General features: G+C 64.4%; 52 protein-coding genes (2 of these 52 only partly in view). 14 read left to right on the plus strand and 38 right to left on the minus strand.

What is annotated here, in order from left to right; all coding sequences use genetic code 11:
• Positions 1-688 carry the 3' portion of an SDR family NAD(P)-dependent oxidoreductase gene (locus tag EDE08_RS26635; protein ID WP_131871717.1) on the plus strand. Its footprint begins 44 nt before the window's first position, so only the last 688 of its 732 coding nucleotides appear in the window; its start codon lies off the left edge, out of view; its stop codon occupies positions 686-688.
• A gap of 189 nt (positions 689-877) precedes the next feature.
• Here the strand turns inward: EDE08_RS26635 and EDE08_RS26640 are convergent, their stop codons facing one another.
• Genes EDE08_RS26640 through phnG form a run of 9 tightly spaced genes read right to left on the minus strand, consistent with a single transcriptional unit; the run spans position 878 to position 7,874 of the window.
• Positions 878-1,489, minus strand: coding sequence for a pyridoxamine 5'-phosphate oxidase family protein (locus tag EDE08_RS26640; RefSeq protein ID WP_131871718.1), 612 nt, complete (start codon positions 1,487-1,489; stop codon positions 878-880).
• A gap of 27 nt (positions 1,490-1,516) precedes the next feature.
• Positions 1,517-2,113 carry a phosphonate metabolism protein/1,5-bisphosphokinase (PRPP-forming) PhnN gene (gene phnN, locus EDE08_RS26645; protein ID WP_131871719.1) on the minus strand — a complete coding sequence of 199 codons (597 nt, stop codon included), beginning with the start codon at positions 2,111-2,113 and terminating at the stop codon, positions 1,517-1,519.
• A complete protein-coding gene (locus tag EDE08_RS26650; RefSeq protein WP_131871720.1) occupies positions 2,110-3,267 on the minus strand; it encodes an alpha-D-ribose 1-methylphosphonate 5-triphosphate diphosphatase in 1,158 nt (385 codons plus the stop codon). The genes phnN and EDE08_RS26650 overlap by 4 nt, the downstream gene beginning before the upstream one ends.
• Before the next feature lie 11 nt (positions 3,268-3,278).
• Positions 3,279-3,977: a phosphonate C-P lyase system protein PhnL gene (phnL, locus tag EDE08_RS26655; RefSeq protein WP_165936194.1), complete on the minus strand. Its 699-nt coding sequence runs from the start codon at positions 3,975-3,977 to the stop codon at positions 3,279-3,281.
• An 8-nt stretch (positions 3,978-3,985) separates the two neighbouring features.
• Positions 3,986-4,798, minus strand: coding sequence for a phosphonate C-P lyase system protein PhnK (gene phnK / locus EDE08_RS26660; protein ID WP_165936195.1), 813 nt, complete (start codon positions 4,796-4,798; stop codon positions 3,986-3,988).
• Positions 4,791-5,681, minus strand: coding sequence for an alpha-D-ribose 1-methylphosphonate 5-phosphate C-P-lyase PhnJ (locus tag EDE08_RS26665; RefSeq protein WP_131871722.1), 891 nt, complete (start codon positions 5,679-5,681; stop codon positions 4,791-4,793). The genes phnK and EDE08_RS26665 overlap by 8 nt, the downstream gene beginning before the upstream one ends.
• Complete coding sequence (locus tag EDE08_RS26670; RefSeq protein WP_131871723.1) at positions 5,678-6,781, minus strand: carbon-phosphorus lyase complex subunit; 1,104 nt, start codon at positions 6,779-6,781, stop codon at positions 5,678-5,680. Before EDE08_RS26670 ends, EDE08_RS26665 begins: the two co-directional genes overlap by 4 nt.
• Before the next feature lie 3 nt (positions 6,782-6,784).
• Positions 6,785-7,393 (minus strand): phosphonate C-P lyase system protein PhnH, encoded by a 609-nt coding sequence (gene phnH / locus EDE08_RS26675; RefSeq protein WP_165936196.1) that lies wholly within the window; start codon positions 7,391-7,393, stop codon positions 6,785-6,787.
• Positions 7,394-7,397: 4 nt separating this feature from the next.
• On the minus strand, positions 7,398-7,874 hold the full coding sequence (gene phnG / locus EDE08_RS26680) for a phosphonate C-P lyase system protein PhnG (RefSeq protein ID WP_165936215.1): 477 nt from the start codon (positions 7,872-7,874) through the stop codon (positions 7,398-7,400).
• Positions 7,875-7,980: 106 nt separating this feature from the next.
• Here phnG and phnF point away from each other — a divergent pair, with 106 nt between their 5' ends.
• Positions 7,981-8,709, plus strand: coding sequence for a phosphonate metabolism transcriptional regulator PhnF (gene phnF / locus EDE08_RS26685; protein WP_131871725.1), 729 nt, complete (start codon positions 7,981-7,983; stop codon positions 8,707-8,709).
• Positions 8,710-8,841: 132 nt separating this feature from the next.
• On the opposite strand, the gene phnE (EDE08_RS26695) is transcribed toward phnF, so the two are convergent.
• The 4 genes from phnE (EDE08_RS26695) to phnC all read right to left on the minus strand — a co-directional run bounded on the left by phnE (EDE08_RS26695) (position 8,842) and on the right by phnC (position 12,447).
• Entirely contained in the window at positions 8,842-9,690 is an 849-nt protein-coding gene (gene phnE, locus EDE08_RS26695) for a phosphonate ABC transporter, permease protein PhnE (protein WP_131871726.1), read from the minus strand.
• Positions 9,687-10,571, minus strand: a complete 885-nt coding sequence (phnE, locus tag EDE08_RS26700; RefSeq protein ID WP_131871727.1) for a phosphonate ABC transporter, permease protein PhnE — start codon at positions 10,569-10,571, stop codon at positions 9,687-9,689. Before phnE (EDE08_RS26700) ends, phnE (EDE08_RS26695) begins: the two co-directional genes overlap by 4 nt.
• 73 nt (positions 10,572-10,644) lie before the next feature.
• Entirely contained in the window at positions 10,645-11,574 is a 930-nt protein-coding gene (gene phnD / locus EDE08_RS26705; protein ID WP_131871728.1) for a phosphonate ABC transporter substrate-binding protein, read from the minus strand.
• Positions 11,575-11,637: 63 nt separating this feature from the next.
• Positions 11,638-12,447, minus strand: a complete 810-nt coding sequence (gene phnC / locus EDE08_RS26710) for a phosphonate ABC transporter ATP-binding protein (RefSeq protein ID WP_131871729.1) — start codon at positions 12,445-12,447, stop codon at positions 11,638-11,640.
• 173 nt (positions 12,448-12,620) lie between these two features.
• Here phnC and EDE08_RS26715 point away from each other — a divergent pair, with 173 nt between their 5' ends.
• From EDE08_RS26715 to EDE08_RS26725, 3 genes are read left to right on the plus strand one after another with little or no spacing between them, the layout of a single operon-like run.
• Positions 12,621-13,289, plus strand: coding sequence for a transferase hexapeptide repeat family protein (locus tag EDE08_RS26715; protein ID WP_165936197.1), 669 nt, complete (start codon positions 12,621-12,623; stop codon positions 13,287-13,289).
• Positions 13,286-14,479, plus strand: coding sequence for an alpha-D-ribose 1-methylphosphonate 5-triphosphate diphosphatase (locus EDE08_RS26720; RefSeq protein WP_245524894.1), 1,194 nt, complete (start codon positions 13,286-13,288; stop codon positions 14,477-14,479). Before EDE08_RS26715 ends, EDE08_RS26720 begins: the two co-directional genes overlap by 4 nt.
• Before the next feature lie 18 nt (positions 14,480-14,497).
• Positions 14,498-15,196, plus strand: coding sequence for a DUF1045 domain-containing protein (locus tag EDE08_RS26725; RefSeq protein ID WP_131871732.1), 699 nt, complete (start codon positions 14,498-14,500; stop codon positions 15,194-15,196).
• An 11-nt stretch (positions 15,197-15,207) separates the two neighbouring features.
• On the opposite strand, the gene EDE08_RS26730 is transcribed toward EDE08_RS26725, so the two are convergent.
• From EDE08_RS26730 to EDE08_RS26760, 7 genes are all read right to left on the minus strand, one after another.
• Positions 15,208-15,795, minus strand: coding sequence for a hypothetical protein (locus EDE08_RS26730; protein ID WP_131871733.1), 588 nt, complete (start codon positions 15,793-15,795; stop codon positions 15,208-15,210).
• An 83-nt stretch (positions 15,796-15,878) separates the two neighbouring features.
• On the minus strand, positions 15,879-17,279 hold the full coding sequence (locus tag EDE08_RS26735) for a selenium-binding protein SBP56-related protein (RefSeq protein WP_131871734.1): 1,401 nt from the start codon (positions 17,277-17,279) through the stop codon (positions 15,879-15,881).
• A gap of 371 nt (positions 17,280-17,650) precedes the next feature.
• Positions 17,651-18,592, minus strand: coding sequence for a dihydrodipicolinate synthase family protein (locus EDE08_RS26740; RefSeq protein WP_131871735.1), 942 nt, complete (start codon positions 18,590-18,592; stop codon positions 17,651-17,653).
• A gap of 125 nt (positions 18,593-18,717) precedes the next feature.
• A complete protein-coding gene (locus tag EDE08_RS26745; RefSeq protein WP_131871736.1) occupies positions 18,718-20,799 on the minus strand; it encodes a methyl-accepting chemotaxis protein in 2,082 nt (693 codons plus the stop codon).
• A 113-nt stretch (positions 20,800-20,912) separates the two neighbouring features.
• Positions 20,913-21,683, minus strand: coding sequence for an enoyl-CoA hydratase (locus tag EDE08_RS26750; RefSeq protein WP_131871737.1), 771 nt, complete (start codon positions 21,681-21,683; stop codon positions 20,913-20,915).
• Positions 21,680-22,147 carry a MarR family winged helix-turn-helix transcriptional regulator gene (locus EDE08_RS26755; RefSeq protein WP_131871738.1) on the minus strand — a complete coding sequence of 156 codons (468 nt, stop codon included), beginning with the start codon at positions 22,145-22,147 and terminating at the stop codon, positions 21,680-21,682. The genes EDE08_RS26750 and EDE08_RS26755 overlap by 4 nt, the downstream gene beginning before the upstream one ends.
• A 44-nt stretch (positions 22,148-22,191) precedes the next feature.
• The gene (locus EDE08_RS26760; protein WP_131871739.1) at positions 22,192-22,851 is read right to left on the minus strand and encodes a TetR/AcrR family transcriptional regulator; all 660 of its coding nucleotides are present in this window, start codon (positions 22,849-22,851) and stop codon (positions 22,192-22,194) included.
• 91 nt (positions 22,852-22,942) lie between these two features.
• Here EDE08_RS26760 and EDE08_RS26765 point away from each other — a divergent pair, with 91 nt between their 5' ends.
• The gene (locus EDE08_RS26765) at positions 22,943-24,190 is read left to right on the plus strand and encodes an HlyD family secretion protein (protein WP_165936199.1); all 1,248 of its coding nucleotides are present in this window, start codon (positions 22,943-22,945) and stop codon (positions 24,188-24,190) included.
• On the plus strand, positions 24,138-25,751 hold the full coding sequence (locus tag EDE08_RS26770; protein ID WP_207913102.1) for a DHA2 family efflux MFS transporter permease subunit: 1,614 nt from the start codon (positions 24,138-24,140) through the stop codon (positions 25,749-25,751). The genes EDE08_RS26765 and EDE08_RS26770 overlap by 53 nt, the downstream gene beginning before the upstream one ends.
• 115 nt (positions 25,752-25,866) lie before the next feature.
• Here EDE08_RS26770 and EDE08_RS26775 read toward each other — a convergent pair whose 3' ends face one another.
• From EDE08_RS26775 to EDE08_RS26815, 9 genes are all read right to left on the minus strand, one after another.
• Complete coding sequence (locus EDE08_RS26775; RefSeq protein WP_165936200.1) at positions 25,867-27,528, minus strand: tannase/feruloyl esterase family alpha/beta hydrolase; 1,662 nt, start codon at positions 27,526-27,528, stop codon at positions 25,867-25,869.
• A gap of 92 nt (positions 27,529-27,620) precedes the next feature.
• Complete coding sequence (locus tag EDE08_RS26780; protein WP_131871742.1) at positions 27,621-29,075, minus strand: GntP family permease; 1,455 nt, start codon at positions 29,073-29,075, stop codon at positions 27,621-27,623.
• Between the two features lie 3 nt (positions 29,076-29,078).
• Entirely contained in the window at positions 29,079-30,098 is a 1,020-nt protein-coding gene (locus EDE08_RS26785; protein ID WP_165936201.1) for a patatin-like phospholipase family protein, read from the minus strand.
• Between the two features lie 205 nt (positions 30,099-30,303).
• Positions 30,304-31,548, minus strand: coding sequence for a phosphoglycerate dehydrogenase (gene serA / locus EDE08_RS26790; RefSeq protein WP_165936202.1), 1,245 nt, complete (start codon positions 31,546-31,548; stop codon positions 30,304-30,306).
• Between the two features lie 132 nt (positions 31,549-31,680).
• Positions 31,681-32,913 carry a rhodanese-like domain-containing protein gene (locus EDE08_RS26795; RefSeq protein WP_131871745.1) on the minus strand — a complete coding sequence of 411 codons (1,233 nt, stop codon included), beginning with the start codon at positions 32,911-32,913 and terminating at the stop codon, positions 31,681-31,683.
• A 96-nt stretch (positions 32,914-33,009) separates the two neighbouring features.
• Positions 33,010-34,299, minus strand: a complete 1,290-nt coding sequence (locus tag EDE08_RS26800) for a DUF1963 domain-containing protein (RefSeq protein WP_131871746.1) — start codon at positions 34,297-34,299, stop codon at positions 33,010-33,012.
• A 154-nt stretch (positions 34,300-34,453) separates the two neighbouring features.
• Positions 34,454-35,644, minus strand: coding sequence for a PepSY-associated TM helix domain-containing protein (locus EDE08_RS26805; protein WP_131871747.1), 1,191 nt, complete (start codon positions 35,642-35,644; stop codon positions 34,454-34,456).
• Between the two features lie 2 nt (positions 35,645-35,646).
• On the minus strand, positions 35,647-37,977 hold the full coding sequence (locus EDE08_RS26810) for a TonB-dependent siderophore receptor (protein ID WP_131871748.1): 2,331 nt from the start codon (positions 37,975-37,977) through the stop codon (positions 35,647-35,649).
• A gap of 211 nt (positions 37,978-38,188) precedes the next feature.
• Positions 38,189-39,073 (minus strand): dihydrodipicolinate synthase family protein, encoded by an 885-nt coding sequence (locus tag EDE08_RS26815; protein ID WP_165936203.1) that lies wholly within the window; start codon positions 39,071-39,073, stop codon positions 38,189-38,191.
• A 165-nt stretch (positions 39,074-39,238) separates the two neighbouring features.
• Between EDE08_RS26815 and EDE08_RS26820 the strand changes: the two genes are divergently transcribed.
• Positions 39,239-40,651, plus strand: coding sequence for an FAD-binding oxidoreductase (locus EDE08_RS26820; RefSeq protein WP_131871750.1), 1,413 nt, complete (start codon positions 39,239-39,241; stop codon positions 40,649-40,651).
• Between the two features lie 7 nt (positions 40,652-40,658).
• On the plus strand, positions 40,659-41,324 hold the full coding sequence (locus tag EDE08_RS26825) for a GntR family transcriptional regulator (protein WP_131871751.1): 666 nt from the start codon (positions 40,659-40,661) through the stop codon (positions 41,322-41,324).
• A gap of 6 nt (positions 41,325-41,330) precedes the next feature.
• On the opposite strand, the gene EDE08_RS38620 is transcribed toward EDE08_RS26825, so the two are convergent.
• The gene (locus EDE08_RS38620; RefSeq protein ID WP_165936182.1) at positions 41,331-41,468 is read right to left on the minus strand and encodes a hypothetical protein; all 138 of its coding nucleotides are present in this window, start codon (positions 41,466-41,468) and stop codon (positions 41,331-41,333) included.
• A 255-nt stretch (positions 41,469-41,723) separates the two neighbouring features.
• On the opposite strand from EDE08_RS38620, the gene EDE08_RS26830 reads away from it, so the two are divergent.
• Both EDE08_RS26830 and EDE08_RS26835 read left to right on the plus strand, forming a co-directional pair.
• A complete protein-coding gene (locus tag EDE08_RS26830; RefSeq protein ID WP_131871752.1) occupies positions 41,724-43,745 on the plus strand; it encodes a YgiQ family radical SAM protein in 2,022 nt (673 codons plus the stop codon).
• A gap of 862 nt (positions 43,746-44,607) precedes the next feature.
• Complete coding sequence (locus EDE08_RS26835; RefSeq protein WP_131871753.1) at positions 44,608-44,898, plus strand: DUF1330 domain-containing protein; 291 nt, start codon at positions 44,608-44,610, stop codon at positions 44,896-44,898.
• A 342-nt stretch (positions 44,899-45,240) separates the two neighbouring features.
• Here EDE08_RS26835 and EDE08_RS26840 read toward each other — a convergent pair whose 3' ends face one another.
• Entirely contained in the window at positions 45,241-45,948 is a 708-nt protein-coding gene (locus EDE08_RS26840) for an EF-hand domain-containing protein (protein ID WP_131871877.1), read from the minus strand.
• An 867-nt stretch (positions 45,949-46,815) separates the two neighbouring features.
• On the opposite strand from EDE08_RS26840, the gene EDE08_RS26845 reads away from it, so the two are divergent.
• Positions 46,816-47,109, plus strand: a complete 294-nt coding sequence (locus EDE08_RS26845) for a hypothetical protein (RefSeq protein WP_131871754.1) — start codon at positions 46,816-46,818, stop codon at positions 47,107-47,109.
• 366 nt (positions 47,110-47,475) lie between these two features.
• Here the strand turns inward: EDE08_RS26845 and EDE08_RS26850 are convergent, their stop codons facing one another.
• Both EDE08_RS26850 and EDE08_RS26855 read right to left on the minus strand, forming a co-directional pair.
• Entirely contained in the window at positions 47,476-47,823 is a 348-nt protein-coding gene (locus tag EDE08_RS26850; protein WP_131871755.1) for a hypothetical protein, read from the minus strand.
• A 207-nt stretch (positions 47,824-48,030) separates the two neighbouring features.
• The gene (locus EDE08_RS26855) at positions 48,031-49,335 is read right to left on the minus strand and encodes an adenylate/guanylate cyclase domain-containing protein (protein WP_131871756.1); all 1,305 of its coding nucleotides are present in this window, start codon (positions 49,333-49,335) and stop codon (positions 48,031-48,033) included.
• A gap of 290 nt (positions 49,336-49,625) precedes the next feature.
• Here EDE08_RS26855 and EDE08_RS26860 point away from each other — a divergent pair, with 290 nt between their 5' ends.
• Both EDE08_RS26860 and EDE08_RS26865 read left to right on the plus strand, forming a co-directional pair.
• Positions 49,626-50,159 carry a P-loop NTPase family protein gene (locus EDE08_RS26860; RefSeq protein WP_131871757.1) on the plus strand — a complete coding sequence of 178 codons (534 nt, stop codon included), beginning with the start codon at positions 49,626-49,628 and terminating at the stop codon, positions 50,157-50,159.
• Between the two features lie 429 nt (positions 50,160-50,588).
• A complete protein-coding gene (locus EDE08_RS26865) occupies positions 50,589-51,533 on the plus strand; it encodes a transglycosylase SLT domain-containing protein (protein ID WP_245524895.1) in 945 nt (314 codons plus the stop codon).
• A gap of 127 nt (positions 51,534-51,660) precedes the next feature.
• Here EDE08_RS26865 and EDE08_RS26870 read toward each other — a convergent pair whose 3' ends face one another.
• The 5 genes from EDE08_RS26870 to EDE08_RS26890 form a co-directional block, all read right to left on the minus strand.
• Positions 51,661-51,954 (minus strand): DUF718 domain-containing protein, encoded by a 294-nt coding sequence (locus EDE08_RS26870; RefSeq protein ID WP_131871759.1) that lies wholly within the window; start codon positions 51,952-51,954, stop codon positions 51,661-51,663.
• 280 nt (positions 51,955-52,234) lie between these two features.
• Positions 52,235-53,602, minus strand: coding sequence for an alpha/beta hydrolase family protein (locus EDE08_RS26875; protein ID WP_131871760.1), 1,368 nt, complete (start codon positions 53,600-53,602; stop codon positions 52,235-52,237).
• Between the two features lie 316 nt (positions 53,603-53,918).
• Complete coding sequence (locus tag EDE08_RS26880) at positions 53,919-54,842, minus strand: acetamidase/formamidase family protein (protein ID WP_131871761.1); 924 nt, start codon at positions 54,840-54,842, stop codon at positions 53,919-53,921.
• Positions 54,843-54,915: 73 nt separating this feature from the next.
• Positions 54,916-55,767 (minus strand): ABC transporter permease, encoded by an 852-nt coding sequence (locus tag EDE08_RS26885; protein WP_131871762.1) that lies wholly within the window; start codon positions 55,765-55,767, stop codon positions 54,916-54,918.
• On the minus strand, positions 55,764-56,501 hold the 3' portion of the coding sequence (locus tag EDE08_RS26890) for an ABC transporter ATP-binding protein (RefSeq protein ID WP_131871763.1). The gene runs 90 nt beyond the window's last position; the window shows 738 of its 828 coding nt (coding positions 91-828); the start codon falls outside the window, past its right edge; the stop codon is at positions 55,764-55,766. The genes EDE08_RS26885 and EDE08_RS26890 overlap by 4 nt, the downstream gene beginning before the upstream one ends.

Raw genomic sequence — 56,501 nt, forward strand, 5'->3', positions numbered from 1 at the left:
GTCGCGCGGGATCGGCGCCGCGGTCTGTCGCGCGCTGGCCGAAGCAGGTGCTGCCGTGGCGATCAATTGCCGCGAGCAGATCGGGCAGGCCGAGCAGCTGGCTGGCGAGATCGGCAGGCAAGGCGGCCGTGCCATCGTCGTCGCCGCCGACGTCTCGCAAGCCGAGGCCGTGGCCGGAATGGTCGAGCGCGTGACGGCCGGGCTCGGGCCGGTCGACATCCTCGTCAACAATGCCGGCATCGCCATCACGCGCGGCATCGACGATCTCACCGAAGACGATTTCGACCGCACCATCCTGGTCAACCTGAAATCCGCCTTCCTGTGCACGCAGGCCGTGCTGCCGTCGATGCGCGCGAGGAAGTGGGGCCGCATCGTCAACATCTCCTCGGGAGCTGCGCGCGGCGCCGGCTCGATCGGCCCGCACTACAATGCGTCCAAGGCCGGCATGGAAGGTCTCACACGAGGCTATGCCGCGCGGCTGGTGAAGGAGGGCGTTACCGTCAACGCAGTGGCGCCGTCGCTGATCGAGACCGACATGATGAGCGGTCAGCCTCAGCTCGTCAGCCGTATCCCGCTCGGCCGCTTCGGCACGGCGGAGGAGGTGGCGAGAGCGGTGATGCTGCTGGTCGACAACGCCTACATGACCGGGCAGACCGTGGCGCTCAGCGGCGGGATGGCGTTTAACTAGGGGTAGCCGTCGCCGCGGGCTCTCTTTCCTTCTCCCCTTGTGGGAGAAGGTGGCGCGAAGCGCCGGATGAGGGGTATCTATCCACAAAGCAAAATCGCGAGAGATGTGCTTGCGGAGAGACACCCCTCACCCGTCTCGCCGCTATCGCGGCGAGCCACCCTCTCCCACAAGGGGAGAGCGTCAGAAGAATCACCACATCGTCGCGGCCGCGCGTTCGGGCCAGATGCGGTCGTACTCCGCGCCGCCGACCTTGTTCTCGCTCATCTCGGCGAGGATCTGGCCGGGCGTCGGCAGCGTTCTTGGATCGACGCGCTTGTCGGGATTCCAGAGGTCGGAACGCACGATGGCGCGGGCACACTGGAAGTAGATTTCATCGACGTTCATCACCATGACGCTGCGCGGCGCCTTGCCTTCGACCTTGAACGAGGCCAGCAGCTCCGGATCGATCGAGAGATGCGCGCGACCATTGGCGCGGACGGCGTTGCCGGAGCCGGGAATCAGGAACATCAGCGACACCCTGGGATCGCGCACGATGTTGCGCAGGGAATCGACCCGGTTGTTGCCGCGGCGGTCCGGCAACATCAGCGTCTTGGGATCATGGATGCGGACGAAGCCGGGGAGATCGCCGCGTGGCGAGCAATCGATGCCTTCGGGCCCGATGGTGGCGAGCGCGGCAAACGGCGCCTTCTCGATGAAGATCCGATAGAGCGGCGTGACGTGGTCGGCGACTTTCACGGTCGAGGCGTCATTGGTGGCGCCGTAGATGGCTTCCAGCTGTTCGACCGTTGCGACCACCGTCATTCCATTCTCTCCTCGTTGCATCGGCAGCTATTCCTGCCAGCCTTCGTTCCTGATCACGCGCACGAGCTGGCGGCCGTGATAGTCCGCGCTGCCGGCGTTGAGGATGGCGACGTCGGCCCGCTCCGACGCGTCGCCAACATCGCGCGACAGCCGCTCGGCGATGTTTCCGTCGCTGTGCCGCGCCCGCGCGGCAAGCCGCTGCGCCAATACGTCCGGCGGCGCCGTGATTGCGACGACCACGACGTTGACATAGGCTCGGCGCAGCGCGGCGATCACCGTGCGCGAGACGTTGGCAACGACGGCTCGGCCGGCCCGGATGTCGTCGTTGATCTCGAGCGGCAGGGCATAGGAGTGCCCATGCGCCTCCCAATGCACGGCAAAATCGCCGTGCTCTCGCACGCGGCGGAATTCTTCCTGGCTCACCGCAATGTTGTCCTCGTCGGCCGAGGACTCCCGCGTCACGACCCGGCGCGGGAAGATGATGTCGGGATCATCGGCGCAGGCCGCTTGCGCCAGCCGCAGCAAGGTGTCCTTGCCTGCGCCGCTGGGACCGACCACGAGCACAAGCCGCCCGGGACCGATCGCACCCGCCTCGTCCTGCGCCGTGGTCACGGTCTCGCTCATGCGACGCGGTTCCCTTCGCGCCAGACGCTGCGGACGACGGGAACGCTGCCGGCAACGTGCACGCGGATCAGGTCGGCGCGCTTGCCGGTCGCGATCTCGCCGCGGTCGGTGAGGCCGACCGCCTCGGCGGGCGCTTTCGTCACGGTGCGAACTGCCGCCGGGAGGCTGATGGCCGGCACATGCTCCGGCAGTTGCAGCGCGCCCATCAGGAGGCTCGAGGGGATGTAGTCCGACGACAGGATATCGAGCAGGCCTTCGCGGGCGAGATCGACCGCAGCGATGTTGCCGGAGTGCGAGCCGCCACGCACGACGTTCGGCGCGCCCATGAGAATGTCGATGCCGGCCTGGTGCAGGCCGCGCGCGGCCTCCAGCGTGGTCGGGAACTCCGCCACCGAGACGCGATCGCGCACCGCGTCCGCGACGTTCTCCTCGGTGGTGTCGTCGTGGCTCGCCAGCGGGATCTTGTATCGATGCGCCAGGGCCACGATCTCGCGCATGTTGTTCGCCGCATACTGCTTCTGATACTCGAAGCGCTTTGCGAACAGCTCGTCGAGCTCGGCATCGGTCTTGCCGCCGCCCTTGCCGCGATAGTAGTCGCGCAGCTTGATCTCGTCGCGGAACTGACGCTGGCCGGGCGTGTGATCCATCAGCGACATCAGCTTGACGTCGGGGCGGTCGATCAGCTCCCTGGCCTCCTCGACCACGCTCGGCATCGGGATCTCGCAGCGCAGGTGCAGGAAGTGGTCGGCGCGCAGCAGGCTTGCCTCACGCGCGGTGGTGATCGCGGCGGCGAGCACTCCGGCGCGGCCGTCGACTTCCTCGGCGCCGTCCTCGCGCCAGACCCGGAGCGAATCGAACACGGTGGTGATGCCCGAGGTCGCAAGCTGGCCGTCATAGGAGATGACGGCCGCGACCGGATTCCAGAACACCTTCGGCCGCGGCACGTAATGCGCTTCGAGGTGGTCGGTGTGGAGCTCGATCAGGCCGGGCATGATCAGGTCGCCCCCGGCGTCCTCGGCACCCGCAGGCGCCCTGTCCTCGCCGATCTCGGCGATGCGCCCGTCGGCAAGAGCGAGCCAGCCCTGTTCGATCACCCGTTCGGCCAGCACGATCCTGGCGTTGGCAATGATGGCGTCCTTCGGCTTGGGGTTCATTTCCTCTTCCTTCAGGCCGCGGCAGCGAAGCTGGCGACGTCGACGATGCGGTCCGCAATCAGATGACGGATTTCGTCGTCATGGACAATAGCGACCATGGCGACGCCCTGACGCTTCTTTTCAGCGACCAGTTCGACCACGACGGCGCGATTGGCGGCATCGAGGGAGGCAGTCGGCTCGTCCAGCAGCAGGATCGGCAGGTCCGAGATGAAGCCGCGCGCGATGTTGACGCGCTGCTGCTCGCCGCCGGAGAATGTGGCGGGCGGCAGCTGCCAGAGCCGCTCGGGGATGTTGAGACGATGCAGCAGCTCGCCGGCGCGCGCCTGTGCGTCGGCGCGTGCCATGCCGTTCACGATCAGCGGCTCGGCAACGACGTCGATGGTGGCAACGCGCGGCACTGCCCGCAAAAACTGGCTGACATAGCCGATCGTGGAGCGGCGGATGTTGAGCACCTGCCGCGGCTCGGCGGCGGCGAGATCGACCAACGCGCCGCGATGGCGGATGCCGATGCGGCCGCTATCGCAACGGTAGTTGCCGAAGATCATCTTCAGGATCGACGATTTGCCGGCGCCCGACGGCCCCGACAGCACGACGCACTCGCCCGGATTGACGTGGAACGTCACGCCGCGCACGACCGGCAGCTCGATGCCGCCTTGCAAGTGCATCGTAAAGGTCTTTTGGGCATCGGCAACGTCGATCATGGCGGTCATCGAAAAGCTCATGGCGGGAGAATCGAGGAGACGAGGAGTTGGGTATAGGGCTCGCGGGGGTCGTCGAGCACCTGGTCGGTGAGACCGGTCTCGATGACGCGGCCGCCCTTCATCACCATCACGCGATGTGACAGGAGGCGCGCGACCGCGAGATCGTGGGTGACGATGATGACGGCGAGATGCAGCTCGGCGACGAGACTGCGCACGAGATCGAGCAGGCGCGCCTGCACCGACACGTCGAGGCCGCCGGTCGGCTCGTCCATGAACACCAGCCGCGGCTCGGTGACGAGGTTGCGGGCGATCTGAAGACGCTGGCGCATGCCGCCGGAATAGGTGCGCGGGGCATCGTCGATGCGCGCGACGTCGATCTCGACGCGGGTGAGCCAGTCCGACGCGGTCTCGCGGATGCGGCCGTAGTGGTTCCAGCCCACGGCCATCAGCCGCTCACCGACATTGGCACCGGCCGAGACCGCCATGCGGAGGCCCTGCGCGGGGTCCTGGTGCACGAAACCCCAATCGGTGCGGAACAGGAAACGTCGCTCGGCTTCACCGAGCGTCGTGAGATCGCGCGTGACGCCGTCGCGCATCCGGTAGGACACATGGCCGGCGCTCGGTGCCAGCTGGCCCGACAGCATCTGCAGCAGCGTCGACTTGCCCGAGCCCGACTCGCCGACGATCGCCAGCACCTCGCCGGGATAGAGCGCGAAGGAGACGTCGCGGCAGGCGGCGATGCGACCGAAGGACTTGCTGAGGGACTGCGCCACCAGCAGCGGCTGGTCGTTTTCGAGCGTATCGCGATCGGCCAAGCCTTGATCAACCATGTGAGCCCGCCTTCTCCCTGTACGGCGCAGCGCTGAGGCTGCCGTGATGGCCAGCGGCCTGGCGGCCCTCGCAATAATCGGTGTCTGAACAGACGAACATCCGCCCGCCCTGGTCGTCGGTGACGATCTCGTCGAGATAGGAGTCTTCCGCGCCACAGAGCGCGCAGGGCGCGTTGAAGCGGTAAGGCTCGAACGGATGATCCTCGAAATCGAGCGAAACCACCTGCGTATAGGGCGGGATTGCGTAGATGCGCTTCTCGCGGCCGGCGCCGAACAATTGCAGCGCAGGACAATTGTCCATCTTGGGATTGTCGAACTTCGGCGTCGGGGACGGATCCATCACGTAGCGCGCGTTCACCTTCACCGGATAGGCGTAGGCGGTCGCGATATGGCCGAAGCGGGCGATGTCCTCGTAGAGCTTGACGTGCATCAGACCGTACTCGGCGAGCGCGTGCATGCGCCGCGTCTCGGTCTCGCGCGGTTCGAGGAAGCGTAGCGGCTCGGGGATCGGCACCTGATAGACCAGCACCTGGTTTTCATTCAGCGCCGTCTCCGGGATGCGGTGGCGGGTCTGGATCACCGTCGCCTCCGCCGTCGCGGTCGTCGTCGCAACGCCGGCGGTCTTGGCGAAGAACTTTCGGATCGAGATCGCGTTGGTGGTATCGTCCGAGCCCTGGTCGATCACCTTCAGCACGTCCTGGGGACCGAGGATCGCGGCGGTGACCTGCACGCCGCCGGTGCCCCAGCCATAGGGCATCGGCATTTCGCGGCTGGCGAACGGCACCTGGTAGCCGGGAATGGCGATCGCCTTCAGGATCGCACGGCGGATCATCCGCTTGGTCTGCTCGTCGAGATAGGCGAAGTTGTAGGCGGGCGCGTTCATTCCGCGGCTTCCTTCATGGCATCGGGCGCATTGGCATCCACGAACTCCTGCCGCAGCTTGCGGAGCAGGCCGAGCTCGGACTGGAAGTCGACGTAGTGCGGCAGCTTCAGATGCTCGACGAAGCCTGTCGCCTGGACGTTGTCCGAATGCGACATCACGAACTCCTCGTCCTGGGCGGGAGCGAGTGCCTCCTCGCCGAGCTCGCGGGCCCGCAGTGCGCGATCGACCAGCGCCATCGACATGGTCTTGCGCTCGCTCTGGCCGAAGGCAAGGCCATAGCCACGGGTGAAGCACGGCGCTTCGGTCGCAGAACCCTTGAACTGATTGACCATCTGGCACTCGGTCAGCTCGATCGAACCGAGCGGCACGGCGAAGCCGGCGTCTTCCGCGATGAATTCGACCTCGACTTCGCCGAAGCGGATCTCGCCGGCGAAGGGATGGTTGCGGCCATAGCCGCGCTGGGTAGAATAGCCCATCGCCAGCAGGAAGCCTTCGTCGCCACGCGCCAGATTTTGCAGGCGCAGGTCGCGATCCGCCGGGAAGTTCAGCGGCTCGCGGGTGAGATCGCCGACCGGCGCGCCGTCCTCGGCCTGGGGCGAGGATTCGATCAGCCCATCGCGGCCGAGAATGTCGGTCACGCGCGGCGTAGGCGCGGTGGGCGCCTCAGCCGTCGCTGGCGCGTCGGGAACGAAGCCTTCGGCGAGCGAGGGGTCGAGCAGGCGATGGGTGTAGTCGAAGGTCGGCCCGAGGATCTGCCCGCCGGGAATGTCCTTGAAGGTGGAGGACACCCGCCGCTGCACCCGCATCGCGCCGGTGTCGACCGGCTCGCTGGCGCCGAAGCGCGGCAGCGTGGCGCGGAAAGCGCGGACCAGGAAGATCGCCTCGATCAGATCGCCGCGCGCCTGCTTGATCGCCAGCGCCGCGAGCTCGCGATCGTAGAGCGAGCCTTCGCTCATGACGCGGTCGACGGCGAGGCCGAGCTGCTCCGAGATCTGGTCGATCGTGACCTCCGGAACGCTCTGGTCGCCCCGCCGCTTATGCGCGAGCAGGCGATGGGCGTTCTCGATGGCGCGTTCGCCGCCCTTGACTGCGACATACATGGTTCAGCTTCCCTTGCTCACGACGCGCGTAGTGCGCGGGATCGCAACCACGGCGTCATCGGCGACCAGCACCACGTCGACGCCGCGCGGAAACAGCGCCTCGTTGATCCGCAGGCGCTCGAACAGGTCGAAAGGCTTGATCGACGCCTGCAGCGTCGCGACACCGTCGATGCCGGGGCCATGCAGCTCGAAGCCGCGCCCGGAGGCCAGGCCGTCGACCTGAATGATCACCGTGGTCGAACGATCCGGGTATTCGCTCGTCCCGAGCGCAAAACGGTCGAGCGGCGGAAGCGCCGTGCCGTCGCTGATCAGCGCGAAGCTCGCGATCGAGCAATCCTGCACCACCGGCGCGCCGGTATGAAATTTCAGCCACTTCACCAGGTCGGAGCTCTCGGCCATCCGCACATCGAGCCAGAGCGGCGTGTCGTGGTCGAACAGCGTGAGCGCGATCGCGGCGGTGCCGCGCATCATCGTATCAGGCGCTCCCGCCATCGGCACGATGCGCTGGACCGAGCCCGGCCGCGCCATGGCGTCCATGACCGAGCGAAAGGTCGATTGCGCCGACAGCACCTTGTCGGCAAAACCCGGCGGCAATTCCGCAATCGTGGTCATGATCTCAGCCCTCACCGCGCACCATGGTGTAGAAATCAACCTTCGTCGCGGCGGTCTCGGCCGCCGCCTGCTTGCGCCGAATCATAAGCTGCTCTCGCAAGGGCACGATGACACCCCGCTCCACCGCGCCGCCGTAATCACGGGACTGGACCAGCGCATCGCACAACGCGATCAGCCGCGCCTTGTCACCATCACGGCCGAGCGTGTAGCCGAACCCGACCTCGCCGCTCGCAAGCCGCACCGCGGCACGCGACACCGTCGCCTCGCCGAGATTGAACGGAGCGCCGTCGCCGCCGACCCGGCCGCGCAGCATGACGAGGCCGTTTTCGGGCGCGCGCAGATCCTGATGGGCCGGAAGGGCCGAGTCCAAGGCCAAGTTGCGGAGGCGAGCGGCGATCTCGCCCGCCTCCGCTTGCGCCAGCACCGCCATCGCGGCCCTGCGCTGGGCTTGCTGATTGTTGTGCTGCGTCACCTGATCCACCAAACTTGCCGCATCGAAGTTGTCTATGATAATAGACAACTTCATACGGATACGCCATGACTGTTTCGTGACAATGATGTGATTTCTGGAGTAGGTTTCCCGCGACATGAGCATGCAGGACACAGCCTCCTCGGGCGTCGCGCTATGGCGCCTCGTTGCCGACGGCATCGAGCGCGGCATCGCCGATGGCCGCTTTGCGGCCGGCGACAAGCTGCCGGGCGAGATGGAGATCGCCGAAACCTACCGCGTCAACCGCCACACCGTGCGGCGCGCGCTGGCCGCCCTCGCCGAGCGCGGCCTGGTGCGGGCCGAGCGCGGCAGCGGAACCTATGTCGAGGCGCAGAAGCTCGCCTATCCGCTGCGCTCGCGCACGCGTTTTTCCGAGATTGTCGGTGCGGGCGGCCGCGAACCGCATGGGCGGCTGATCGATGCGACCGACGATGTCGCGACGCGCGAACTCGCGCGGGAGTTGGGACTGAAGACCGGCGCGCCTTTGATACGGATCGAGGCGATCCGCCTCGCCGACCGCACGCCGATCTGCGTGTCCACCACCTGGCTGTCGGCGGAGCGGTTTCCGGACGCCGGCGCCGTGTTCGCGGCGACGCGCTCGATGACCAAGCTTCTCGCGCATTACGGCGTGCGCGACTATCGCCGCGGTGCGACCCGGATCACGGCCGGCATCGTCGATGCGACCGATGCCTCACGGCTGGATCTGGCGCTGGGCCGGCCGATCCTGGTGGTCGATGCGACCGACCACGATCTCGAGGGCAGGCCGCTGCTGACGAAGCACTCGCGCTTCGCCGCGGAACGGGTGGAATTTGTGGTGGAGTCGTAGCTCTTCCCTCTCCCCTTGTGGGAGAGTGCCGTAGGGTGGGCAAAGGCGCACTTGCGCCGTGCGCACCATCTATCCTGTTCTCGGTAGAAATGGTGGGCACGCTGCGCTTTGCCCACCCTACGGCATCGACGTTCAGGCCACAGCCCGCCTGCCGATGATCGCAAAGCGCAGCTTGCCCGAGATGAAATCGATCGCGGCCACCGCAATCAGGATCATCAGGATCAGGAACGAGACCTTCTGCCATTCCAGCACGCGGATCTGCTCGGCGAGCTGGAGGCCGATGCCGCCGGCGCCGACGATGCCTATGATGGTGGCCGAGCGCGTGTTGGATTCGATGTAGTAGAGCACCTGGCCGGCGATGACGGGGAGCACCTGCGGCATCAGGCCGAAGCGGATCTCGTGCAGGGCACTGCCGCCGGAGGCGCGGATGCCCTCGACTTCCTTCTGGTCGGCGGTCTCGATCGCTTCCGAGAACAACTTTCCGAACGCGCCGAAATCCGACACCGCGATCGCCAGCACCCCGGCAAACGGCCCGAGACCCACGACATTGATCCAGACCAGCGCCCAGATCAGCGTGTCGACGCCGCGTATCGAATCGAGGAAGCGCCGGACCGGGAAGCGGAAGAGACCCGACGGCACGATGTTGCGCGCCGCAAGCAGGCTCACCGGCAGCGCGAACAGTGCGGCGAGCGTGGTACCGAGCAGCGCGATCGACAACGTCTCGCCGAGCGCCTTGAGATACAGCGGCAGCGATGAGCCGGGATCTGGCGGGATCATCATCATCGTGATCCAGCCGAGCTGGCTGACGCCGGCAAGGAGACGCGACAGCGAAAAGTCGAGGTCGACCAGCCCGAAAACCAGAATCGCGAGCGCGGCGGCGATCATCGCCGGCGTCGCGAGACGCGCGGACGCCGGCCGGCTGAAGACATCGGGATAGCGCGCGCGAAGCTGTGTCGTATCGATCTCGGGATGGCGGCTCATGTCCGTGCCTCCTTGCCGAACAGGCGGCTACGCAACCAGCCGGTGCCGATGTCGATGAGGAAGACCGTGACGATAATGGTCAGGAGGATCGCGCTGACGTCGGAATAGTAGAACTTGCGGATCGCAACAATCAGCTCCATCCCGATGCCGCCGGCCCCGACAAAGCCCATCACCGAGGCTTCTCGCACGTTGATCTCGAAGCGCAGCAGCGCGTAGCTGACATAGCCCGCGATCACCTGGGGCAGCACGGCAAAACGCATGCAGGACAGCCAGCTTGCCCCGGTCGAGCGCACGCCTTCGACCGGCCTCATGTCGGCATTCTCGACGATCTCGGAGAACTGTTTGCCGAGCGCGCCGGTCGAATGGATGGCAATCGCCAGCACGCCCGCCATCGGTCCCAGACCGAAGGCGATGACGAAGATCAACGCGAACACGATGCTCGGCACGGTACGAGCGAATTCGAGCAGACGGCGCACCACGAACAGCAACCAGCGCGCCGGCGCGGTGTTTTCGGCGGCGAAGAAGTTCAGCGCGACCGCAAAGATCGCTCCGATCAGCGTGCCGACATAGCTGATCAGCAGCGTCTCGCCCAGGAGCTTCAGCCATTTGTGCCAGCCCCAGAACCATTCGCCGATGTCGGTCCAGACGCGCTGGCCATTGTCGAGCGTGAAGATGCGATCGAAGTAGCTGACGAAATTGCCGAAATGGGCGAAGAAGGTGCGCAGGTTCACTTCGGCGCCGATCGCAGCGACGAGCAGCGCGGCGATGAACAGCACGGCGCCAAGCAGCAGGCGCAATCGCTTGCGCGCGACCGCCTTACGGTAAGCCGCATTCAGCGCAGCCAATTGTTGCTCGGGAAGGATCGAGACGGCGATGGTCATTCGGTCGGAGGCGAGCCAGTCATGGAAAGAGCCGGGTCGATTGACCCGGCTCGAGGTGCGTTGTCCCGAACGATCAGGACGCCTTCTTGCGCAGATGGTCGACGAACTTAATCAGCTCGATCGTCTTGTTGTAGTCTTCGTTCGTGACCGGATCCCAGGGCTTGTTCTTGCCGTCGGAGAGCTTCTTGAAGGCTTCGGGGTCCTTCTGTGCTGCTTCCAGGAACGCCTTCCTGATCGCGGCCTTCATGTCGTCCGGAAGGTCGCTGAGATAGGCGACGGGCGAGTTGATGATCATGTCCGACTTCACGATGACGCGGAAGTCCTCCTTCTTCATCGGCGTACCGTCGGCGCTCTTCACCATGCCTTTGTTGAGCATGCGGGTCAGGTTGGAATCGTCATCGGCATTCCACCAGTTGGCGGCGACGTCCACGGTACCTTGCGCGAGCGCCAGCACCGCATTCTCATGGCTGCCGGTGAATACGACCTTGGAGAAGTAGGCCTCGGGATCGACGCCCATCTGGTTCAGCTTGAATCGGGGCATGTTGTTGCCCGACGTCGAGTTCGGGTCGACGAGCCCGAGGTTCTTGCCCTTGAGGTCCTCGACCTTCTGGTAAGGCGATTTCGCCAGCACATAGAAAACCGAGTAGTAGCCCTTTGAGCCGTCAGCATTGACCTCGATCGCGAAAGCATCGGTCTTGACACCGGTCAGCCGGGCGCGGGCGAAGGCTGCAGGGCCGTAATAGCCGATCTGGATATTCCCGGCGCGCTGGCCTTCGATCACGGCGGCGTAGTCGTTGGCGACGCGCAGCGTGACCTTCGTGCCGAGCTCCTTCGACAGATAGTTGATGAAGGGCGTAAAGCGCTCGGTGACGCCGGAGGCGTTCTCGGCGGGAACCACGGCGAGAGTGATCTCCGGGTACTTCTTCCGCCAGTCTTCGGCGGAGGCGGAGGTGGTGAAGGCCAGGGCCGCGGCACCGGCAAGAATCAATCGACGAGTAATCATGATACCCCTCTTCTTCAGCTGGAGTTCGTTTGACGCGAAACGTTGAGTGTGTGCTTCCGCCGCTCAGGCGGCGGCAGCGCTGCCGAGCGCAGGAACCTCCTCGGGCGCGGCGGCCGGCGCAGCGCCCATGGCCTCGTTGGCCTCGAGATCGTAGAGCTCGCGCGCGACCTGGTCGGTCAGTGCCGACGGCGCGCCGTCGAACACCACGCGGCCCGCGGCCATGCCGATCAGGCGGTCGCAATAGCTGCGGGCGAGATCGAGCGAATGCAGGTTGCAGAGCACGGTGATGCCGAAATGCTTGTTGATGCGCAGCAGCGCATCCATCACGATCTTGGTGTTGCGCGGGTCGAGCGAGGCGATCGGCTCGTCGGCCAGAATAATATCGGGCTGCTGCACCAATGCGCGGGCGATCGCCACGCGCTGCTGCTGGCCGCCCGAGAGCTGATCGGCGCGCTGGGCGGCGAGCGAGGCGATGTCGAACTGTTCCAATGCGGACATCGCCAGCGCCTTGTCCTGCTCGGGCCAGGCCTGCAGCAGCGAGCGCCAGGCCGGCATCGTCGCGAGGCGTCCCATCAGCACATTGGTGAGCACGTCGAGCCGGCCGACCAGGTTGAACTGCTGGAAAATCATGGCCGAACGGGCCCGCCACTGCCGCAGCTCCTTGCCGCGCAACGCGGTGACGTCGAGGCCGTCGAACAGGATGCGGCCCTGCGACGGTGCCGCAAGGCGGTTGATCGTCCGCAACAATGTCGACTTGCCGGCGCCGGATCGCCCGATTACACCGACGAAGCCGCCGGGGGAAACCTCAAACGAAGCGTCGTCCACCGCGGCTTTCGCGCCGAAGCGACACGTCAGACCATCGACCACCAGCATGCGGGACTCCAGAGTAGCTGGAGCCAATCGCTAACGTCCATGCTTAACACTTGTGTGACACGGCCGTTGCAGCGCAGCGATCCTGCACACGCCATCCCCCGTCATCTCCACGTCATGACATTGTCATGAATCCACTCGAAGAGGAACGCCCGCCCTCGCAGCTCGGATGCAACATGGCCGTCAAAGCTCTTTCGGTTCAGCCGACCATCGACCCCTCGGCCAAACTGCATGAGACCCGGCTCGGCGCCTATACCGAGGTTGGCGCGCGCACGATCCTGCATGAAGTGGCGATGGGCGATTACTCCTATGTCGTCAACGATTCGCAGATCACCTACACCACCATCGGAAAGTTCTGCTCGATCGCGGCGATGACGCGCATCAATCCCGGCAACCATCCGATGCACCGCACGACACAGGCGCACTTCACCTACCGCTCCAGCGCCTATTTCGACGGTGAGAGCGACGATGCCGAGTTCTTCGACTGGCGGCGCCAGCATCATATCCATATCGGCCACGACGTCTGGGTCGGCCATGGCGCGATCGTGTTGCCGGGTCGCAACATCGGCACTGGCGCGGTGATCGCCGCCGGCGCCATCGTCACCAAGGACGTGCCGGCCTACACCATCGTCGCCGGCAATCCGGCCCGTATCGTGCGGCGACGGTTCTCGGAGGAGATCGCCGGGCGCCTTGCGAAGCTCGCCTGGTGGGACTGGGATCACAACAAATTGCGCGAGGCGCTGCCCGATTTCCGCAAGCTCGGGATTGAAGATTTTCTTTCGACATACGAAGCACGGGCGAGCTCTCTCACCAATCTTCCCAGCAAACGAAGCGCGATCGCGTGACAGACATATTCCTCGAAGGCGGCCGGGCCCTGATCGGCGCCGAGTTCGTCGAAACCTCAATCCTCGTATCGGGAACGGATATTGCGCGGGTCGATGCTTCGCGCGGACGGGCGCGGCTGGCGATCGATGCCCGCGACCTGCTGGTGCTGCCCGGCATCGTCGATCTGCATGGCGATGCCTTCGAGCGACAGATGATGCCGCGCGCCGGCGTCGATTTTCCGATCGACGTCGCGCTCGCCGACAGCGACCGCCAAGCGATCAGCAACGGCATCACCACCGTCTTTCACGCCACGACCTGTTCCTGGGAGCCGGGCCTGCGCAGCGCCGACAATGCGCGCGGCCTGATGGAGGCGATCGAGCGGCAGCGCCCGCAATTCGCCGCTGACACCCGCTTCCATCTGCGGCACGAGACCTACAATCTCGACGCCGAGGCCGAGATCGCCCAGTGGCTCGCCGAGGGCCGCGTCGACCTGTTTGCTTTCAATGACCACATGGACGGCACCGTCGCCGACATGGCCAAGCCGCGCAAGCGCAACCGCATGGTGGAGCGCACCGGACTTTCAGCTGAGGAATTCGACCGGCTGGTTGAGCACGTGGTTTCTCGCGCCGACGAGGTGCCCGCTTCGATGTCGCGCCTCGCCGCTTCTGCGCGCGCGGCCGGCGTGCGGATGCTCTCCCACGATGACGCAACGCCGGCGATGCGCCGGGAGTTTCGCGAACTCGGCGCTGACATCGCGGAGTTTCCGATCAACGAGGAGACGGCGCGGGCGGCAGCGAGCCACGGCGATGCCATCGTCTACGGCGCGCCGAACGTCGTGCGCGGCGGCAGTCACACCGGCTGGACCAGGGCATCCGACATGATCGCCAAGGGGCTCTGCTCGGTGCTGGCGTCGGACTATTATTATCCCGCACAGCTGCTCGCCGCGTTCCGCCTCGCCGCCGATGGCGTGGTGCCGCTGGCACAGGCCTGGGATCTGGTCTCCGCCGGCCCGGCGCGCGCGACCGGCCTTGCCGATCGCGGCATGCTCGCGGAAGGACGCCGCGCCGACATTCTCCTCGTCGACGACAGCGTGAAGCTGCGGCCGCGGCTGATCGCAGTGATCTCGGGCGGCAAACTCGTGCACCTCACCGACGCGACAAGGCTGCTCACTGCCGTAGCGGCGCCGCGCGAGGCTGTCGTCGCGGCTTAAATTGGCTATGCTGAGGTGATGACAGGTTTCCCCCGCTACGCGATCTATTTTGCCGCCGGCGCCGACGGCGCCCTCTCCCGCTTCGGCGCCGAGCTGCTCGGCTATGACGCCCGCACGGGCGACGAGGTGCCGTTCCCGCGCGAGGCGCTGCAGATTGCTCCGGACTGGCACGACCTCACCACCGATCCCCGCAAATACGGCTTTCACGCCACGCTGAAGGCGCCGATGGCGCTGGCATCGGGCAGGACCGAGGCCGAACTCATGGCGGCCTGCGCGACGTTCGCCGGCCAATCGCGGACAATTCCCTTGATCCGCCCCGTCGTCGATACCATCAGCGGCTTCATCGCCGTCATTCCTCCCGAGCCGGTCGACGCTCTCCAGCAGCTTGCCGCCGATTGCGTCCGTGAATTCGACTCCTTTCGCGCGGCCCTCACCGCGGAGGATCGTGCGCGGCGCAAGCCCGAAAAACTCACCGAGCGGCAGCGCGATTATCTCGACCGCTGGGGCTACCCTTACGTGATGGAGGAATTCCGCTTCCACATGACGCTCACGGGACGGCTGGATGCAGAGCGCCGCGGGCCGATTCTGGAGATGTTACGGGCCCGGTTTGCGTCGCTTCATCTCGGCGCGCTGACGATCGACCGCCTCGCATTGTTCAAGCAGGACGAGGCGAAGGCCCGCTTTCGCATCATCGGCGAGTGGGCGTTGACGCGGTAGGCGCCGCACTCTCAGCTCCCGAGATTGAAGGCGAGCGCCACGGCTCCGACCAGGACGAGGCTGGTCGCCCAGACCGCATCCAGATTGAACCAGCTTCGCGAGACGAACTTCAATCCCAGATAGCGGTAGACCAGCCAGGCCAGACATCCACCGGCGCTGACCATCGCGATAACGTGCACCAGCGACACCAGCACCGCCATTCCGACATTTGCTTTCATCAACTCGCCCGCCGCCTGATGGCCGGCATCGAGCTCGAAGGCCCGGCATAGCCCGAGATAGATCGGCACCAGCATCAAGGCGGCGCCATGGGCAATGGCGACGGCAAATGACCACAGCGCCAATTGCGTCGGCGGAATTCGTGCCAGCGCACGCGGATGACGCCGGTCGACCAGCCGATAGACGCCGAAGCCGATGACGAGAAGGCTCGCGACCAGCTGGATCGGACGCTGCCACTCCGCCAGCACGAGCAGGAACGCAAATGGCAGCAGCACGAGAAGCGTTGCAAGGAGATGGCCGGCCGACAGGGCCCACAGCGCGTGGAAAAGCGCGCGCGGGCTCTTGTCCATGAGCCCGGCCGAAACAGCGAGCGGCCATCCCATCCCCGGATTGATCCCGTGGTAGAGACCGCTCGCAACAAGCACGAGCCACAGCCAGCCGAGTGCCGGGCTCGCGTGTCCCCAATCTAGACCGACGGGTAGCAAAAGGAGTCCGTCGAACAATCGCCGCCCTCGAGCCTGATCTGGTGCGCACGATATCCGTCGGGGAAGCTCACGAAATAGTCCTTGTCGAGCTCGAGGCCGCCGTTGCGACCGACATTGGCCATGACCTCCACGCCCGGAACCCCATCGGGATAGAACTGGTCATCCCAGGTGGAATAGAGGGAATTGGTCCAGTAGACGCGCCTGCCATCGCGGCTGATCTCGACCATCTGCGGACCCGCCGCAAATGCCTTGCCGCTCGGATGCGGCGTGCGGCGCGCGATACCGCCGATGTGGACCGAGCCCGCGTGCTTCGGCTTGCGCGGATCACTGACGTCGTACTGGCGCATTTCACCCGTGCCCCAGCACGAGACATAGAGAAACCGGTCATCCATCGACAGGTCGATGTCGGACACCAGCGGCGGCACGGCGCCAAATCCCTGGAGCAGCGGCGGGAGTTTTTCCTTTGGCGCGGGCTCGGGTGGGATCGTCGCCGTCTTCTCCGCATGGAATTTCCCGCCTTCTCGCCACCACGTCCAGATCGATGCTTCGAGATTCGTGGTGTCGACCACGACGCCGACGAAGCCGTACTCGCGAACCGGATCGTGCGCCGGTCGTACCTCCAGCGCCATTTGATGATTGGCGCCGAGGTCAATGGTCTGGACGTTGCGGCGTGCACGAAGATCCCAGAAGTGGAGACGATGTCCATATTTGTTCGCAAGCAGATCTTCCGGGACGATCCCGTTCTCGAATTGTGGCGGCAATGCCCATTCGCTCGTCACCATGTAGTCGCGCGGCAGATTCCACCAGAAATCATAATGCAGCGTCTGTGGACCGCGGTCGATCTCCCATCGTCCGAGGACCTCGAAGGTCTCGCAATCCATGATGAAGACGCCGGGAGGGCCGTCGGTGCCGTCCTTGCCGCCGCCGCCCAGCGTGCTCACGTAGATGCCGTCCGGCCCGCAATGGATCGTGTGTGGCCGCGAGTAGCCGGTCTTCTTGAAGACTTCCTCTGGCTCGATGATCTTGTGGATCTTGGCTTTGGTCGGATCGGGCTTGGTATCGATGATGTAGATGCGCGACGAACGCAGCCCGGGAATGATGAGATAGCGCCGCTCGATGAAGGCATGTCCGGCGAGCGGTGACAAGGCGGAGGAGCACGCATTCCAGCCGAAGTGATGAAACTCATCGCCCTTGTTGGGCATCGTTACGGTGTGGACGATCTGGCTATAGGTCGGCGATCCCGGCTTGACGTCGATGACCGCGAGAGCATCCGGCTTCGAGAAGTCCGGACTGAGCAGCAATGTGTAGGCAAAGTTCTCCGCAGGTGCTTCCATCGCAAGCTTGGGCGATGCGTGAAAGGTGGGATCCGGCCTCATCGTCATGGCACTGCCTCCCTGTTCTGTCGGTTTGCGCCAACCTGACTTGGGATAACGGCATAGTGAAGAGGTGTTTCGATGTGTCGAGATTGCTCCGCAGGGCCGGTTGGCGAGCGTTACAATACGCCACCGCCGGGCTGCGCGAAACTGGCGGAATCGCGTTAATTCGACGCCCTACAGCCGAATGAAAGCCGGCGAGATCAGACGGGGCGCGCGCCTCACACTCAGTGTCGTCCCCGCGAACGCGGGGACCCATAACCCCGGGGAGTGGTTATGAAGCGAGCTGCCACTCCGAGTCTTCGTCAAACTTCCCCTGTGGATATGGGTCCCGGATCTGCGCGCGCTTTGGGCGCGCTTGTCCGGGACGACAGTGGGGCTTACCTCCCCCACCGCAGTGCCAGTGCATCGCGCTCCCTGGCGAGCTCCAGCAAGCCCGCGCGCGTTGCCGGATGCAACGGCTGGAGCGGATGCCGCACGGCTTCCGACTTGATCACACCGCCGGCCTGCATCATGACCTTGCAGGCGATCAGGCCGCATTGGCGGTTCTCGTAGTTGATCAGCGGCAGCCAGCGCTCATAGGCGGTCTTCGCCTCCTCGCGCTTGCCGGCGAAATAGGGATCGATGATCTGGCGGATACCGTCGGGATAGCCGCCGCCGGTCATGGCGCCGGTGGCGCCGGCGTCGAGATCGGCCAGCAGCGTGATCGCCTCCTCGCCGTCCCAGGGGCCTTCGATATCGCTGCCGCCCGCCTCGATCAGGCTGCGGAGCTTCGAAGCCGCGCCTGCCACCTCGATCTTGAAATAGCGGATGTTGGCGAATTCGCGCGCCAGCCGCGCCAGCAGCTCGACCGAGAGCGGCGTGCCGGCCACAGGCGCGTCCTGGATCATGATGGGGATGTCGATCGCGCCCGAGAGCACCTTGAAGAATTCGACGATGCCCTTCTCGGGGACCCGGAAAGTCGCGCCGTGATAGGGCGGCATCACCATTACCATGGCGGCGCCGGCCGCCTCGGCCTGCTTGCTGCGCGCCGCGCACACGGCCGAGCTGAAATGCGTGGTGGTCACGATCACGGGAACCCGGCCAGCCACATGATCCAGCACCGCATGCATCACGGCCTCGCGCTCGGCGTCGGTGAGCACGAACTGCTCGGAGAAATTGGCGAGGATGCAGATGCCGTGCGAGCCGGCATCGATCATGAAATCGATGCAGCGACGCTGGCCCTCGAGATCGAGCTCGCCGCGCTCGTCGAAGATGGTGGGCGCGACCGGGAACACACCGCGATAGGGGCGCTGGGACTTGTGTTGGGGCGTGACCGGCATCGAACTCTCCATCCCTGATATGTCTTACGTCTGTCGCCACGCTCGCGGAGCGAGGCGGCACAGATGTACCCGCCACGCGGACCGGCGGCAATGCCCGCGCGACGTTGGATGGTGAAAGAGCGAAACTACGCGGTCTTCACGGCGCCCAGGAAGCCCTCGACCGCGACGCGCAGGCGATCGGCGTCGGCCGACATCTTCTTGACGGACTCCGACAGCACCGTGCCGGCGTTGCCGGTCTCCTGGTTGAGCCTCGCGACGCTGCCGATGGTGTCCGTCACCTCACGGGTGCCTTGGGCGGCCTGCTGGAAGTTGCGCGAGATCTCCGTGGTCGCCGCGCGCTGCTGCTCGACCGCGGCCGCAATCGCCGTCATCTTCTCATCGATGCCGCCGATGGCGCCGCCGATCGAGCGGATCGCGGCAACGGCCTGGCCGGTGGCGCCCTGGATCTCCTCGACCTGGCGCGAGATCTCTTCCGTCGCTGCCGCGGTCTGCGACGCGAGGCTCTTGACCTCGCCCGCGACGACGGCAAAGCCGCGGCCGGCCTCGCCTGCACGCGCGGCTTCGATAGTGGCGTTCAGCGCCAGGAGGTTGGTCTGGGCGGCGATCGCATTGATCATCTTCACGACCTCGCCGATACGGCTCGCGGTCTGGTCGAGGATCTCGACCGTCGCGTTGGTCTGCTCGGCCTGCGCCACGGCCTCGCGGGCCTCGCGGGCGCTCGACTGCACCTGTGCGGAAATCTCGCCGACGGACGCGGACAGCTCCTCGGTCGCGGCCGCGATGGTCTCGAGATTGTTGGTGGCCTGCTCGGCGGCGGACGAGACCGCGGCGGTCTGGCTGCTGGAGTCCGAGACCAGCGAGCGCACGCCGGTCGCGGTGGCGTCGAGCTCCCGCGTCGAGGCCACGACGCTCTGGATGACCGCCTGCACCGTATCATCGAAACTGCGGCAGGCGGCATCGACAGTGCCCGACCGGGCGAGCTGAAGCGCCTGTTGCGATTCGCGTTCCAGGCCCAGCCGTTCCGCAGTCGCCGCGCTCTCGCGCAGGCTCTCGAGCGCGGCAGCCATGGTGCCGAACTCGTCGGGATGCCGGGATTGCGGCACCGGCGTCGCATAATCGCGCGCGCTGATGCGGGCGATGGCATCGAGGATCGCGCGCACCGGACGCATCAGGCGGTGGCGCACCACGAACACGCCGGCCACGGTCACGGTCAGCGCGAGCATGAACGCGAACGACTGCACGACGAGATTGGTGAGGGCTTTCGCCTGAACCGTCTCCGCACGCGCGATCGACAGGTCGAGCGCCTTGCTGGCGACCGCGACGATGGACGCGAACGGCGACTGGCACAGCGCATTCCATTCCGAGGCGGGCAGCGCGGGACGGCCGCTGCCGTCGAAGCCCTTGGTGATCTCGCCGATCTGCTTGAGGGCGCCGTCAGTCTTGGCCTTCGCGTCCTTGGCCGCGTTGACCAGGTCGGCCGGCACGTCAGGCGCAGCCAGCAGCTCCTCCATGCCGGTCCAGCCGGCGGTGACGACGCCGTTCCATCCGGCCACGGTCTGCTTCTGGGTGTCATCGAGCGGCTTGCTGGCGTTGACGTTCGGCCGCAGGGTCGAGCACTGGATGCCATAGCGGTCGCGCACCTGCCAGGCGAGGCGGCGGGCCTGGATCATGCGGGCGATGTAGGGATCGTTCATCCAGGCGCGGTTCGACACCGCGGTGGACGCGAGATTGGCGGTCTCGATCACCTTGGTGATCGCATCGTACCAGGGCGCGGTACGCTCCAGCTTGCGTTCCGCGCGCGTCAACTTGGCCTCGTCATAGAACAACTGGAATTTTGGCGCGGCCTCGCTCCAGCGCTGCTTCAGCGTGCTCGCGAGCTCCTCGCGCCGGGCGAATTCGATGGTGGAGAGCGCGGCGGCGATGGCGTCGAAGCCGGACTGCTCGGCCTTCTCGACAACGCCGAGCTTGGCGCGCGGATCGTCCTCACCGAGCAATGCGCTCTGGGCATCGCCGCGATTGCTGCGCAGGGCGACCACACCATGGAAGATCGACTTGTCGGCATTCGCCAGCCGTTCAGTCTCCAGGCTGTCGCTGTAGCGGTCGAAGGCGCCGCCCATCTGGATCGCCGTGCTGATCAATGCTCCGGCGGCCAGCAGGGTCATCAGGACCAGGAGGAGTGTGCTTACCGAATTCTTAAAAATGGACATGGGTCAAGGGACCTAACTCTCGGGAGAGGCCACCTTGCACCGCGACATGCCAATGTTTCGTTAAGGTTTTAGTTGAATCCGTGCGATCCAACCTGCACGCATTCGGGATCCCTTTATGCGACCTTGGTAAAATCCGGCGCCCGGCGCTCGGCGAACGCCGTGAACGCCTCGCGCGCCTCCGCGGTGCGCAGGCGCTGCGCGAACTGCTCGCCTTCGGCCTGCATCTGGGCGACCAGCGCCTCGCCGTTGCGCATCAGCTTCTTGGTGGCCGTGAGCGCGCCGAGCGGCTGACGGGCGAGACGCTGCGCGAGGGCGAGCGCCTCGGCATCGAGCTTGTCGAGCGGTACCACACGGTTGGCGAGGCCCCATTCAAGCGCCGACTTGGCCGGCACGGTCTCGCCGAGCGCGAACATCTCATAGGCGCGCGCATAGCCGATGCGCGCCGGCATCAGCAGGCTGGAGGCGGCCTCCGGCACCAGCGCGAGGCTGACGAAGGGCGTCGACAGCTGCGCGTTGTCGGCGAGCACGATGAGATCGCAATGCAGCAGCATCGTGGTGCCGACGCCGACGGCACGGCCCTGCACGGCTGCGACCAGCGGCCGGGTGCAGCGCGCCAGCGACTGGATGAAGCGCACGACGTTGCGGCTGCCTTCGGATTTGCCGGCTGCGACCGCGGCGAATTCGCCGACGTCGTTGCCGGCGGTGAACATGTCGCCCTCGCCGCGAATCAGGATCACGCGAGCGGACGGATCGAACTCGGCGGATTCGATCGTGTCCGCCAGCTTGCCGTACATCGCATCGGTCAGCGCGTTCTTCTTGTCGGGACGCGCCAGTGTCAGGGTGAGAATTCCGCCGTTGCTCTCGATTCGGACGTGCTCGGTCATTCGTCTGCTCCGTGTTGTTCGTTTGAACTTCTTGGAAACTTGTCCTGAATGCTCGTCAGCCAGCGTGCGACGATGTCGATCTCCGCGGCCGTAAATCCCTCCGTCAGCGCAGCGTTGACCTCCGCCGCCGACGTCTTCGCATGCGCCAGCGCGCTGCGCCCTTTGGGCGTCAGCCAGATGCGCCAGGCGCGGCCATCCTCGCTATCGGCGCGCCGCTCGATCAGTCTTGCGGCTGCGGTACGGTCGACCAGGCCGGAAATGCCGGCCGGCCCCATATCGAGCGCCGCGCCCGCCTCGCCGATCAGGACGCCGTCCTGCTTGCCGAGGATGAACAGCAGCCCGGCCTGCGCCGGCGTCACCGTGCTCTGCGGCTGCGCCGCCATCCAGCGCTGCAGGCGCCGATGCGCGACGCTCAGCAGGTAGATCAGCCGATGATGCTTCGCTGCGGCCTCATTATTTCGCATGCGAAGTATATAGCCGGACGGATCCGGATTGTCAAAGGGCGCCGCTAGGCCGGCGCCGCGCGACAGCCGTCGAGGAACAAGGCCGCGCAGGTCTGCACCCGGCGCTCGATCTGCTTGCGTGACGGCAAAGGCAGGCCGCCATAGATCGCCGCGCGCTGCGGCGCCGATGCGACCATGCCGATCAGCATGCCGGCGGCTTCCTCGGCATCCTCGATCACGACTCGCTTGCGCCTGACCTGGACGCGCAACCAGCCGGCGAGTGCCGTCACGGTGCGGGAGATGCCGTTCCTGTAGAAGTTCGCTGCGAGATCGGGAAAGGCAGCCGATTCCTGCAGCACCATGCGCTGCAACGCCACGACCTCCGGATCGAGCGCGAGATCGGCGCAGGCGAGCAACGCGGCGCGCAAGCCGGTTTCGATATCGACCTCATCGCTTCCTTGCAGGTCGACGGCGGAGAGCAATCGCTCCAGCCGGTCGGCGCACATCGCCTCGAACAACGCAGCCTTGCCCGGAAACAGCCGATACAGCGTCCTGGTCGAAATGCCGGCGCGGCGCGCCAGCTCTTCTGTGCTGGTCGCCTCATAGCCGTCGCGGGCAAAGGCGTGCCGTGCGGCGTCGAAGACGATCCGCCTGGTCTCGTCGTCGCTGCGGACCGGTGGCCGCCCGCGCGGACGAACTTCGCTGTCCAATCTTGCCTGAGCCATGCCTTTAAATGACGCCTGTCATTCCATTGACAATTCCAAAGCTAGTCTCATTTTGGAAATTATCAAGTTTCCTAATTCAGGGGAGCCGGCCATGACCGTCCACACCACCCCATCCGCCGCCGCCCAGGCTGCTGTGACAGCAACCGCCCTGGAGGGCGTCCTGCCCGCCGCGCCGGCCCACGTGAGCCACGAAAATCCCAACCTTCGCAAGCTGTTGCTGATGGCGGCCGCGGCCGTCGCGCTGGCCGGCACCAGCTGGTACGGCTACGATTACTGGACCGTCGGCCAGTACCTCGTCTCCACCGACGACGCCTATGTGAAGGCCGACAACACCACCATCGCGCCGAAGGTCAGCGGCTATCTCAACCACGTTCTGGTCGCCGATAACGAGCATGTGAAAGCCGGCCAGGTGCTGGCCCGGATCGACGACCGCGACTTCAAGGTCGCGCTCGACCAGGCTCGCGCCGACGTCCAGGCGGCGAACGCGGCGGTCGTCAGCAAGGCGGCACAGCTCGAGGTTCAGCAAGCCGTGATCACTGCCGCCAGGGCGACCATCGATGTCGACACGGCCGCAAAGACCTTCGCGCAGCAGGAGAACAAGCGCTACACGGATCTCGCCAGGACCGGCTATGGCAGCGTGCAGAATGCGCAGCAGGCCCAGGCGCGCGACGCCGGCGCGGACGCCGCGATCGCGCGCGATAGCGCCAACCTCATCTCCGCGCAGAAGCAGGTCGATCTCCTCAAGGCCGAGATCGCGCAAGCCAAGGCCACCGCCGCGCGCGCAGCCGCGATCCAGCAGCAGGCGGAGCTCAATCTCGGCTACACCAGGATCGTCTCGCCGATCGACGGCGTCGTCGGCAATCGATCCTTGCGCGTCGGCCAGTTCGTGCAGGCGGGCACGCAGCTGATGTCGATCGTGCCGACCGATGCCGCCTATGTCGTCGCCAATTTCAAGGAAACGCAGCTCACCCATGTGCGGGCGGGACAGGCCGTCGATATCGAGGTCGACATGTTCCCGGGCCAGGTCCTGCATGGTCACGTCGATTCCATCTCGCCGGCCAGCGGCCAGGAATTCGCGCTGCTGCCGCCCGACAACGCCACGGGCAATTTCACCAAGGTGGTGCAGCGCATCCCGGTCAAGATTGTGCTCGACGACAAGTATGGGCCTGCGATCGCGCTGCGGCCCGGCATGTCCGTGATCCCCACCATTGCAACACGTTCGACCGCGCCGGCCGCGAATGCGGCCGTGACGCCCAAAGCCAAGCTCGTCTCCGGAGGGTCGTGCCATGTCAAACAGCCTCTCAATCTCGACGCAAGCAACACCGGCCGCGACGCCTGATCGCTCCGCGAGCGATCCCGACCGCGCGAGCCTCGCAACCTGGACCGCCGTGCTCGCCGCCATGATCGGCTCGTTCATGGCGATCCTGAACATCCAGATCACCAATGCCTCGCTGGCCAATATCGAAGGCGGCATCGGCACCGGCGCCGACAACGGTTCCTGGATCTCGACCTCGTATCTGATTGGCGAGATCATCGTGATCCCGCTGACCGATTACCTTAGCCGCGTGTTCACGTTCCGCCGCTACATGCTGGCGAGCGCAACGCTGTTCGCGGCGTTCTCGGTCGCCTGCGCCTTCACCCATGATCTCCCGTCGATGATCGCGATGCGCGGCCTTCAAGGCTTTGCCGGCGGCGTGCTGATCCCGATGGCCTTCACGCTGGTCCTGACCAAGCTGCCGAAGCCGCAGCAGCCGGTCGGACTCGCCATCTTCGCGCTGTCAGTCACCTTTGCACCGGCAATCGGCCCGACCATCGGCGGCTATCTCACCGAGACCTATGGCTGGCGCACCATCTTCTTTGTCAACGTGATCCCGACCGCCGTGATGGTCGCTGCACTCTATTTGACGCTGGAGCGGCAGAAGATGCAGCTTGGTCTCCTGAAGGAAGGCGACTGGGCCGGCATCGTCACCATGGCGATCGGCTTGTCGGCGCTGCAAGCCGTGCTCGAGGAAGGCAACAAGGACGACTGGTTCTCCTCCCCTTTCATCGTCAAGCTGGCGATCGTCGCAGCCGTCAGCCTGACGCTGTTCGTCGCGATCGAGCTCAGAATCGAAAAGCCGCTGATCCGGCTGCGCCTGCTGACGCAGCGCAATTTCGGCTTCGGCACCGTCGCGATGACCATGGTCGGCTTTGCGCTGTTCGGTTCGGTCTACATCCTGCCCGCCTATCTCGGCCAGGCGCAGGGCTACAATTCCGAGCAGATCGGCAACGTGCTGGCCTGGACCGGCCTGCCGCAACTCGTGCTGATCCCGCTGATTCCCAGGATGATGCAGCGCTTCGACACGCGCTACATCGCCATCACCGGCCTTCTGATCTTCGCCTACAGCTGCTTCATGAACACGGCGATGTCGCCGGACTATGCCGGTGACCAGCTCTGGATTCCGAACATCGTGCGCGCGATCGGCCAGGCCATGGTGCTGACGCCGCTGACCTCGGTGCTGTCAGGCGGCATCGCGCCGCAGGATGCTGCCGCGGCCTCCGGCATCAGCAACGTGTTCCGCAATCTCGGCGGCGCGATCGGAACGGCGACGCTCGCGACGATCATCACGAAGCGCGAGCAGTTCCATTCCAACATCATCGGACATTCGGTCACGCTCGGCCGCGAGGAGGTCCGCAGCCGCATCACCCAGATGACGGACTATTTCATGGCCCACGGTGTCCCCGATCCAAACGCCGCACGCGAGCAAGCCATCATCGCGCTCGGCAAGACCGTAAGACGCCAGGCGCTGGTGATGGGCTATTCCGACACCTTTGCGGTGATCGGCGCCGTGCTGGTCCTGGCCGCGATCGCAGTGCTGCTGACGCGGCGCGTGAAGGCAGCCGGCGGGCCCGCGCATTAGCGGGAGGTCGCCGTGCCCTGGGCTTGTTCCGGGCATCCACGTCAGCCGTGCGGCGCGACAGGAGCGCGCTGGCCGCGGCGAGCCCGGCCATGACGCTGCGGCGACCATCCGTGCCTCACGGCGCACAGGCAAAGCTCGACGCCTCCGTCACCGCACCCGCCTTGTAGTGCGGCCAGGCCGGCCAGCGGCACAGCGGCAGCGCGCGCAGCGTCGCGAACGACGGCGCCTCGACCTTCTGCTCGCTGACTTCGAGATCGCCGGGCGCCTTGCCGTTCTCGACCCAGTCGACCAGCACGCTCAGCATGTCGACATTGGCCGGCGCGCCGGAGCCGACATGGTCGACACCGGGCGCGGTGTAGAGCCGCGCGAATTCCGCCGTCTCGGCCTTGCCCATCCTGCGTTCGACGCTCTCGAAATAGCGGATGCCGGCATAGGGGCTCTGGGCGTAATCGGCCATGTGCTCGAGCATGATCAGACGGCCGCCGCGCATCCGGAAGCGGCTGAGGTCGGGATCGGTCGAATCCATCAGCTTCGAGACCTCGAGCAGCCGCGCCTTGTGGTGCTCCACGTTGTAGGTGGTGACATCGAGCTTCGGATCGCGCGCGAAGACATATTGAATGCCGCCGGCTCCGTAGATCCAGGCGATGCCGTTGTTGGGCGCAGGCGGCTGCGCCGGCGGCGCGGTGCCGAGCCACCACGCGACCCAGCCGCCGGTCGGTCCGATCGCCGGCGTGTCCTCGCCCGAGACGCCCCAGCCCGGATAATCGTCGAGGCCATTGGCGAGCGCGAACGGGAATTTGTAGGTCGCATGCAGCGTGTTGATCGCCTTGATCTGGGGATCGGTGAGGCACCGATCGCCGCTCTGGCCCGCCGCGCAGCGCAGCGTCTCGACCTTGAATGCCGCCTTGCAGGCGACCGGATCCTGCACCAGCGCATCGTCGGAGCCGTCGGCCTTGTCGCAAGCCGCCCGCACGGCATCGCCGACCAGCTTCACCTGCGCCGGATTGATCCAGCCCTCCCCCATGGTCACCAGGCCCGAGCGCGTTCCGGCATGCTGCAGGCCGACCCAGTTGATGACAGGCACCCGCGCGAAGATCCCGTCGAAATCATCGGGGTAGCGCTGCGCCATGGTCAGGCCTTCGCGGCCGCCTTCGGACGAGCCCATGAAGTACATCTTGTCCGGCTTCTTGCCGTAGGCGCGCTGCATCAGGGTCACTGCCGCGTCGCGCACCTTCTTGTAGGCGCGATGGGCGAAGTTCTCGAAGGCCTCGTCGTTCAGCGCAAAAACCTGCGGCGGCTCGCCCGGCCTGGATTCATGGCCGGAGTCGGTGCCGTAGGTGACGAAGCCGCGCGCGAGCGGTGACGGCTTGTCGAAGGGATAGGCCGGCGGCAGCGCAAGGCCCGTGATCAGCACGCCATTGAAACCGCCGCCGCCATATTGCAGCGAGCGGCCGTTCCATTCGACGGGAAGGTTGACCTGGAATTTGATCGGCGGCGCCTTGGGATCGGTGGGGTCGATATGGCCGAGCACCTTGCAGAAGGCAGGATTGGCGGGCGTGATGCGCCCCGACGGCGTCGGCCCACGTTCGGCGACGGCCAGTTGCGATGGCGCCTGCAAGCTCGCGGCATCGATCTTCACGGCATCGGTGCCGCCGACCAGCCCCTTGCAGACCGTCTCGGCATCCTCCGCCAGCGTCATCGCCAACGCACCATTCGCGCTCATTGCGGCCGCTGTGCCTACGAGCCATGCACACAGCTTCGCTCTGTTTCGCTTCATCGTTTCCACCCGGCTTGTTCTGTTGCACTCGGAAGTTGGCCGCATTCAATGCAACCTTCGCCCGTCCGTCAATTGCTGACGCCGGCTTTCCGTCAGAACGAGCCCAGCGCAGTGCCCAGGGCGATCACCGCCACCAGCGCCAGGAGCGAGGTCACGATGCCCACCATGACGATGTCGAAATAGCTGTCACGATGTGTCAGGCCGCAGATCGCGAGCAGGCTGACCACTGCGCCGTTGTGCGGCAGGATGTCGAGGGTACCTGCACCGATCACCGCCACGCGATGCATCAACGCAAGGTCGATGCCGGTCCGCGCGGCAAGCTCGACGTAGGTCGGACCGAGGGCGTCGAGGGCGATGGTCAGGCCGCCCGATGCCGACCCTGTCAGTGCGGCCAGGACGTTGGTCGCGACGGCGAGCGAGACCAGCGGTCCCCCTTCGATCGCCAGCACCCAGTCGCGCACGATCGTGAACGCCGGCAACGAGGCCACGACGGCGCCGAAGCCGACGAGGCTGGCGACGCTGAACGCAGGCAGGACCGACGCATTGGCCCCGGCGTCCATGGTCCGGCGCAGCGCCGGCAGGCGCGCCCAGTTCAGCGCGATGGTCGTGACGATGGCGGCAGCCAGCGCCACCGCGACCGACCACACGCCTGCAACGGCTGCAAGCGTCGTATCACCAAAGCGTTGCTCGGCGAGATAGCTGACATCGAGCCGCGGCAGCACCACCAGCGACATCACCAGATTGACGGTCACGACGACGACGAGCGGCGCCATGGCGTTCAGCACGGGCGATGGCCGCTCGCTGCGATAACCGTTCTGCAGCTCCGCCGGATCGAACTCGCGGGCAGTCGTCGCGCGCTCGCGCACGAGCTCGTCGGCAGCGGCCTGCTCGATCGCACCCTCGGCATCGTCGCCATAGCCTTCTCCAGCGCGTCGCGCCGCAGCTTCAGCGCGATGCAGCCACCACAATCCGGTGCCGAGCATGATGAGCGAGGCGACGATGCCGAGGCCCGGCGCGGCAAACGGCGTCGTGCCGAAGAACGGCATCGGGATCGCATTCTGGATCGACGGCGTGCCAGGCAGGGCCGACATGGTGAAGGTCGACGTTCCCAGCACGATCGCGGCCGGGATCAGACGACGCGGAATCGAAGCGGCACGAAACAGCGAGCGTGCCATGGGAACGATGACGAAGAACGCAACGAACAGGCTGACACCGCCATAGGTGACCAGCGCGCCGGCGAGCACGACCGCCAGGATCACGCGCCGTTCGCCGAGACGCTCCGCCATGAAGCCGGCGACCGACGTCACCGCACCGCTGTCATCCATCAACTTGCCGAAGACGGCGCCAAGCAGAAATATCGGGAAGAACTGCGCCAGAAATCCCGCCGCGTTCACCATGAACACCTGGGTCAGGTTCGCGAGCAGCGGCTCACCGCCGAACAACGCGGCAACGAGTGCGGCGAACGGCGCGAGCAGCAGGACGCTCCAGCCGCGGAAGGCGAACAGGACGAGCAGGCCGAGCCCGACGAAGAGGCCGAGGAGACCCATGCCTCAGCACTCCGACAGCAGGACATCGAGATCGGCGGTCGAACGACGGCCGATCTCCGCGCCGTGCTCGGCGAGGAAGTCGTCCGCGGCCGTGCGTCCCTCGGCGCGCAGCATCGAGACGAACTCCCACTCCGCGTTGAGCTTCGAGGAGGCCCCGAACTTCGCCAGCATGTCGCTCTTGACCCGGTGTGTGCGCATCTTCGCCCAGCGCGCGCCCTCCCCGCTGCCCGGATCGGCCGCCTGGTGCAGCAGCGCGATCATGCGCAGCTCCTTCATCAACGGCGAGTTGAATGAGATTTCGTTGAGCCGGTTGAGGATTTCCGCAGCCGTCCGCGGTTCCTCCAGCCGCTCGGTCGGATTGATCTGGACGAGAATGGTGTCGTGCGCGTCGCTTTCGCGCACCAGCGGCGTGATCGTCGGGTTGCCGGCAAAGCCGCCGTCCCAATAGGGCTCGCCGTCGATCTCGATCGCGCGGAACATGGTCGGCAGGCAGGCCGATGCCAGCAGCACATCCGCCGTGATCTCCGCGTTGCGGAAGATACGGCCGCGCCCGGTGCGCACCCGAGTCGCGGTGATGAACAGCTGGATCGGCGAGCGCGCGAGGCGTTCGAAATCGATACTCTCGGCCAGCACCGCGCGCAGCGGATTGTAACCGGTCGGATTGAGGTCGTAGGGCGACAGCACACGCGACATCAAATCGGTGAGGATGTAGAAGGGCGACGTATCGAGGGTCCAGCGCCCCATCAGGCGGTCGAGCGGAGAGCGTTGTAGCGGGCTGAAGGCCGCGGCCTTCGAGACACGGCGCCAGTATCGGTCGAGCGCCTCTCGCGCGCCCTCGGCGCCGCCGGCCGTCCAGCCATCCGCCAGAACCGCCGCATTCATCGCGCCTGCGGAGGTTCCGGAGATTGCGGCGATATCCAGCCATTTCTCTTCCAGGAGACGGTCGAGCACGCCCCAGGAGAAGGCGCCGTGCGAACCGCCGCCCTGAAGCGCGAGATCAATCAGTACGGCGTCCCGTTCCATGGCGGACACTCACGCAACTGAAGCTCAAATTCGACGCGATTTCTGACCGGGCCGAATTCGACGACAGTGTGGGAGCAGTTGCGACAAGTTGCAACCGGAACGTGGGATGATCTTGAGCTATTTCCGTTCTGATGCGATCGGCACGGAAATGGTTCTAGATTCTGGTTCACGCGTTTTCTTTATATCCACTTCGCTCGAAAACGCTTTAGTGCTCGAACACCAGCCGCGCGCCGATGGTGCCGTCGAGGGCGCGGATCTGCTGGAGCAGCTCGCCGGAGTCCTGGCCGCCGAGATCGGCGTCGAGCACGACATAGCCGAGGTCGCCGGCGGTCTCCAGATATTGCGCGGCGATGTTGATGTCGCGCTGGAGGAAGACCTCGTTCAGCCGCCGCAGCATGCCCGGCACGTTGCGATGGACGTGGCTGAAGCGCGCGCCGGAGGGGCGAAGATGCAATTGCACTTCCGGGAAGTTCACCGCGCCCATGGTCGAGCCGGTGATGAAATAGTCGACCAGCTTGCGCGCGACCTCGCCGCCGATGCGCTCCTGCGCCTCTTCGGTCGAGCCGCCGATATGCGGGGTGAGGATGACGTTCTCCAGGCCCTGGACCGGACTCTTGAAGCGATCCGCGTTGGAGGAGGGCTCGACCGGAAACACGTCAATGGCCGCGCCGGCGAGATGACCCTCTCGCAATGCGGCAGCAAGCGCATCGAGGTCAACCACGGTGCCGCGGCTGTTGTTGATCAGGAACGAGCCGGATTTCATCGTCCGCAGCTCCTTCTCGCCGATCATGCCGGCCGTTTCCGGCGTCTCGGGCACGTGCAGACTGACGACGTCACTCTGCGCCAGCAGCTCTTCGAGCCTCTCGACCGGCTCGGTGTTGCCGTGGCGGAGCTTGTCGGTGCGGTCGAAATAGATCACGCGCATGCCCATGGCTTCGGCCAGGGTCGAAAGCTGCGAGCCGATATTGCCGTAGCCGACGATGCCCAGCGTGCGGCCGCGTACCTCGCGGCTGCCGGTCGCCGACTTGTCCCAACCGCCCTGATGGGCCGACACCGAGCGCGGAAAGATCCGCCGCAGCAACATCACGATCTCGCCAATCACGAGCTCGGCGACGCTGCGCGTATTGGAGAACGGGGCATTGAACACGGGAATGCCACGCTTGCGCGCAGCCAGGAGATCGACCTGGTTGGTGCCGACGCTGAAGCAGCCGACGGCGAGAAGCTGGTCCGATGCCGCGAGCACCTCATCGGTGATCTGGGTCCGCGAGCGGATACCGAGCAGCGATACGCCCTTGATCGCCCGCCGCAGGTCCTCACCGTCCAGCGCCTTGGTCAGCCGCTCGACGTTGGTGAAACCCGCGCTCCTGAACAGGTCCACGGCACTGTCATTGACGCCTTCGAGCAGCAGCGCCTTGGCGCTTCGCTCAGGGCTTTGGCTTGGGGCTGGCATGGAATCTCCGTAAGTCACAGCTTTGCCGCAGCTCATAGACCGCGGACCGCTCACGGCACAATAGGGCTTGCATACGGGAAGAAGATGGCGGGAGCCTGTCATGGGACGGAGACGGCACCGCCGTGGTCGGCATCAAATCACGCAAAACCCATGCGTGCCGTCGCGGCGGAGTTGCTCGACGAGGCCGTATTCCCAGTCGAGATAGGCCTGCATCGCAGCTTCGGCCACATCAGTGCCTTCATAGGGCCGGCGGTAGCGGTGTGCCGGATCCGGCTTCGGCAGGACATGCGGCGGTCCGACGTCGAGCGCACCGTCATAGCCGCCCTCGAGCACATAGACTTCCCAGCCCATCTGCGCCAGCCAGGACGCCGTCATGTCGGCGCGGATGTTCTTGTCGTCGGTCAGGAGAATGCGCGCGCCGCGCACGGGCGCGGCCATGTCGGTTTCCTGGACGAGCTGGCCGCCGGGATAATGCCGGAAACCGGGGAGATGGCCGGCCGCATAGTCCTCGGCGTCGCGCACGTCGAAACGATAGAGCGTGCGATTGGTCTGCGCGGCCAGCGCCGACATCTCGTTCGCACCGATATGGCGAACACCGGCGCGATAGGCGACGTCGCGCGCTTTGGCCGGGCCGCCCTCGAACGGCCCGATCGCGCCGCGCCTGTCAGCACCGTGGTCGAGATTGTGCCGCGCCAGAGTCCAGCCGATGGTGCCGTTGCGCAGTGCGCGCACCTTGTTGGGCACGCCGGCATTGATCAGCGACTGGGTGCCGATGATCGAGCGGGTGCGGCCGGCGCAGTTGACGATGATCGTCGTCTCGGGATCGGGTGCGGCTTGCCCTGCCCGCAACACCAACTCCGCGCCGGGCACGCTGACCGAGCCCGGGATGTTCATGGTCGCATATTCGTCGAAACGGCGGACGTCGAGGATGGCGATGTTGGCCTTGTCGGCGATGAGCCTTGCCACCTCGTCGGCGCTCAGCGAGGGCGTATGGCGACGCGACTCGACCAGCTCACCGAATGCCTTGGAATACGAGTTGACGTCCTCGAACACCTCGAAGCCCGCATCGCGCCAGGCTGTCAGGCCGCCGTCGAGTGCGCTGACATTGGTGTAACCGAGTGCAGCCAGATGCTCGGCGCTGGACGCAACGAGCCCCTCGCCGTCATCATAGAGCACGATCGCAACGCCCTTGCGAGGCAACCTGACCTCGGCCTCGACAGCGATCCGGTCCACCGCCATGTTGGCGGCGAACAGCGGATGGCCGGTCGCGAAGGCCGCCTCGTATCTGAGATCGAGCAACGCGATCTCTTCGCGCAACAGCAGCGCGCGGCGGATGTCGGCAGGGGTGACGGTCGGAAGCTTCATGGCATGGACCTTGAGGACAGAGCCAGGAGCTTTTGAAGCATTGCGGCGGTGTTGGCCAGCGATATCGGAGAACAGGACAATGGCGCAGAGATCGGGCTAGTCGCACTCGAATGTCGCGACGACCTGCGAGAAGTCGCGTTGATCAAGAGCATCCCGACCGATCCAGAAATGAAGCACACCGCCAATGTTGGAGTGCCAATCGAAGAAAGCAAGATCACCCTGAATCTGAAGCAACAGCACGTCCTCCAGGTGCACCTCGGTCGCATCTTGCGGGCCGCTGCCGTATCCCAGCATCTGATGAAGCGCAGTTCTGAAGTGGCGGTGCTTGCCATCGTTCACGGTTGGCGTCTTCCAGTGATTCTGCCGCGCCAGATTCGCGACGTAGCTGGACGGGGCGTGGTCGGAGATATCGACGTCCTGAGTCGCCATGCAACGGATCGTATGGTTGATGGCGTTGCCGAGGTCGTGCGCGATTGTACCCGCATATGTGGGCACCTGCCCGTCCAGCTTCTCGTAGGCATGCACAATCTTGAACCACCAGGATCTGAAGCTCGCCTTTGTATCCGGATCAACGTCGTCCATTGGGGTAAGCGCCCGACAGCGCTCGAGCCACCCGATTGCACCAGCGCGTAGCCGCTTCAATTCGACAGTTGCTTCGTCGGTGAGCGGCTTGCCATAATATCCACGCGTCAGATCGCGCTGGACGTGCGACAATACCGACCGGACCACATAGGTGATGAGGAGCCAGTTGAAGGGCCAATCCTCGTCCTTCTCGTATTCGGACGCAGCTCGGAATTGAAGCAGATCATTCTCGTGCGCCTCCCCCGGACCCAGCGCCCTACACAATTCTTTGACCATAAGCTCCCCTCCGACGGCGTCCTCCCGGAAGTAGAAGTCGCGGAACGGTCGGAAGGAGACCGGATACTTGAACTCGACCCTGGAATGAAGATCGAGGTTGGGGTCGAGCCATCTGACCTGGGAATCACCGTCGGTGCCTGCCAGCGGCATCAGATCTGGCGGTGGCGCGCGGTCGGGATAAACGCCACCGTCCGTCGGGCTATACAGTACGCGACAAGGTGGATGTCCTTCGCCAACAAACACAGAACTACAGAAGAAATAAAGGGTGCCACGCGTCGGAAGCGGCGACCAGCCGGCCCCAGGCACTTCAGCCAGGTCAATTTGAGCTACGAATGTAAGCGCAACCGTTTCCGGCTTTTCATTGGCCATGACCTCTGCCGTCGGCCAATCAAATTTCGGGGGCAGCTTGGGGAGCCCGCCGAAAAAGCTCCGCGCAGGGTGCGCGAGCGGCACGGGCAGATCGCTGCGTCTGACCAGCACCGCAGGCAGCGCCGTCTCTTCGATTTCGTCTTGCTCGGATCGCGCCATCGATCACTCCGACTTTCGCATGGACTTCGTCAATCGAACCATTTGTGGAGAGTTCAGACAAGTCGCTCCGATCCGCTGTGTCCGGCAGGCGTTGTTTGCACTGGCTGCGGATGAGCTATCGGCGGCGCGTGGCGCGGCAGCTAGCGCATCACTATCATTCGCCGGGAACGAGCCGCCCGAGCGGCGGCTGCGCCGGGCGGCGCAGCTTGCGGCGCGACAGATAGAGCAGGATTCCCGTGACCGAGAACAAGGGCATCAAGACGGCGGCAATCATGAAGGCGAGCTTGCCGGGCCATCCCAGGATCGCACCGCGATGGATGTCGTAGATGGCCGCGATGATCTTCTCGCCGAAGGTCTTGTCGGCATAGCGCTCGGCGGAGACCACCTGCCCGGTGACGGCATCGATGCGGAATTCGTCGCGCGTGGTCTCGAGCAACGACGCCTTTCCCCACGACCGGATGCGGATCGTCGTGCCCTGCGCCGGCAGAGTCAGCAACGCCTTGGAGAATCGGTCGCCCTCCTCGCGCTGGAACGTCATCCAGGCCGGATCGAATCCGATCGGCGGCGCCGGCTGGGAGCTGGCCGTACGCGTCGGCTTCGCGGACATCTTAGGCTGCATCTTCGCGGCGGCGGCGTGCGGACGCGCGAGCAGCCGGGTCACGCCGTCCTTGTACCATTCGAAGGAGAAATACAGCCCGGTGAGCGTTATCGCCAGATAGACCGGCAGGACCCAGGTGCCGATCACGGCATGCAACGACCGATGCAGTCCGCGGCCGCTGAGCCCGAGATTCGGCTTCAGCCACATCTTCACGCTGCCGCCCCGGCGCGGCCAGCGCAGCACGAGGCCCGAGACCAGCATGACAATGAGGCCGAGTGCGATCGTGCCGGTGATCGGGCGTCCCCAACCCTTGCCGTCGCCGGGAATGAGCAGCCAACGGTGCAGCCTGCGCACCGTTGCGAAGAACGCCTCGCCGCGCGGCGAACCCAGCACGCGCGCATCGTAAGGATCGACAAAGAGCGAGGCCGGCCTTCCGCCGCTTTCATCCCGCGCGAAGCGAACATGGGCCGCTGCCGCAGGATCGCTCGACAGCGTGACGGCCGAGACTTTGCCGACGTCCTGCTCCGCCTTCAGCCGCGCGACCAACACGTCCGGCATCAGCGCCGGGATTTGACGCGGTGCGACCTGCATGATCCCGGCGTTGAGTTGGTCGACGATCTCGTCCTCAAAACTCATGATCGCGCCGGTCAGCGCGATCAGGGACACCAGCAGCGCGAGGGCGAGGCCCGCGATGGAATGGACCTGGAACAGGACGGCCTTGACCGTATGCCCGATCCGCACCGTCATCGCTAGAACTTCACCGTTGCCGACAGCGACACCCGTCGCGCATCGCCGATGGCGACGCCCAGATTGTTCTGGGCGGAGGTGTAGTAGACGGTGTCGAACAGGTTCTTGACGTTGAGCTGGTAGATGACCGGCAATGTCAGGTGCTTCGTCTCATACGTCGCGAAGACATCGGCGACGACATAGGACGGCAGCACGAACGTGTTCAACGCATCGCCGGGCCGGTCGCCGACATAGCGGGCGCCGCCGCCGAGCCTCAGCTGGCCGGGAAGCGTCGTGCCAAAATCGTAGACCAGATAGAGCGAGGCTGTGTTCATGGCCACGTTCTGCAACTGCTTGCCGGCATATATCGGATCCTCGGTCACCCGCGCATCGGTGTAACCATAGCTCCCGATCATGCTCCAGTTGTCGGATAGGCGGCCGGTGACGTCGAGTTCGACGCCGCGCGAGCGCGCCTTGCCGGCCGCGGTGTACACGTTGAGACCGGTTGCGGTGTTGAGCTGGCTGACCAGCCCGTTCTGCTTCTCGATATCGTAAACCGCGAGCGTACCCGAGAGGCGCTTGTCGAGATCGAACTTCAGACCGGCTTCGTACTGCGTGCCTTCCTCGGGCGCGATGTTCGATCCGAGCACGACGCCGCCGCCATTGCTAAGCGGCGCGATGGTCGAGTTCGGCTTCAGCGACTGGGTGTAGCTCGCATAGAGGGAAAGCTGGTCGGTGAGCTTGAAGATCACTCCGCCGAGCGGGAGCACGGCATCGGCCGAGACGTTGGTGTTCGCTCTGAACGGCTTTCCGCGCCCGGCGAGCTGGTCGTAGTCCATGTAGCGCACCCCGCCGACCAGCGCGAACCGCTCGGTCAGGTGCAGCGTATCCTGGAAGAACAGCGACCACTGGCCGAGCTTGTCAGTTTGGGCGCTGTCGCTGTTCGAAACCGTCGTGCCCGGCCCGATCAGGCCGTACACGGGGTCGTAGACATTGAAGGATGGAGCCGTCTGCCGGATCAGGTTGTCGCGGTAGATGGTGCGATACTGGCCGTCGCCGCCGAACAGTACCTCGTTGCGCATGTCGCCGAGCCAGAACCCGCCCGAGATGTAGGACGTCCCATAGCTGGAGTTGCTGAGCGAACCCTGCGTGCCGTCATTGCTGCGCGTCTCGACGCCGGTCTTCGCGTTGACGCCGGTGATGCGGAGCTGGTTCGCGCTGAAAGTCTCGGTGTTGTAGCTGTAGCCGGCAAAGAGCTTCCAGTCCTGGTTGATGCGATGCTCGACGGAGGCCTGGATCAGGTCGGACGTCCCCCACATGTTGTTGTAGGGCTCGTCGAGCCTGCGCGTCTTCGGGATCGCCAGCGGCGCACCGTTGATGAACGCCGTGCCGCGGTCGAACGGATAAATGAACTCGCGGTGCTCGTAGTTGAGCTGGACCGTCGTGTCCTTTCCATACCATGCCAGCGACGGCGCAACCAGCATCTCGCGGTGCCGGCCGAAATTGCGCCAGTAGTCCTCACTGACGCCATATCCGATGAAGCGATAGGCAAGACCCTGGTCGCCGATCGGGCCGGTGACGTCGAGCAGGCCGTCGGCACCGCTGCGATTGTTCGCGTAGGTCGAGCCGAGCAGCGTGACCGAACCGTGCTGATACAGCTCGGGTCGCTTGCTGATGGTGTTGACGATGCCGCCGGGGTCCATGATGCCGTAGAGCAGCGAGGCCGGCCCCTTCAGCACCTCGACGCTTTCCACGGCGGGATTGAGGCTGCGGCCCTGCACCAGCGGCATGCCATTGCGCATGATCGAGCCGTCGCGGTTGTCGCCGAAGCCGCGCCGGATCACGGCGTCCTGGGTGCCGGCGAGGGTGTTGGTCTGGGTGATGCCCGAGACATTGGCGAGAGCATCATCGATATTGCGCGGCAGCTGATCCTTCAGTACCTGCTCGGGCACCACATTGACGGCCTGCGAGGTGTCGAGCGGCGAGGCGCCGTTGCGCAGCGTGGTCGCGCTCGGCATCGCGCGGTATCCGAGCTTTGCGGCTTGCTGGGCGGCGGCCTCCGCAGCGGCGCGCTCCGAGAGCGTCGGCACCGCAGGAGCGGACGTGGCAGTGCGACTGCGCTGGCGTGCAGCGGCTTGCGTGCGGCGTGAAGACTGGTCCGATGCCCGCGCCGGCTTCGGCCGCTGCGCCGGCGCTTCCACCGTCACCGGCGGCAGTGCCGATTGCGCCTGCGCGGTCATCATGTTCGAGGGACATTCAGCGAGCAGCACGGCCGCTCCGATGAGAAGACCGGCACGGCTCTTGCCGGCACGAGTTTGATGGCCGCTGTCGCGGCCATCCGGATGAGCACGCACGTTCGATTCACTTCCAAGTCAGACGCAGCATTGAAGCTCGCGCGTCTAACAGGCGCGGAGCGCGAGCGGAACCGTAAGCGGACTTGAATCGCTCTAGTATTGAATGGTTCTAAGAAAGGATCGCGCTGAACGGCAATCTCTAATGGCCGTCTCGCCGCGCGCGGCACGCAGCACGCGAATTCGCAGCGGCGCGTCGCGATCTTGCGCGCGCTCACGCGATGGCAGGCGCCATCAACGCGTCGAGCTTCCGCTTGAGCGCGGTGCCGTCGGACAACGCGCGGAGCGGGGGGCGCACGCGCAGCCAGCCTGTATCGCCCGTCTGAGCCGCAAGGATGGCCTTCAACGTCGCGACCAGGGACGGCGTCTTCACCACGGCATCTGCCGCTGCCTGCATGCGCGCCTCGACATCCCTGCCGTCAATCATGCCCTTGACCAGCTCCGGCACGATATTGGCCATGCCGCAAATGGTGCCGGCGCCGCCCGCGGCGATCGCGCGGGCGATGTCGGGCTCATTGCCGACGGTGATGGCGAGCTCGGGCGCGGCCGCGCGGAATGCCTGGAACTGCTTGAAGTCGCCGCTGGAGTCTTTCAAGCCGGCGACCTGCTTGCCGTAGCGCTTCCGCAAGTTCGCGGCGACCGTCGTCGGGATCGCGACGCCCGACACCTGCGGGATGTGATAGAGCGAGGCGCGCAGCCGTTCGTCGGCGACACCATCGATGATCGCGGCGAAGGCATCCTCGATGCCTTCGGGCGTGACGCTGCGGTCGAAATAGGGCGGCAGCAGCAGCACGTGGCGCAGGCCGAGGCCGAGCACGGCGCGCGTCAGCGCGATGCTGTCGGTGATGGCGGGGAAGCCGCCGCCGATTCCGATGCGTTCCGGCGCGATGCCGGCCTTGAGCACGGCTTCCATCGTCGCGACGCGTTCGCTGGCATTGAACGAGGTGCCTTCGCCGGTGGTGCCGAACAGGACGACGCCGTCGACGCCCTTGCCGAAGAGTTGCTTGGCGTGGGCGGCGAGTCGGGCGTGATCCACGTTGCCATCGGCCGTCAGCGGCGTCGCCGACGCTACCCAGAACCCGCGAATTGCCTCCGTCATCACACCACCCGTTGCTGCCGCCCCGAACTAAGCCGCTGATCTCCAACGATCTTCCGGGCTTACCGGGATCCTGTTTTTGCTTTACTTTCCGCTTTGTACCTTACATACAAGGTGGATGCAAATCCCGGCGCCATGGGCGCACCGAAAATATTGAGGAGGTCTCGCATGGACATGGTGACCCCCGCCGGACGGCCCGACCAGCTGCTCGGCGCGTTGCGCGACAGGCTCGGCGCGGCCGCGGTGCTGACCGGCAGCGAGGTGCCCGCCCGCAATTGCAACGACTGGAGCGCGAGCCTGCCGCAAACGCCGCTCGCGGTGATCCGGCCGCTCGATGCGAAAGGCGTGGCCGATACGATTGCGACCTGCCGGCAGGCGCGGCTTCCCTTCGTGCCGCAGGGCGGATTGACCGGGCTGTGCCGCGGTGCCTCGCCCGAAGCCGGCTGGGTAACGATCTCGCTGGAGCGCATGACCGGCATCGAGGAGATCGATCGCGCCTCGATGACGATGACGGTGAAGGCGGGCACGCCGCTGGAGACGATCCAGAAGGCGGCCGATGAAGCCGGCTTCTTCTTTCCGCTCGATCTCGGCTCGCGCGGCTCCTGTGCGATCGGCGGCAATCTCTCGACCAATGCCGGCGGCAACCGCGTGATCCGCTACGGCATGACGCGCGAGCTGGTGCTTGGTCTCGAGGTCGTGCTGCCCGACGGCACCATCATCACCAGCCTCAACAAGCTGATGAAGAACAATGCCGGCTACGATCTGAAGCATCTGTTCATCGGCTCGGAAGGCACGCTCGGCATCATCACCCGCGTGGTGCTCAAGCTGTTTCCGAAGCCGCGCTCGACCATGGCTACGCTTTGCGCGTTGAAGGATTATGCCGCGGTGATTGCGCTGCTCGACGCCGCGCGCTCAGGGCTCGGCCCGCTGCTGTCCGCGTTCGAGGTGATGTGGCCGGATTATTGGGACGTGATCACGAATCGCGCCGGCGTGAAGCCGCCGGTCGCGGCAAGCCACGGCCTTTACGTGCTGGTCGAGGCACAGGGCACCGATGAGAGCCTGGACGCACCGCGTTTCCAGACCTGGCTCGAGGAGCTGATGGAACGTGGGCTGCTCGCCGACGCCGCCGTGGCGCAGTCGCTGGCGCAGACGCAGGCCTTCTGGCGCGTGCGCGATATCTGCGCCGAGTTCGGCCAGGTGCTGGGGCCGCACATCTCCTACGACATCGGCCTTGCGGTGGCGCGAATGGACGAGTTCGCCACGCGCTGCAAGGCTGCGCTGGCCTCCGGCATCAAGGGCTGCGAGAGCGTCTATTACGGCCATATCGGCGATGGCAATCTGCATCTCGTCTCCTGGGTCGCCGGCCTCTCGGTCGCGCAGCAGCCGAAGGAGGAGATGGACGCGATCATCTACGGTCTCGTCCGCGACATGGGCGGCAGCGTTTCCGCCGAGCACGGCATCGGCACCTTGAAGAAGCTGTGGCTGGGTCATGCCAGGAGCGAGGCCGAGATCGCGCTGATGCGGACGCTGAAGGCGGCGCTCGATCCCGATCACCTGCTCAATCCCGGCAAGGTGATCTGAGCGCGCCATGCGATCGCTCAAGCTCGATACGCCGAAATCGCTGTCGCAGCGGGTGATGCAGCGGCTGCGACAGGCGATCATCGACGGCGATTTCGCGCTTGGAGCGGCCATCTCCGAGGAGATGGTGGCGAATTCCTTCGGCGTCAGCCGCACGCCGGTGCGCGAGGCGATGGGCCAGTTGCAGGCGCAAGGCCTCGTCGTGATCCGGCCGCAGGTCGGCAGCTTCGTGTTCACGCCGAGCGCCGAGGACATCGATGCGCTCTGCACCTTCCGCATTGCGCTGGAGCCCAAGGCGGCCGAGCTCGCCTTCCGCCACGATCGCAACAGTGCGATTGCGGCCATGAGCGCGGCGATCGCGGCAATGGAGCCGGCGATCACGGCGAAGGACAACATCGCCTATGGCCGCGCCGACACAGCTTTTCACGAGGCGCTGTTCGCCCATTGCGGCAACCGCTACCTCGCCGAATCCTATCAGCTCGTCTCCGGCCGCGTCGCCGCGCTCCGCACCAATCTGACCTCGCCGATCGACGTGCGCACCCGCACGTCGTTCGACGAGCATCGCGAGCTGCTCGATTTGTTCGGACGCGGCGAGTTCGCCGCCTTCGACGGCCTGATGACGACGCACATCACCAATTCGGGAATCGTCTACGCGAAAGCGCTCAAGGTGGATTGAGCGCGTCTACCGCTCTTCCTTCGCTTCCGGCCTGTCCAGAAAATCCAGCGCGGTGTTGATCTGCTCGAGCTGGTGCTCGATTCTATCGCGGTCCTCGACCGATGGCGCCTTTTCGAGCTGTTCGACGAGCTTCTGCTTCCGCAACAGCAAGTTCTCTATGACCGTGCTCACAACTCCCCCATCGCCAGAGGCGACGTCAGCGGACGCCTGAATGATGCAGACGCGCGCGACGCGGGCCCGCGCCGAACCCTCAACAGAATGTTCGCGGGCGCGGTTGGTTCCTATGGCCGGGATCCGATCGGCGCCCTTGTGAGGATGGAACCTCCGGTCACTACAATCGGCGGTGGCGGCACACCGATCGGTTGAATTCGCCCGCCCGGAGTCCTATGCGTAGGCGCCATGGACATCCAGATGATCACCGCCGAAAAGCCGCTGATGGCCCGGGCGCAACCGCGCAAGCCGGCGCCGTTCCTGCCGATGAGCCGCGCCGAGATGGATGCGCTCGGCTGGGACGCCTGCGACATCGTGCTGGTGACCGGGGACGCCTATGTCGACCATCCGAGCTTCGGCATGGCGATCATCGGCCGGCTTCTGGAGGCGCAGGGCTTTCGGGTCGGCATCATCGCCCAGCCGGACTGGCACTCGGCCGAGCCCTTCAAGGCGCTCGGCAAGCCAAAGGTGTTCTTCGGCGTCACCGGCGGCAACATGGACTCCATGGTGAACCGCTACACCGCGGACCGCCGCATCCGCAGCGACGACGCCTATACGGCCGGCGGCGAAGGCGGCAGGCGGCCGGACCGCTGCACCATCGTTTACGCCCAGCGCTGCCGCGAGGCGTTCAAGGACGTACCGATCGTGCTCGGCGGCATCGAGGCGTCGCTGCGCCGGATCGCGCATTACGACTACTGGTCAGACAAGGTGCGCCGCTCGGTGCTGGCCGACGCCAAGGCCGACCTGCTGCTCTACGGCAACGCCGAGCGCGCCGTCGTCGAGGTGGCACAGCGGCTCGCCGCCGGCGAAGCGCCGCGCGAGCTCGACGACATCAGGGGCGTCGCACTGTTCCGCAAGGTCCCTGCCGATTACACGGAGCTGCACGCCGACGATCTCGATTCCGCCGACGAGGGCGCATCGCGTCAACGCGGGCCGACCGTGATCCGCCTGCCGGCGCTGGAGCAGGTCGAGCACGACAAGGAAGCCTATGCCCGCGCCTCGCGCGTGCTGCACCGGGAGAGCAATCCCGGCAATGCGCGGCCGCTGGTCCAGCGTCATGGCGACCGCGATCTCTGGCTCAACCCGCCGCCGATCCCGCTGACCAGCGAGGAGATGGACGCGGTCTACGACCTTCCTTACGCGCGCGCACCGCATCCGTCCTATGGCGATGCCAGGATCCCGGCCTGGGACATGATCAAGTTCTCGGTCACGATCATGCGCGGCTGCTTTGGCGGCTGCACCTTCTGCTCGATCACCGAGCATGAGGGCCGCATCATCCAGAACCGCTCGGAAGGCTCGATCCTGCGCGAGATCGAGAAGATCCGCGACAAGACGCCGGGCTTCACCGGCGTCATCTCCGACATCGGCGGCCCCACCGCCAACATGTACCGGATGGCGTGCAAGGACCCGAAGGTCGAGGCGGCATGCCGGCGGCCGTCCTGCGTCTTCCCCGAGATCTGCCCGAATCTCAACACCTCGCATGACGATTTGATCCGGCTCTATCGCAAGGTGCGCGAGACCAAGGGCATCAAGAAGGTGATGGTCGCCTCCGGCGTGCGCTACGACCTCGCGGTGGAGAGCCCCGAATACATCAAGGAGCTCGTCACCCATCACGTCGGCGGCTACCTCAAGATCGCCCCTGAACATACCGAGCGCGGTCCGCTCGACAAGATGATGAAGCCGGGCATCGGCGCCTACGACAAGTTCAAGCGGATGTTCGACGAAGCGGCCGAGCGAGCCGGCAAGAAATATTATCTGATCCCCTATTTCATCGCGGCGCATCCGGGCACGACCGACGAGGACATGATGAACCTCGCGCTGTGGCTGAAGAAGAACCGCTACCGCGCCGACCAGGTGCAGACCTTCCTGCCCTCGCCGATGGCGACCGCAACCGCGATGTACCACACCGGAGTCAATCCGCTGCGCGGCGTGCGCCACGGCGGCAGCGACAAGGTCGAGGCGATCAAGGGCCTGCGCCAGCGCCGCCTGCACAAGGCGTTCCTGCGCTATCACGACCCCGACAACTGGCCGGTGCTGCGCGAGGCCCTGATCGAGATGGGCCGCCGCGACCTGATCGGCTCGCAGCCGCACCAGCTCGTCCCCGCACACCAGCCGCCCGGCACCGGCAAGGCCGCCGGCACGCGGCGACCGGTCCGTCCTGGCGGCAAGACGCAGCGGTTCGCGACCAAGGGCCTGCGGGTGATGAAGTAGCGCGCGAGAGCCGGGTTTAGCCCGGTTCGGCGGCGCTTTCGCACCTTCCAAAACAAAAGTTCGAAAACAACCCCATGCACAGTAGCCGGGGGCAGCAAGATCAACGGCTTGCGGACGCGATGAGATCGGCGCGGTCGCCGAGCGCAAATCGAGGCACGATCTCCCCCGAGAAACGGTCAATTTCCGTTTTTACGAAATTTGCTTGATCGTCGGGCAAAACAGGCGTATGATGCCACCATCGCGGAACGTGGGTGATCGAGGGCTAACCGTACCTGGTCCTCGCCACGCCCTGCCCGATCGAGCGCGATCTCGTCGAACGACCGCTGCGCATTGCTGATTTTACGAATACACTGCGCCGTCGGGCAAATCAGGAGCAGAATGGCAGCATCGGAAGGACCGGGTCAGGGCGCCCCTTCCGTTGCTCAGTGCCAGCGTCGTCGGGCTCACGACCGCGTCACGCGCGCAATCCGCTCCGCGGATCGACGCACTGCAGGGGATGGCGCTCCTGATCGCATGATCACCTTGCAGTCCAGCAAAAGCCTGCGATACCCGCTGCTGGCTTTGCCAGCTGCACGGCGCTTAAGGTGCTCGCCGCTGGTGACCCATCTACGAAGTTGTGTGGGGTCTGGCGGAGGTCCGCTCATCGCGGCAGAGCGGACCAGATTTGCTAAACCTTAGTTCTTCGGATTTTGGCCCATTGGCGACGTTGCGCCGCGACGGTCCGAAGGCCGCTCGTTGCGCCAGAGCGGACCAGATTTGCTCAACCTGAGTTCTTCGCGTTTTGACCCATTGCGGACGTGAGACGGCCAACTAATTGATAGGCCATGACCAACTCAAGACGGGTGCTGCAGGAGCTTTACAAGTGAAGGCTTATTTCGTCCTCGACATCACTGTGCATGACTACGGGCGGTTCAAAACGTATATCGAGTCAATCCCCGCGATCATTGCGAGACATCAAGGTAAGTATATCGTTCAGGGCGTCGAGCCAACACCGCTCGAAGGCGAATGGAGGCATGAGAGACTCGTCATTATCGAGTTTCCTAGTCGTGCAGATGCCGAAGCGTTGTTGAACGATCCCGAGGCGCAGCAACTTTTCGCAATTCGTCATGCCACGACAACCGGCCGTCTGCTTCTCGCTGATGGGTGCACCTAGTCGTGGCGTCCGCAATTGGCCCATCTGCGAACTGCGCCTTGGCGATTGCAAGTCCGCTCTTGGCCTCGCACCGTCCGCTTCCGAGGGCTGAGCGGATAGCATCGTGGAGACGCCGAGTGCCGCCTATGACCCTACGAGGAAGTGGAACCATCCTTCGTGCTCCGCCGTGACTTGCCGGTTGTTCGATTGGGTTTTCCTGACGACTTGATTCTGTTCCTTCGGTTAGCCGAGTCGAGTGCCGGTTACGATGCATCGGCCGGTATGTGCGCGCTCCAATCGACCGATCCAGCCGCCTGGAATGACCTTTACGTTCTCTGAGGCGGCATCTCGCTTCCCGCGCGTTCAACGGGCGCGGTAGTCAGAGAATTCATGCTGCGAGATGACCCCATCCTTATCAACGTCAATCTGGCGAAAGAGAGCATTCCCAATGGCTTCGAATTCAGCCCACGATACGGTGTCTCTCGACACAGCGTTGGTTTCCAAAAACTTGCGGACACGGACAGACAAGCCGCCGCCTAGCCTTCGACGATCTATAGATTTCGTCGCCTCCGAGAAGCTGATCTTGCCATCCTTATCCGAGTCGAGAGCAAGTAGTTGTTGTACCTTTGCCTCGATCATCTTCGAAGCATTCCGATCTGATGACGCTTGATCCTCCGCATTTTTACCAGGCTGCATGTTCAACATGGATCTGAACTCGTAACGCGCCCCGCGGCGGATTTCATCATCTTTGATGAAACCATCGCAATCTAAATCCCAGCGCATAAGCATGAGCGACTGGCCCCTTGCCTGTCCTTCTTCCATCAACGCGTGTAGATCGACGTCCCGCTGCGTGAGTTGTTCATCGCCATCAGCATCAGCCCCGACAAAGAGGGGCCGGAGGGACCAATCATATTGCTGCTCCGCAGTGTTCGGCTGAGGCGGCTGCAATAGACGCTCGTATCGATCCAGTACCGCGGTCCATTGCTCTGACCACGCCGAATGGTGCGAAAGCGTCAATGCAACACATGCTACACAGGCACCGACAAGAAAGGTCAATTTAGAGTGCAGCATGCCAGACTCCCTTAGCGGCGTCCCTAATTGCGGCCCACCAGCATCTAGCCCGGGGGCTGGTGCAGTTTATGCCATTTTGCGCGAGCGGTTTCCTCCGATCCGCCGCGCCGCACTTCATCTTGTCTAAAATCTTTCCAATACCGATGGGTGCAATATAGCCCGAACAGCCAAAGGAACACGAAAAGCAGAACAAGCGGAGGAATGATCCTTTTTACGAACTCGGTTGGATCGAGACTCCTCAGCAAGAAAATCAGGGCGAGACATACAATTCCAGCAACCGCAAAGCCTCGCACTCGGACTTCCTCTGAAACATTCATCCCTGTTCCTTGGGGTACGTACGCTCTCGCGCCTAACTTGCTCTGCGGCTTTCGTCTTCGAAGGGCGGACGACTGAGAATTGTGGAACGAATGCTGAAAGGCGACATGCCCGCTAAAGTAGCACGAGTACGCTCTTAGCTGGCAACCCTCTGACGATTAGGGTTTGCAGACCATTAAGTCTGCTTCTGGCCCATCGCTTCCGTTGACGTGGTGTAGCCAAATGTCGGTTCATAGGGGCAGACCGGAAGTTTGCAACCGAGCGCCAAACCGACGCGATTGACCCAAACCGGAAGCTGCGCCTATTGGCCTATTCGACAGCGTAAGGGTTGGGCTTCGGAACGCCCCGCTTCCACCGTACCCATTCTTCCGCGTCACGGAGTGACACAAAGTCGGCAACAGGGATGTCCGTGAGATCAGCGCGACGCTCTGTAATGCGCCAGCCGCCCGCGTCTAAGCGCTCTATGATAAAGCTCTCGATAGGCATGCCAAGGTTAGTCATTTTGTTCCTGATCAGTCTGGTCGAGTGGAAGCGTAGGAGTGGTGAGCGCCGATGTATAGAGAACTATCTATCTGGAAGCGAATTGACGCTGAAAGAGCGGTGCACTTCCGATGCTTTGAGGACCTTGCGTCGCATCTTTTTTGCGTCCAGAGCGCCGACTTCTATACTCTGCCGATAGCGCGCGACGCACGCTCCGGCTTCGATCGCCAATTTGCTGAGCTTTTTATCGAAGTCGAGCCGATCGAACGCAGTGAATGGTTCGAGACTGTTGAGGAGGCCATTGCTGCACATGAGGAGAAGTTTTTCTCGATGGGGCGGCTTGCCGAGCGAGAAAAGAAGCAATGATTTGACGTCCGGAAATGGCCCATTGGCGACGTTGCGCCGCGACGGTCCGAAGGCCGCTCGTTGCGCCAGAGCGGACCAGATTTGCTCAACCTGAGTTCTTCGCCTTTTGACCCAAACCGGAAGCTGCGCGTTGGAGCGGCTAATGCATTCGTCAATGTTCCGAGGAGTTTTAACGGCTCATCTTCTTGGTGCAGATCGGGTCACCTTTGGGCATTGAGTTGCAATCCCAATCCGGTCCGAAGCCGGTTGCCTGCCGGAAGAGCGGAAACCGAACGACAACGAAAGCGAAGAGGCAGACCGCGATCAGAGCAAATAAGATGGCGAGAATGTCAGTGCGCGTCGGGTACCAGCGAGGCCTCCGCATCTTTAGCCCCTCAGCGGTCGGTCGCTAACCCTATCGGCGTACGACGCGTCGGTCCAAAAGAACTCGTGAACGGCAATCACGTCACAGCTCTCTGCCTTGGCGAGCCCCATTGCCTCTACCGTGAAGTTCACACCAGCGAGCAAGGTAGGACCGCGCGGAGCTGGTATTTTCCTTAGCGCGTGGGAAACCGCGCGCCCGGTAATGACGCCATCGGGAAATTTGAGCACGAACGCGTATTTGGCCACCTTGGGATTTTCACAATACTGCTCGGCCAACTTGGGACCGATGGCTTTTTTCACCGAGGTGATATCAGCCGGTACATCGGACATGACAGACGGTTTTAGCGTCATGCTAACCTCAAGGCTTTATTCGCGAATTTGCTACCTGAAGTCGCAATAGACTACAGGAGATGCCGAACAGGGTGAATGTCCGGTGATGGCCCGTAGCTGACCTTTACGGCGATGCCGGCTCAGGGCCGCTTTCGACCCACAAGAGACATTTGGCGAGAGAGAAAGAAGCCGAGGAGTGTCAATCCAGAATTGGTTAGAGCGGCGCATTCACCGTTCGACTGCAAAGATGCGCCAATCTCCCGGGATACCCTTGAGCGAATGATTGCCGCGATCACCAAAACGCAAGCCGGAACCCGCCACCAGGTCCCTGACCGTGCTCGATACCAACACCTCGCTCGCGCCGGCGAGCGCCGCCACGCGCGCTCCGATGTGAACGGCAATGCCGCCGATATCATTGCCGATCACTTCGCACTCGCCGGTGTGAAGCCCGGCACGGACTTCAATGCCCAACGGCCTGATTTCGTCGGCGATGGCGCAAGCGCAGCGCACGGCGCGTGCGGGACCGTCGAAAGTAGCAAGAACGCCATCGCCGATCGTCTTGATTTCGTGGCCGCGGAAACGTGAAAGGGTGCGCCGTATCGCAGTGTGATGAATGTCTAGGAGGTCGCGCCAGCGATGGTCTCCGAGTGCGGCGGCTTTCTCGGTCGAGCCGACGATGTCGGTGAAGAGCACCGTGGCAAGCACGCGGTCGACCGCAACGGGCGGACGCGAGCCGGTCAGGAACTCCTCTATCGCATCGGCGATATCGCCGGCATTGTCGCCGACGAAGGGAAGGTGGTCGACCCCAGGGAATTCGAGATGGCGCGAGCCTGGAATTTGCTTGGCGAGAAACCGGCCGCCCTCGACGCTGACGACCCTGTCTTCCGTCCGGTTGATGACGAGGGTCGGGACCCGGATCGTCGGGATGATGTCGCTTATGTCAATCAGGTGGTTCATGCGCGCGTACGCGGCAACGCCAGCGGGGCTATTGGATACCCGCTCGTTCTTGCCCCACCAGCGTTTGAACGCCGAGTCGGTCATGCGGGAGGGCGCATACATTGCCACGCTGCCGCCGCTGCCCCAGTCGCGCTCGATATAGTCGAGAGCTTGCTCCAGCGTCGACTGAGCAAATCTCGATGCCGGATAGGCGTTGCAGAGCACCAGCGCGCGGCAGCGACTGGGATAGGTCGCGGCGAACAGCGCCGACATCGTGCCGCCTTCAGAAATGCCGAGAAGCGCCGCCTGTTCCATGCCGGTGGCGTCCATGACCGCCCGCAGGTCGTCCATTCGCTGGTCTAGGCCCAGGGAATCAGCGACCCGATCCGACAAGCCCGTACCGCGCTTGTCGAACATCACCACCCGGGCGTAACTCGCCAAGCGCAGCAGCCAACGGCTCACCTCCGGTTCGTCCCACCAGTGCTCGACGTTAGTAAAGGCCGGTGGAGCGAAGACAACGTTGAGCGCGCCCTCGCCGAACACCTGATAGGCGATGTGAACGTCGCCGCTCTTGGCGTATCGGGTGTCTGGCTGCATGACGACCCCCCACGCTTGCCGGGACTTCTGGCCGACCGGAATTATAGCAGCAGCTTAGATTGTCGGGAACGGCTCAATGTCCCCTGTTGGCCCATCAGCGAAGTAGCGGCGCAGCCCATTGAGGTCCGCTCAGTGAGGCATTGCGAACCAGATTTGCTCAGGTTGAGTTCTTCGCATCTTGACCCGGAACGGACATCGCGCCCTATTGCGGTCTTCGCACGGCAATGTCGATTTTGGGCAAACGAGATGCTATCCGTCATCGAAGCGAGAACCGACCATCGATGGCTTGAATGAACGAACTTCTGACCGAACGCACGGTGGTTATTGGAAACAGTGGCTCTGGTAAGAGCACGTTGGCCGAAGCCGTCGCCGACCTTGCTCAAATACCTGCGATTGATCTCGACCTTCTGCACTGGGAAGAGGGCAGCTATGGCCTTAAGCGCAATGAAGACGTCACGCGAAAGATGGTCCTGGATATTTCTGACCAGCCGCGCTGGATTATCGAAGGTGTATTTGGATGGCTGGCAGAAGTGGCCCTTCCCAAAGCCACCTCTCTCGTTTGGCTCGATCTCCCGTGGAGCGTTTGCCGTGCCGGGCTGCTCGCCCGCGGCCTGCGGCGGGGAGCAACAAGTCAGGATGCAGCAGAACTGATGAAGTGGGCGGAAGCCTATTGGTCTCGGCAGACACCATCCTCGTTTGCTGGCCATTCCAAGATGTTCAACGATTTCTCCGGCACCAAGTTGCGGCTGGAGAGCCGAGAACAAGTTGACCGGTTCCTCGAAAATTTACGCGCCGGAATGACAAATACGGACCTACGGCTTTAACCACCGCCATGGCAACGCCGACAGCAACGTATCACGACCGCTTCTGGCCCTTGACTGTCGCCAGCCCGAAGCGCCGCAACGCCCGCTTTCCGTAGATGACCTGAACAGAGCATGTGAACGGGACAAGGCGGCCTTTGACCTATAGCCGACCCCATGAGCGTCTTCCGCCAGGAGCCCGCACGCGCCCCAAAGGGGACACATCGGGTTGCGAGGCAAAAAGCTCTCGTTCACCACATTTAAACCTTAAGATTCTACAAAGAGTACTCACCCACGGGGCCGCAGGACCATGCCAACAGCCTTCGTACAGAAGCCATCATTGGACTTCGGGCAATGAAGGCCTGGCAGACCAGCTGCATCGTGGCTGTTCTCGCATCCGCGGGACTGTTTCTGACCGCCGCTAACAGACCGGCCGCGACGATGCCGGATCTCATGTCGGAAGCGACAGCGAGCATACCGGCTGCGGCGCGCATGTCGGCTCCCGCGAACCTGGTGACGCCGGCCATGTACGCAGAGGCATCCACCAGACTTGCGGCAGCGCTTCGGGCGGAAGGAGCAGAGCTTGGTGCGGTGACGTCAGCAGGTGCCGTGCCGCCACACACCGACGCCGAGATCGTCGATAAACCGGTCGCCCCGAAATTAGCGTCGTTGGGGCAGGATGTCGTCCACTCGCTGCCGCCGGAACGCGATGCGTCGAGCGGTGCTCCGAAGGCGGCATCGACGCAGGATTTCCGTCATCTGGTCTATTACGTCTGGTCCGAACTGCCGCCCGCCGAGAAGCCGGCGGAGATCGTCTTGCGTGCGTTCAAGGACATTCCGCTGGGAACGCCGACCGAGGAGATCAAGCGCGCCGCCGACGCGTTCGGCCTCGATGTCAATTTCATGATGGCGGTTGCCAAGATCGAATCCGGTTTCAACCCCAATCAACGCACCGGGTCGTATATCGGGCTGTTCCAGCTGAGCTATTACGAGTTCGGAAAATTCGGCTTCGGGGAGATTCGCAGTCCGCGGGACAATGCCGTCGCGGCCGCCTACAAGATGATCACCGAAGGCGTCCTGTTCCAATGGATCACCCGCCGCAAGCCGGATATGAGCGATCTCTACCTGATCCATCAGCAGGGCTGGGAAGGCGCCGCAGAGCACATCAGCAAGCCCGCGCGCCTCGCCTGGAAATCGATGTGCGCCAGCAGCGAAGGCAAGGAGAAGGGTGAGAGGTGGTGCAAGCGCGCGATCTGGGGCAATGCACTTCCGGCCTTCAAGCGCAGCTGGAAATCGGTCGACAACGTGACGTCAGAGGCGTTCGTCGGCATGTGGCGCGGGCGGGTCGCCGAATTCTACGGGAAATATGTGGCGACGGCGGCGGCGGCAAGCCAATAATATCGTCGGCAGCGCCGCGCACGCTTGTTGCCTTGAACTCGCAGATCGGCAGAGCGCCAGCGAACCCATCAACCCCTCCCCCTGTGGCGAGGCATGATGGGTTTCACCATCGCGGGCCGCTCGCCTGCTACAGCGCCAGCACGACCTCGCCCGACACGGCATCCGTGACGCCGCGGCCGTTGCCCTGGTCCTCGAGCACGGACCTGAAACTGTCGAGCGTCTCGATCATCGCGGCGCGCGCCGCGACCATTGCCTCCTGGCTGGACCAGGTGCCGATGAGGCAGAAGCTCTGCTCGCCGGTCTTGATGATGACGCCATGCTCCAGGCCCGGCCATCTGGCCTTCCCGTCCCGGTGCGCGTCGAGGAAGGCGGCTTCCGCACCGGGCTTCACCCTGAACTTCACCACATTGTAAACCTGCATGGTGGGCCTCCTTGAAAAAATGGATGGATAAAAAACGGGACGGCGCGCGAGGCTCGGTACGAGACGGCCGCGGGTCACCCCGGCTGATTCTCGTCCCCGCGCGCGGTGGCGTCACCGTGACAAATCGGCCGTTGAAACGAAAACGCGAAAACAACTTATGCGCAGCAGCCGGCCCTGGCGGGATCAATGGCTTAGCGAGATTGCCGAGATGTCGGCCCTTCCACCGCAACGCGGACGGCGGCCATCCGATTGAGCAAAAAGGTGCCGACAACCTCCAGGTTCAAGTTCGGCTCAGCGTTTCGTCCAGCCAATCGAACACCCTGAGATCGCGGAGCCCAAAGGCCTTGGGCTCGCAATGCAGATCCGCGCCCTCCGAGGCGAGGAATGAGACGAGGGTCTTGGGCGCGGTCAAAAGGCCGTAGAGCTGCTTCGATTGACCGGGCCAAAAGGCTTCATTCTCCGGCTCGGTGATCAGCACCGGGCAGGTGATTTTCCCGGCGATGGCGGTCAGATTATAGTCCATGGCCGCCTTGAAGGCCTCATAATAGGACGTCGTGCCATAGGGGCGCATGCGGAAGGCGAGTTCGTTCTTGGCTCGCTGCGGCATGGCGCTGTTCATGACATTGTCGAACTGTTCTTTCTGGCCAGCCTCGAGCATTTTGATCATCGGCGGCGGGAGGGTCGCCATCCACGAGGTCGAGACGTCCACCACGCCCGGGTCGGCGATGGCCGCAGCGATGCGTTTCTCGAAGGCGACGGCGCGTGGCACCCAATAGCCGCCTTGGCTGATACCCTGCAGAGCGATACGGCTCGGGTCGATACCGCCGAGCGTCAGCGCGAAATCCACCACGGGCGTGATCACCTTCTCCCAGTCAGGCCGGAAGAACAGGCCCTGCTTCCACAACGCATAGCCCTGGCCGGGTCCGTCGAAGGTGAGGCAGTCGTAACCGCGCAACGTGCCGCCAGCTGCGCCCATCATCCACATATCAAGGGCCGAACCATCGCTGCCGTTGTTGAGGATCAGAAGCGGTCGTTTTTCGGCCCGGCCACTCCCTCGGAAATGGAAGCCCCGCAGCATCGTTCCTTCGTAGGGAATGCTGACTTGCTCGATCGCCGGGGTGAATAATCCGATTGCCTTGAGCCAGCACTCGTCCATCATCTGCCAGGTCTTGGCCGCGCGCGTCGGGTCGCCTGAGCCGTCGGCGAAATAAACTGCGCTGTCGTAGAAGTTCGTTGCCCAGAGATAGGCTTGCCGCGCACTTTCGCGATGCCCGCGGCTCAGAGAACTCTCGGCAAGGCTCCTGGACTCATCGCCGGCAGCGACCAGCGCATCGTAAGCGCTCTGGTAATTGCCGTCCTCGATCCGCTTGATCACCCAGAGCACCTTGCCGACATTGCCGCCCATGAAATAGGCGCGCCCGAGCGTCGCCAGAAGCACGAACTCGAACGCCGAGTTCTTGAAGAAGTAGGTCTCCTGGCCGGCGGCCGACGGGGTGGTCGCGACGCTGGTCGCTGGCTTGCTGTCCTGCGCCGCGACGAGGTTCGTCGAAGCTGCCAGCGTGGCGCCGATGCCGGATGCAAGCAGGCCCAGCCCGAACTGTTTGCGACTGACCTTCCCGTCGAAATGCGTCATGAAATCGCGGTCCATTGGAATCCTCAAAGCATCGAGAGACGTAATCGCCCATGCGTTTTGCTTCGATCCTGCCTGGTTTGCAGTCAGCGTCAAGGTGACGGTCGATGCTCGCCATTGTCCTGGCGCCGATGCTCGTTAACCGGCCGCTGCGGCCCGTCGGCGGGCCGATCGCATATGTTGCTTTGCGCGAGCTGCGCGCCCGCCTCGTCCTTCGAGACGCCCGCCTCCGGCGGGCGTCCCGAAGGATGGCCACAGGCAATTACGCTGTAGTATGCGATAGGCCGACCGCTTCGGGGAGGGACCGCGCAGTCGCTTGCGGCAGGAGCGCGCCTTATCCGTAGTACCGATCCAGCAAGCTCCTCTCCACCTTGCAGATATACGTGTACTTTGGATTGACCACCTGCGTGCAGCGGGCTTCTGCGATCTGGCCGAGCAGCATGTAGCCTTCGGGCGCTGGAATCTTCCAGTCGTCCTCCATCCAATAGACCATCTCCTCGAACGCGATCCGCATCGCGTCTTCGAGCGGGCGAGCGCATCCCAGCGTGCAGATGTGGGTCGCGGTCTCGATGCGCGGATGATTCAGCCTCGCGGGGGCCTTGGACAGCGAGACCTTGACGGTGAGATTGGCCGCGATCTCGATCGCGCCCATTCCGTTGCATTCGCCGTCGCCCTGGATGGCGTGACAGTCCCCCAGAAAGAGATGCGCGCCGTCCTTGTTGACGCGGAAGAAGATGCTGTTGCCCGTGGTGATTTCCTGGACGTCCATGTTGCCGCCATGCGTCCCGTTGTCGACGGTGAGAACCGCTCCGTGCACCGGGGCGACACCGGCCACGCCGATCATCGGCTTGACCGGCAGGCGGAGATGCTCGTTCCAATGCACGTGGCCGTCCTTGACTTCGACGACGCGTGTCTGGATGCCGAATTCCTTGCGCCTGACCCAATCGGGAAACATGCCAATGCCCGGCCAGAGCGCCGTGAAGCCGAGTTTGTCGAGCTCCATGTTCAGGACATCGAGACGCAGCATGTCGCCCGGCTTTGCGCCGCGCACCTCGATCGGTCCGGTGGCACCGTTGACGAAGGGCATCGTCACGTCCGCCTCGGTCAATTGCTGTCCGAGATGACGGATGGTGCCGTCATTGGCATTGATGGCGCATTCCACCACGAAGGTTTCGCCGGGCTCGACGCTTGCGACGAACTTGTCGTCGCCGGACAGCGCGTATTTGATGTTGCCGGCCTTGCTGATGCGCTTGGACATGGTCTCTCCCTGGACATTTGCGGATGTGATGAGGTTGACGCGCGAAGCGGATGAGAGTCGCAGACGATCTTCACTAAGCCTGTCGGCGCCAGGGCATCAGCAGCCGTTCGATCTTGCCGACCAGCCAGGTGAGAACCAGCGCGAGCACGATCGTCACGACAAGCGCGGCGAAGACCTTGGGAATGATGTAGAGCGATCCGGCTTTGAAGATGGCGTGTCCCAGCCCCTCGGACGATGACATGAACTCGCCGACGATGGCGCCGATCAACGCGAAGCCGACCGTCAGCTTCAGCCCTGCGAAGATATCGGTGAGCGAGGCCGGGATCACGAGCTTCCGGAAGATCTGGAATTTCGAGGCACCGAGCGTCTTCATCAGATAGATCTGGTCGTCGTCGACGCCGACCGCTCCCTTGTAGGACGTTACCAGCGCGACGATCACCACCGACAGGGTCGACATTGCAACCTTCGAGACCAGTCCGGTGCCGAACCAGATGATCACGATCGGCGCGAGCGCGATGATGGGGATCGAGCCGAGTGCGATGACGAACGGTTCGACGACCCGGGACACGAAACGCGAATACCAGAGCGACAGGCCGAGCAAAGTGCCGACCAGATTGCCCATGAAGAAGCCGAGCAGCGTCTCCATGCCGGTGACTGCCGCATCACGCCACAGGCTGCCGTCCTGTGCCATCTGAATCAGGAAGCCCGCGATCGCCGACGGCGATCCGAACATGAAGGCGGCCGGGCTGCCCTTCGGCGTGGCGCGTTCCCACAGGACGAGAAGTGCGGTCAGAACGAGAATTTGAGTCGCCAGCACGGCGATGCCGAAGCGCGCGCGCTTCCACTTTGCGCGGGCCACCGGCGACGGAACGCTTCCGGCGGGCTTCGACGCGTCAACCATGCTGGTCTCGATATCCGTCGTCATTGGATCGCAACGTCGAGATCGGCCCAGATGCGCCGGACGTAGCGGCTGAAATCCGGGTTTTCGCGCAGCGAGATGACGTCGGCGCGATCGGAGCCGAGTTCGATCTCGTAAGCCGCCTTCACCGCAGTCGGCCGCCGCGTCAGCACGATGACGCGATCCGCGATCGAAACCGCCTCCTCGATGTCGTGGGTGATGAGCAACATCGAGCGCCCGCCTTTGCGGACCAGACTGACCATGTCGCTCTCGATGAGCAGCTTGGTCTGGAAATCGAGTGCGGCGAACGGCTCGTCCAGGAGCAGCACGTCCGGGTCATTCACCAACGTGCGCGCCAACGCGACCCGCTGCCGCATGCCGCCCGACAACGTCGCGGGATAGTGGTCGGCAAAGCCGTGCAGTCCAAGCTGGTCGAGCATGGCCCGGCTGCGGTCTTCGGCCTCGACGGCAGGAACGCCCCGGATCTCCAGGCCGAGCATGGTGTTGGCGAGCGCCGTGCGCCACGGGAACAGGAGGTCCTTCTGCAGCATGTAGCCGACGTTCTGGGGCTGACCGACGACCTGCCGGCCGTGCCAGCGGATGCGGCCGGCATCGGGCGCCAGCAGACCACAGAGCGTGTTGAGCAATGTGGTCTTGCCGCAACCGGAGGGACCGACAATGCTGACGATCTCACCCTTGCGCAGTGTCAGGCTGAGATCGGCAATCACCGGCACGACCTGCCCGTTGAAGTCGTAGCTTTT

It is taken from the genome of Bradyrhizobium sp. R2.2-H, assembly GCF_004346455.1.
Lineage (GTDB): Bacteria > Pseudomonadota > Alphaproteobacteria > Rhizobiales > Xanthobacteraceae > Bradyrhizobium > Bradyrhizobium diversitatis.

Bases quoted from the DNA above. Each gene is read 5' to 3' on its own strand.
- phnF (WP_131871725.1), top strand. From the start codon at position 7,981: ATGAGCATGCAGGACACAGCCTCCTCGGGCGTCGCGCTATGGCGCCTC.
- EDE08_RS26830 (WP_131871752.1), top strand. From the start codon at position 41,724: ATGGACATCCAGATGATCACCGCCGAAAAGCCGCTGATGGCCCGGGCG.
- EDE08_RS26670 (WP_131871723.1), bottom strand. From the start codon at position 6,781: ATGTATGTCGCAGTCAAGGGCGGCGAACGCGCCATCGAGAACGCCCAT.
- EDE08_RS26880 (WP_131871761.1), bottom strand. From the start codon at position 54,842: ATGTCCAAGCGCATCAGCAAGGCCGGCAACATCAAATACGCGCTGTCC.
- EDE08_RS26785 (WP_165936201.1), bottom strand. From the start codon at position 30,098: ATGGAACGGGACGCCGTACTGATTGATCTCGCGCTTCAGGGCGGCGGT.
- EDE08_RS26855 (WP_131871756.1), bottom strand. From the start codon at position 49,335: ATGCAGCCAGACACCCGATACGCCAAGAGCGGCGACGTTCACATCGCC.
- EDE08_RS26860 (WP_131871757.1), top strand. From the start codon at position 49,626: ATGAACGAACTTCTGACCGAACGCACGGTGGTTATTGGAAACAGTGGC.
- EDE08_RS26865 (WP_245524895.1), top strand. From the start codon at position 50,589: ATGTCGGAAGCGACAGCGAGCATACCGGCTGCGGCGCGCATGTCGGCT.
- EDE08_RS26885 (WP_131871762.1), bottom strand. From the start codon at position 55,767: ATGACGACGGATATCGAGACCAGCATGGTTGACGCGTCGAAGCCCGCC.
- EDE08_RS26735 (WP_131871734.1), bottom strand. From the start codon at position 17,279: ATGACGATGAGGCCGGATCCCACCTTTCACGCATCGCCCAAGCTTGCG.
- EDE08_RS26725 (WP_131871732.1), top strand. From the start codon at position 14,498: ATGACAGGTTTCCCCCGCTACGCGATCTATTTTGCCGCCGGCGCCGAC.
- EDE08_RS26715 (WP_165936197.1), top strand. From the start codon at position 12,621: ATGGCCGTCAAAGCTCTTTCGGTTCAGCCGACCATCGACCCCTCGGCC.
- EDE08_RS26750 (WP_131871737.1), bottom strand. From the start codon at position 21,683: ATGACCGAGCACGTCCGAATCGAGAGCAACGGCGGAATTCTCACCCTG.
- phnH (WP_165936196.1), bottom strand. From the start codon at position 7,393: ATGACCACGATTGCGGAATTGCCGCCGGGTTTTGCCGACAAGGTGCTG.
- serA (WP_165936202.1), bottom strand. From the start codon at position 31,548: ATGCCAGCCCCAAGCCAAAGCCCTGAGCGAAGCGCCAAGGCGCTGCTG.
- EDE08_RS26870 (WP_131871759.1), bottom strand. From the start codon at position 51,954: ATGCAGGTTTACAATGTGGTGAAGTTCAGGGTGAAGCCCGGTGCGGAA.
- EDE08_RS26770 (WP_207913102.1), top strand. From the start codon at position 24,138: ATGTCAAACAGCCTCTCAATCTCGACGCAAGCAACACCGGCCGCGACG.
- EDE08_RS26805 (WP_131871747.1), bottom strand. From the start codon at position 35,644: ATGACGGTGCGGATCGGGCATACGGTCAAGGCCGTCCTGTTCCAGGTC.
- phnN (WP_131871719.1), bottom strand. From the start codon at position 2,113: ATGAGCGAGACCGTGACCACGGCGCAGGACGAGGCGGGTGCGATCGGT.
- EDE08_RS26845 (WP_131871754.1), top strand. From the start codon at position 46,816: ATGTATAGAGAACTATCTATCTGGAAGCGAATTGACGCTGAAAGAGCG.
- EDE08_RS26740 (WP_131871735.1), bottom strand. From the start codon at position 18,592: ATGCCGGTCACGCCCCAACACAAGTCCCAGCGCCCCTATCGCGGTGTG.
- phnE (WP_131871727.1), bottom strand. From the start codon at position 10,571: ATGACCATCGCCGTCTCGATCCTTCCCGAGCAACAATTGGCTGCGCTG.
- EDE08_RS26820 (WP_131871750.1), top strand. From the start codon at position 39,239: ATGGACATGGTGACCCCCGCCGGACGGCCCGACCAGCTGCTCGGCGCG.
- EDE08_RS26745 (WP_131871736.1), bottom strand. From the start codon at position 20,799: ATGTCCATTTTTAAGAATTCGGTAAGCACACTCCTCCTGGTCCTGATG.
- EDE08_RS26780 (WP_131871742.1), bottom strand. From the start codon at position 29,075: ATGGGTCTCCTCGGCCTCTTCGTCGGGCTCGGCCTGCTCGTCCTGTTC.
- EDE08_RS26650 (WP_131871720.1), bottom strand. From the start codon at position 3,267: ATGAACCCCAAGCCGAAGGACGCCATCATTGCCAACGCCAGGATCGTG.
- EDE08_RS26795 (WP_131871745.1), bottom strand. From the start codon at position 32,913: ATGAAGCTTCCGACCGTCACCCCTGCCGACATCCGCCGCGCGCTGCTG.
- EDE08_RS26815 (WP_165936203.1), bottom strand. From the start codon at position 39,073: ATGACGGAGGCAATTCGCGGGTTCTGGGTAGCGTCGGCGACGCCGCTG.
- EDE08_RS26800 (WP_131871746.1), bottom strand. From the start codon at position 34,299: ATGGCGCGATCCGAGCAAGACGAAATCGAAGAGACGGCGCTGCCTGCG.
- EDE08_RS26760 (WP_131871739.1), bottom strand. From the start codon at position 22,851: ATGGCTCAGGCAAGATTGGACAGCGAAGTTCGTCCGCGCGGGCGGCCA.
- EDE08_RS26775 (WP_165936200.1), bottom strand. From the start codon at position 27,528: ATGAAGCGAAACAGAGCGAAGCTGTGTGCATGGCTCGTAGGCACAGCG.
- EDE08_RS26665 (WP_131871722.1), bottom strand. From the start codon at position 5,681: ATGAACGCGCCCGCCTACAACTTCGCCTATCTCGACGAGCAGACCAAG.
- phnD (WP_131871728.1), bottom strand. From the start codon at position 11,574: ATGATTACTCGTCGATTGATTCTTGCCGGTGCCGCGGCCCTGGCCTTC.
- phnE (WP_131871726.1), bottom strand. From the start codon at position 9,690: ATGAGCCGCCATCCCGAGATCGATACGACACAGCTTCGCGCGCGCTAT.
- EDE08_RS26640 (WP_131871718.1), bottom strand. From the start codon at position 1,489: ATGACGGTGGTCGCAACGGTCGAACAGCTGGAAGCCATCTACGGCGCC.
- EDE08_RS26825 (WP_131871751.1), top strand. From the start codon at position 40,659: ATGCGATCGCTCAAGCTCGATACGCCGAAATCGCTGTCGCAGCGGGTG.
- EDE08_RS26730 (WP_131871733.1), bottom strand. From the start codon at position 15,795: ATGGGATGGCCGCTCGCTGTTTCGGCCGGGCTCATGGACAAGAGCCCG.
- phnK (WP_165936195.1), bottom strand. From the start codon at position 4,798: ATGGTTGATCAAGGCTTGGCCGATCGCGATACGCTCGAAAACGACCAG.
- EDE08_RS26875 (WP_131871760.1), bottom strand. From the start codon at position 53,602: ATGGACCGCGATTTCATGACGCATTTCGACGGGAAGGTCAGTCGCAAA.
- EDE08_RS26755 (WP_131871738.1), bottom strand. From the start codon at position 22,147: ATGCGAAATAATGAGGCCGCAGCGAAGCATCATCGGCTGATCTACCTG.
- phnC (WP_131871729.1), bottom strand. From the start codon at position 12,447: ATGCTGGTGGTCGATGGTCTGACGTGTCGCTTCGGCGCGAAAGCCGCG.
- EDE08_RS26765 (WP_165936199.1), top strand. From the start codon at position 22,943: ATGACCGTCCACACCACCCCATCCGCCGCCGCCCAGGCTGCTGTGACA.
- phnL (WP_165936194.1), bottom strand. From the start codon at position 3,977: ATGACCGCCATGATCGACGTTGCCGATGCCCAAAAGACCTTTACGATG.
- EDE08_RS26840 (WP_131871877.1), bottom strand. From the start codon at position 45,948: ATGCTGCACTCTAAATTGACCTTTCTTGTCGGTGCCTGTGTAGCATGT.
- EDE08_RS26850 (WP_131871755.1), bottom strand. From the start codon at position 47,823: ATGACGCTAAAACCGTCTGTCATGTCCGATGTACCGGCTGATATCACC.